The following is a 57,671-nucleotide window of genomic DNA, read 5'->3' as shown; positions in this document are numbered from 1 at the left end:
TAATGACAAGGAAGACAAAGCACCTGTGGGGACTGAGAATTTAATAAAAGAGGCAAGTGCGGCGCAACTACCTATAAAAATCAAAGACGCTAGGGTTGAGGACAATGCGACTGCTGATCATCTTGAAATTACTCTGACCAACTCCGGAAATACAACTTTAAATAACTTTGACATCTATTATACGATTACGGATAAGGTTGACAAAACACAAGAATCCTATTATCAGACCATGAATGGTTTATCTTTGAATGCTGGAGAAACGAAGACGATTCATTTCGATAATCAGGTTAAAGAAGCCGGACACTATAATGGAAACATGAATGGGTTGTATGGAACTTCCGTTAACGGGCTGACATTTGATATACAACTCCATGCAAAAGGTTATCAGCCACTGAATTTTCAGGTTGAGAAAGCAAAGGGCACTGCCGAAGTAGCGGATTAAAAGTATAAAATAGGCGTAAAAAAGAGTATAATATATGATATTAGTGCCTAACATGAATAGATGAACTAAAAAAGGGATTGGGACATTATATGCCCTAATCCCTTTGCAAATGGGGTGATAAATTTGAAAAGCAAGGATATTCTTATTGTTGAGGACGATAAAGGGATTACGAGAGTACTGGAACTGGAATTTAAGCATGAAGGATATACCTATGATATAGCTTATGACGGAAAAGAAGGACTCGAAAAATTTCAAAATGGTCAATATGGCCTAATTTTACTGGACTTAATGTTACCCGAAGTCAGCGGCATGGAGGTTTGCAGAAAAGTACGCAAAATGTCCAGCATCCCAATTATTATGCTGACAGCAAGAAGGGATATTACAGATAAGGTTATTGGTCTGGATCTTGGTGCAGATGATTATGTGACCAAACCGTTTGAAATGGAAGAATTATTGGCAAGAATCCGGGCCGGTCTTAGACGAGGGAAAGCTGAGACCGGGGAACTTAAATTGTTGGGGCTTGCAGATCTCAGCATTAACGTTTTAACGAGAGAGGTCATAAAGCAAGGGAATCATATTGATCTAACCAAAACAGAGTATGACTTGCTGGAATATCTTCTGCAAAACAAAGGGCTTGTATTGACCAGAGACCAGATTATCGAACATGTTTGGGGTTATGATTTTGTCGGGGATAGCAACATCCTTGACGTTTATGTCCGCTATCTGAGGAATAAGATTGATTACCCTTATAAAACCAAACTGATTCTTACTGTTCGGGGTGTAGGTTATACACTTAAGGAGTAGCGATAGATATGAGTAAATTTAAATCATCTAAAATATCGCATAGATTAACGATTACTTATGCAATGCTTTTTTTTGCAGCCCTCGCATTGGTTAACTTTGCGACGCTCTTCAGCACTAATTATTATATCAATCAAACCGCAGCACAACAGCTTCAAGCGGTTGACCGGGTAATCATGAAGGAAATCAAATCTTTGAACGATATTCCCAAAATGGATCTAAAAGAATTTTCTCAAATTGCCAACAATGTAGATGTAAGCATCTTTTATAATAACAGGATGATATTTAACACAGGGGAGCAATACAATTTGCAGGAGGTAGGGGACAATGCCTTTGGTAAGGTATTTACTGCCGTATCTGGAGAAGATAAGATTATCTTTTTAAATGATAAGTTAACTTTAAATGATGGAGCGAGAATAACCATTCAAGTCGTAAAGGACATGGATAGTGAAGAGAATTTTATTCATGCACTTGCCGGGATCATGCTTTTTATTGATGGGTTTGTTTTCTTACTGGCAATAATTGTTGGTTATCTTATCAGCAGGAAAGCATTAAGTCCTATTGATAAGATTACAGATCAGGCGAAGCAAATCAGTGCGAGCGACCTTTCTGCCAGAATTCAAATAGATGGTCCGGATGATGAATTAAAAAGACTTTCAGATACCTTCAATGATCTGATTGCCAGAATCCAGTGTTCGTATGAAAAACAAAACCGTTTCACGCTGGACGCATCTCATGAGTTAGCTACGCCGCTGGCGGTGATCAAGGGCTATATTGATGTTCTCGACCGTTGGGGTAAGAATGACAGGGAAGTATTAAATGAAAGCATATCATCAATTAAGGTTGAATTAGCAAATATGACCGGTCTGCTGGATACCTTACTTTTCCTTTCAAAAGGCGATAATGAAATTTATAAGATGGAAAAAGCTAGATTCTTGATGAATGATTTAATAAAAGAAATTGTTAAGGAGAGCAATCTCGTCGATGAGAAGCATAGTATTGTTTGCAGCACATATCCTGAATTTCAAATTGAAGGAGACAGAAGATTAATTAAACAGATGCTAAGAGCGATCGTTGATAATAGCATAAAATATTCTCCTGAAGATACAAAAATAAATATTGATTACAGCGTAAGGGAAGAAATGGCTGTTATTGAGGTCTCTGATGAAGGAATTGGCATACCGAAGGAAGACCTTAGTCACATTTTTGATCGTTTTTACAGGGTAGATAAAGCCAGATCGAGATCCATAGGCGGATCTGGTCTCGGTTTATCATTAGTAAAATGGATTGTAGATATTCACAAAGGCAGCATTGAAGCAGAGAGTGAAATTGGAAAAGGTACGAAAATGACGATTAAACTCCCACTAGATTTCTAATCATAACCTAATATTTTCTTCTCATGGCTTTTTCAGCTGATTCTCAGATTCATTTTATTGTATTCTCATCTTCCGGCTTTATTATATGAGCATAGGAGGTGAAATAACTAGCTTGATAAGATGAAAGCAGTTAAACAAATGATTTTGATAATTGATTAAGGAGATGTAAAAATGGATAAGAAAAAGATTGCGACATTGGCTTTAGTGGGCGTACTTGCGCTTGGCGGAACGGGAACCGCATTTGCAATTTCTGCAAATTCAGCATCGCAAAATAACCCAAAGGCAATGTCGGACGAACAAGCTATAGAAACTGAAACACAGGACGAGAATGTTGTGTTGCCGACCGGCGGAATTGATCAGGCTAGCGCAGAACAGAAAGCCCTGGCATCAATTCCTGGCGGTGTAGTTGTAACAAGCGAATTAGAAGAAGAAAATGGTGCGATTGTATACGGAGTTGAAATTAAAACAGGGAACGCTGTTCATGATGTAAAGGTTGATGCAATTACCGGAGCGATACTGAAATCTGACCAGGATGGGGATAATGAATCAAATGAGCAGGGCGAAGAAAATGATGAACAAGAACTGAATGCTGCAAACACTAAGACATCAATCACTGAGGAACAGGCCAAACAGGTCGCTTTAGCTTCTGTGAAAGATGGAGTATTAAAAGAACTAGAGCTTGAAGATGAAGACGGTGTAGTTGTGTATGGAGTGGAAATACAGTCCGGTTCAAACATCTATGACGTAAAAGTCGATGCAAACTCTGGATCAATCTTAAAAATGGATCAGGACAACGAAAAAGACGAGAAAGGTAATATCGAAAAGGAATCAAAGAGTGGGGATAACAATAATGTCCTCCATGAAAACGATAATGAAGATTCTGACGGATATAAAGACTAAGAACTAAACCAGCTTAAATTCAACCTTTGCGCCCCTACTCCCATACTCCCATGAAAATGGGAGTATGCCTTTTCTTGATGTTTAACACACTAAGGGGCATTGGATTTATTTTATAACGGAATTATAGGGGTGACAAATGTTAACATATTTTAATAACCTGGATCAAACAATATTGTTCTTTATTCAAACAAATTTTCATATCCCAATATTAAATAAAGTAATGATTTTATCTACTGTAGCCGGAAACATGGGTTTCATCTGGATTTTGAGCTCTCTTTTGCTTTTGATTAATAAAAAAACGCGATATATTGGCATGGTAACCCTGGGGGCATTAATTTTAAGTACTATAATGGGTGAAGGAATCTTAAAACATATTATTCAAAGGCCTAGGCCGTATGTTGATTTTCCCTCGATCCATTTATTGGCAGGAAAATCTACGACATATTCCTTCCCATCAGGTCATACCACTACATCATTTGCTGCGGCATATGTTTTAACCAAATACTTAAAGAAATTCTCACTGATCATTTGGATTGTTGCAATAACAATAGCATTTTCGAGAGTATATTTATTCATGCATTATCCAAGTGATATAGTTGCAGGAATAGTTTTAGGCTTAATATGCGGTAAAGTCATATTGTATGTGTATGAGCATAAAATCAAGAATAAACTTATGATGTAAAATATGTAAAGCGGCCTTTTTTTGAACCCTTAACACTGCAATAACGTACTATACAGCTAGAACTTTAAGGCTTATAATATATTTATGTATAATTTTTGATAATGCAACTAATTGATTATTGATTATGGAGACAGGGTCTGACAGGGATGCAGGTATTTATGTAGGGGGGATGGCTTATGAGATCACGAGACATAAAAGAGTATGGTCTAAATATTGGATACAGTAAAGTTGGAATAACTTCTGCCGACAGTTTCACGGATTATGTGGCTGAAGTCCTTTCGCGAGGTGATAAATATGATTTTTTCGACTTCACATCAACAAATCCGCTTCAAGGAGCGATACCAAAAAACATTATGCCGGAAGCAAAATCTGTTATTGTCTTAATATATGATTATTTTCAGAATGATTTTCCAGAAGAACTTAAAAAAATGATCGGGAAAATCTATCTGGCCAGATGTTATAATCCTCTCCCCGGGATGCTGGCTCATTCAAGACTGGAATTGATGAAAGACTATTTATCTGCCAATGGCTGCAAGGTAAACTCATCCATTGGCATTCCGGCAAGATGGGCTGCCGCCCAAGCAGGCGTTACAACATTTGGTAGAAACAACTTTGCTTATGCAGGTGATACCGGCTCTTATATTGTTATCAGCACCATTGTTGTAGATATGGAATTTGATTATGACAAACCTACCATGGAAAGTAAATGCCCTCCCAATTGTAGTGCGTGCATAAATGCATGTCCAACAAAGGCAATCTATGAACCATTTAAACTAAATCCTAAAAGATGTATTTCATTTAACAACTGGATTACCCAGGATGGGAGAGGTTCAATTTCTTCATTCATTCCTTATGAATTAAGAGAAGCCATAGGCGGGAAGATCCATGGATGTGATATATGCCAGGATGTTTGTCTCCTCAACCAGAAAAAATTGAAGGCCCCAAAGGCAGTCGACAGATATATAGAACAAATTGCGGAGGATATTGCGCTGCCAGCGATCCTTAACATGACAGATGATTTTTTTATGAACAGAATCAAGCCAATTATGTATAACTATATTAAAGACAAACGATATTTTATGAGAAACGCTGCCCTTGCCATGGGCAACTCAAAAAATGAGGATTATGTCAAAGATTTAGAAATTGCAATAACAAATCCTGATGAGATGGTTCGGGAGTATGTTGTTTGGGCATTAGGAAAAATAGGCGGCCAATATGCAGAAAGAGTGCTGAAAAGCAGCTTGGCAAATGAATCGTCTGATAATGTTAAGCAAGCCATTAACCAGGCATTAGCTCAAGGCTAAAGCAGCTGTCATTTGAATATATATCAAAATAAAATTAAGGAGATTTTTTAGATGGAATTTGCTAACAAGATCGTAGTTATAATCGGAGATGACCTTTTGGTATGGCAAAAGCTAAATGTTACAGCATTTTTGTTAAGCGGAATTGGCGGGACTCACAATATTACCGGAGAACCGTATGTTGATGGTGATGGGGTAGCTTTCCTGCCCATGTCACAACAACCTATTATGATATATTCCGCAAGCAGCCAGGAGTTGAAAGAGGTGCTGAATAAGGCTCTTACCAAAGAGGTTAAGATGACTATCTATACTGAAGAACTTTTCAAGACCTACAATGATGTTGACAATCGTGCAAAAATTGCAGAGTATAAAACTGATGACCTGAACCTGGTGGGTATTGGCATGATTGGCAAGAAGAATCATGTTGATAAGCTGACAAAAGGACTTAAATTGCATGAGTAGATCGGCATTTTGACAGCGGTTCAAAGGGCTGATTGAAATTTCTATAAAATCCAGGAAACCGTACTTAATTATACTACTGCAAGCAACCGAATAAGGAAATCTGGCACAATGAATCGGGCGTATTTTCAAACGAAGATACGCCTGATTTGTGTCATTTTCGAACTCTGTTTATGTTGACAGGCGGAAATGCTGATGCTATATTTTTGCTATAACATCGAGCGTTTACTTGGCGTAGAAAACGGCAGCCTTTCTTCGCAGGTGATGCGGATATTCGGCGAGAAAGTGGCAGTTTGTGAATCAGTCCGGCAAATGGACGCGGAGGCTGAGCAGCGTGATGTCCGCACATTAGAACAGGGAGGAATGGGATGTATTACAGAATAATAAGAAATGACATCGGCAAGAACAAACTTATTACTGCCACGATCGTCGCGTTTGTGGCAGCAGCAGCTATGCTGATCTCGCTGGCGGCAATCCTGATCATAAACCTCGGTGGTGCGATCGACACCCTCATGGAGCAGGCGAAAACGCCTCACTTTCTTCAGATGCACACCGGTACGTTAGACGCGGACGCCTTGGACGCTTTTGCAAAAGAGCAGGCGGATGTGGACGAATATCAAATAATGGAGTTTCTCAATATCGACGGAGCGCAGATTGAAGTTTCCGGAAACACCCTTGCCTCAAGCGTACAGGACAACGGTTTTTCCGTCCAAAGTCCATTGTTCGATTATCTGCTGGATCTAAACGGGAATATCATACGTCCTGCGGACGGAGAGGTATATCTGCCCCTTATATATTGGAAGGACGGTTTCGCTGAAATCGGAGACATCCTCAGCGTGCATGGTCATCCCCTCACTGTGGCAGGTTTTTTGCGGGACTCTCAGATGAACGCATCCCTGTCGTCCTCTAAACGTTTCTTGGTCAGCGAAAGTGATTTTGATGTCCTGCGGCAGCAGGGCAGTATTGAGTACCTGATTGAGTTTCGGCTGCATGATATGGGAAGGTTGGGTGAATTTGAGAATGCTTATCTGTCAGCCGGTCTGCCTGCTAACGGCCCCCGCGTGACCTATCCGCTGTTCAGAATGATTAATGCGCTTTCGGACGGGATGATGATCGGCGTGATTCTTCTGGTAAGCCTGCTGGCGGTTGCAATTGCTTTTTTATGCATCCGTTTTACGCTGCTTACGAAAATCGAGGAAGATTACCGGGAAATTGGTGTGATGAAGGCTATCGGGCTTCGCGTGTCCGACATCAAGGGGCTATACCTGGCAAAGTACGCGGCGATAGCGGCAGTCGGCTGCCTGTTGGGACTCGGCCTGTCATTTGTGTTCCAGGGTGCGCTTTTGGAGAACATCCGCCTGTATATGGGGGAAAGCGGAAATGATGGCCTTTCACTGGTGCTTGGTTTTGCCGGATCGCTGGCAGTTTTCCTCGCAATCGTCTCCTATGTCAGTGTGGTATTGAGGCGCTTTCGGAAGATATCCGCCGCATCCGCGCTGCGGTTTGGCGCTTCCCAGGAGAACATGTCCGGGGTAAAACGACTGACCCTAAGCGGGCGTACATTCCCGCCGACCAATGTTTTTCTCGGTGTTAAAGATGTGTTGTCCAGAAAAAAGCTGTATGTCACCATGCTTGTGGTGCTGGTGCTGGCTGCTTTCATCTTGATTGTTCCGCAGAATCTTTATAACACCATATCAACGGCCGGCTTTGCCCGTTATATGGGCATCGGCCAGTCCGACATGCGTATCGACATCCAACAGACCATTGATATTTCCGACAAAGCGGCTCAAATCGCCCAGGTAATGGAACAGGATGATGACATAGATCAATTTGTCGTTCTTACCACCAAAGCTTTCACGGTGCGGGAGGAGGATGGCACCGAAGTCCGTTTAAATGTGGAGTTGGGCGACCACACCGTTTTCCCTATTGAGTATGTTAATGGTACGGTGCCGATTCTTGAAGATGAGATTGCTCTTTCCTCCATCAATGGGGATGAGCTGAATAAAACAGTGGGCGACACCATTTCTATTGTGACTTCGCTGGGAATGAAACAACTGACCGTAACCGGTATATATTCCGATGTAACCAACGGAGGCAAGACGGCGAAGGCTGCTTTTTCAGATGACGGTGCGGATATAATGTGGTGCGTAATCAGCGCGAGTTTTTTCGATCAGTCCCAGATTGAAGATAAGGTTGACGGGTATGCGCGGCGCTTTGAGTTTGCCAAGGTCTCCGATATCGCGGAATATATGGAGCAGACCTTCGGAGGCAGCATCCAGGCCATTGGCAAAGCATCTCAAGTGGCGGCTGCGGTCGCTCTCGTCATTACAGTTTTGGTGGTTTTACTGTTCATGAAGATGCTGCTGGCGAAAGATCATTACGCCATCGCTGTAATGAAAGCGCTTGGCTTTACAGAAAAGGATATCCGGACGCAATATCTGACTCGCTCCTTGTTTGTGCTCGTCTTTGCCGTAGCTTTGGGAGTGTTGCTGGCGAATACCTTGGGCGGGCTTTTGGCGGGGCTGGTAATCTCCTCATTGGGGGTTGCTTCCTTCCGGTTTGCCATAAATCCCATTGTGTCTTATTTACTGTGTCCCTTGGCACTGATCGCCGCGACCCTTGCTGCGACTCTGATTGGAACCGCCCGGACGGGAGAAATTAAAATAATGGAAAGCATAAAGGAGTAGGTCATGAAAAAAATTGTGATTGGAGAGAAGATCGTGAAATCCTTTGGGGAAGGAAAGGAAAAAACAAAGGTGCTGGATGGCGTTTCTGTTGAAATTGGTGCAGGAGAGTTCGTGGCCGTTATGGGACCATCCGGTTCGGGTAAAACAACGCTAATGTTTTGCCTGAGCGGTATGGAAACGATAAACAGCGGCAAGGTGCTGTTTGACGGTAAGGATTTAACTTCTTTCCGGGAGGACGAGCTGGCCGACCTGCGCAGGCGCAGAATGGGTTTTGTATTCCAACAGCCCACTTTGCTGAAAAACCTGAATTTGCTGGACAATATCATACTGCCCGCCCAAAAGGGCAACGAAAAGAAAGCCTCCGCGCTTACCGAAAAGGCGAAAAAGCTGATGGAAAAGATGGGCCTCAAGGGACTGGAACAACGGAATATTACCCAGGTATCCGGGGGGCAGCTGCAGCGAGCAGGCATTTGCCGCGCACTGATGTCCGACCCGGAAATTATATATGGGGATGAACCCACCGGCGCGCTCAATTCCAGAACCGCTCAGGAAATTATGAATATTCTGCGCGACATCAATAATGAGGGAACGGCGTTGCTTTTGGTTACACATGACACAAAGGTGGCGGCGCAAGCTCAGCGTGTTCTGTTTATGCGGGATGGGAATATCGTGAAGGAACAAACACTGCCAGGATTTGACAATAGCAACCTGGAATCCAGAATGAATCTTATAACGGAGGAAATACGCAAAACTGAAACTTAGTTGTAAAGGTTAAGCAACACTTAACCATTTTGAAGGGGAGACCCCTTCATAGCGTTTAAATACCTTGATAAAATGACTCTGGTCGGCAAATCCTACATTATTAGCGATTTGGGCCAGAGGCAGACCTTCCCGTAAAAATTGTTTACTGGCTTCAATCCGCACTTTATTCAGGTATTCCGAATAACTTTGTCCTGCGCTTTTTTTAAACAGATTGCTAAGGTAGCTAGGGTTTAGGGAAACAGCCTTCGCTACATCCTGCAAGGTGATATTCATATAGTTTTGGCGGATATATTCCATGGCATGGAGAATGGATTCATTATTATTTATGCTGCTTCCAATAAAAAAGGCTCTCTGAAAACGATCAGCCGTAGCATAGATGGTTTGATTCAAGTTTAAATAATCCTTTGCTTCCAGTAGTTGACGAATAGCAATATATTTTTCTCCAAAAACCAGTTCCTGATTAATATCCTTATTTTTGGCTATCTCAAGTAAGGCGAGGAAAACTTGTGCCCCCCGATGTTTGCTTTCTTCAAAAACCCTGTATTTAAAGATACTGTTTATGAAAGTGGACATGATCATTTCCAAAGCCTTTTTGTTAAGTTCAGTAATCGAATTGTTTTGTTTTGCGGAAAGAAGTTCAATTTCCTTTTGCATGACATAAGCTTCCCGTTCATACTCGGGGTAAAGTAACCGCTGAACCTCCTTGCGCAATTCCTTTATTAAAGAGCTTAGGATATAGTTTTTTTCCCGAAAACTATTCAAATTATTGGATATTATGGGGATTACTGCTCTTTGTAAGGTGTTGCTCAGTGCTTGTAAGCGCTCATCATCCACCAATGGCACACCCTGCAATAGATACTTGATATCATCGTAATGAGAAGACAACAATTCGTTTTGTTCCAAAAATCTGTTTATAACTAACTTGCCGGATGATTGGGTCAGTATTGGTCCGGAAGAGGCATAGTAAACAATTTCAGTTTCAGTAATAATCGGTACCGCAATATTTGAAAGTCCGTAAGGACAATCATAATAATGGGCCTCTCCTTTTTCCAGTGCCGGTTTGCAGCTGCCAAGATAGTCATGGGTACATACACCCTTATGGTCAAACTTTTTGATGAATTCACAAATATTATTACATTGGTAACAGCTTTTATCACCCGCACGTTTACCTGTTTGATCAAGGAGGTAACACTTTACCCCTGTTGCCAGCTCATAATCTCTAACAGCCGCTTTGATACAATTTAGGTTTTGGTAATGATCCTTAACCATAATCTTTACCTCCCATTTTACAGAAACACATATGAGTAAGCCATTTTCCTTTTCTGAATACTAATGCAAACCTAGCTTAATGGCCATATTTTCTATCCTTTAGAGATTCGATTTGGGAATTATACCTAAAATTCTATAAGAATTGCCTTTGCGACCCATGTTTGTTGGTTTTAACTTATAAATCTGGAATTTAAGTTACTGATCTGCAAAACGCGCATTTATGATATAATATTATACAATTGGAAGTTAATGTTTGTCAACTTGAGTATGCGTTGGGGGATAATAACAATTACTTATCATTAAGCTAAGTAAAATTTTAAAAAGGGGGAGTAACGCACATCAAAAAACGTGCTCTCTACTCCCCCCGGACACTTCGTATTAATAATGCTTAAAGCATTTATTTAAATTATCCCCGTTTAAAATCGGCTGCAACTTCGACCATAGCAAGAAGTTTATCCGTCGGTGTTGCCGGTGGTATCGAGCAAGACGGGGCCAGAAGATCATAACCAGCTTCAAGGGATTTTTTCGCTTCTTCTTTTACCGGTTCCGTTTCTTTACCGTAGAAAAGGGTGTTGACAGCATCAATACCACCCACAACAGTTACGGTACGGCCGCTTTTGGCAATTTTCTCCTTGATATCCTTGATATCAACTTTTGTATCCACACTGAAAGCGGAAACACCGCTGGTAATCATGTCTTCAACGAGTGGATTGATTTTGCCGCAGATATGAAGAATCGTGGGGATTCCGCCCAAACTATCCACAAGATTTTTAAGATGGGGATTAGAAATATCGTGGTAGATTTGGGGACTGATCATATCCATGGATGACATCATATCTTCGATTACGATCCCATCCGCTCCGGCGGCAATCAGCTCTTTGCCATAGATTTCCGATGCTGATTTTGCTACCTTCAGCCAGGGTTCCAGCTTCTCCGGTTCCATGACGGCAGCCATCATAATGTTCATTAGTCCCAGCAGGTTTGTGGCAACGCTGAAAGGTCCTACCACACCGCCCAGAACAGCAACTTCATCGCCTACCTTTTCCTTCAGGCTTTTTAATGCCTTGGCTACCGTTCGGATGCGTCCTTTTTCCACAAAATTATCAAGTGAAGGGGGCGTATCATTAACTTGATAGGGATGAGCGTCGATACTGGGTACCCCGGTTTTGCCGCCATCCTTCAAGGTGCAGCCCATAGCCTCTGACTCAATGGTCTGGCAAAAGGGCACACGTACGGCATCAAAATCAAGGATCTGATAAGCACCGACAGCCAAGCTAGCCATGACATCCGCATCAAAATGGGCTTCAGGCCAATAGGCACCAAGTTTCTCCATCTGCTCATAAGTAGCTGTTTGATTGGCACAAAACACAGAGGCGCGGTCTGTTTCTTTGCCCAGGAGGGCATTCATAAAGCGTTCTTTTTTATTCACTGAATCACCTACTTTGGCGGATTTTTCATTTCCCTAATTTAAGACCTAGTTTTTCCATGATAGCAGCTGCTTCGTCATAAACCTTGATATATTCATCAGAGGGGGTCAATGTGACAAGGTCATAGCAATCGTCGAATATTTTGCCTGCAGGAGCTGTCTTGTAATCTTTTTCATACATGCCGATCAACTCATCCAGGATTGGGTTAATAACATTGAGATCCACACCTGCGGAGGCACGGGCAACTTCCGCCATAAAACGTGCTTCCATTGGTGTATTGCAGTTGGTCGTTACCCCTTTAGCGGCGGCAACACCGGAGAGCAGCTCACGGCCGCTGGCCGTATCGGTGATCGCCTGGGCTGCCGTTTCCAGTAAGCACATAACAGTACAGGGACCAGCCATGGTATAGTATTGGTTAGCAAGCATCAGTTCTGTATTGGCGTTAATTGCCATGGCACAGTGGCCTGCCACTGCCAGAGCCTCTCTGGCGGTAGTAATTCCCCAGCGCACATGAACGGGACCATCCAACACATAATTAGCTTGGGCCATCACAAAAGCATTTAGCGTACTGGCTACGTCGCTAATGGTCGTCTCCTCGAGACCTCCGGCATAGCCTCCGTAGATGGGCATATGCTCACACATGATAGTTTGGTCACTCAATACATAATATGAACAGAAGGTGAGTGCACTGACATCAATCTTCAGTTCATTCAATTGAGAGACTTCATGGCTATCGGTGCGGCGCATTCCACCTTCGAAATCTGATGCAATGACACCTGCTGCGGAAAGAGATGTTTCACTCCCCTACAACCCCATGCCGCTGCGTCCGGCACGAGTTTGGGCTAAGCGCAGCATTTGAACTTCGGAGCGAACTGCTGCAATTTCCCAAGGGCTGTTGGGTACAGGGTCATGGCCGTGGATTTTCTGGAGCACACCGTTTACAATCGTATCCACGAGAGGTTCTTTGGCATAAGCTTCATGCATATTAAGAAATTGTTCTTCAGAGACAGGTGCGCCGGTGGGGCCGCCTTGAATAATGGGCGGGCGGCTGTCGGTATGTTTACGATCCTTCATCAAGACAGCATCATTGCCCTCGCCCAGGTAGAACTCTTTGGGAGCATCTTTAATGGCGGTAAGGATTTCTTCCTCGGTGTATTTGATCACGCGACCGGTATCAATACAATAGATGCCGGTTGTGGCCAGCATTTCAAAACCAGCTTTGAACAGATTATTGATCAGTTCCGGATCTGTGGGGATAATCTGCTTTTTGTCCATTTTAATATTGTATTTTTCTTTCAGGCGCGTAAGGTTCTCGGGAATAATCTTGTTATCCCACTCCGACTCACTGACCCGGGGACCTGTGATAGCACGGTGGTAAGCTTCGAATATTCCTACTCTTTGCTTATAAGTCATGGTCTCAACACCTTCCTTTTTATTTCACTAATTCTTTAGCTATTCTAACAGCATCGGCAGCATTGTCACCATAAGCATCTGCACCAATTTCTTTACACCATGCCTCTGTTACAGGGGCGCCGCCGAACATGACCTTAAACTTGTCGCGCACTCCGCGTTCAATCAGGCCATTGATTACATCACGCTGGGCAGGCATGGTTGTGGTCATAAGGGCAGAGCCTGCCACAACATCTGCGCCCCACTCAATGGCAGCGTCAATGACGGTGTCAGATCCCACATCACGGCCCAAATCTTTTACTTCAAAATTATTGGCCATCAGCATGGTCTTGACAATATTTTTGCCGATATCGTGAATATCACCGGCAACTGAAAAGAACAATACCTTGCCATTGCTCATTTTGGCAATATCTTCTTTGGAAATTCCGCTCTGTAATATTTCACAGGCATTTTGGAATGCTTGAGCAGCAATCAAGATCTGGGGCATGAACAGTTCCCCTTCATCAAAACGCTCTACAATCACACTCATACCTTCCGACAGTCCCTTATCGATCCCGTCCACCGGATTTATATTAGCTGCCATAGCTGCTTTGGCGGCAACAATAGCCGCATCCGGATTTAAATCTATTACAGCATTTTTTAAATCCTCAAATATTTTATCTGACACAATAACCCCCCCTTAATTTAAATAATGTTACACTGCAAAAAAAGGTCTTTGCCCCTCCTTTCTTTCAAAGTTAGATGTCTTGTCTTGTGATTAATAATAGCAATATTTTTGTATTGCTTTATTGTACTTTGTTTAGAACCTATGGTATTCTGTTTAGAATATTTGTTGGAATATTTAAACTATATACAATGTCTTGATTATTGGTACCATCTACCCCACCTGAAGTAAAAATAGGAACTCCCACTTATAGAAGTGGGAGTCTTGAATAAAGAATTATGGGTTTATTTACTTAATGGGGTAATGCGGCTGACAATTTTCTTAACTGTCGCATCAATTCCGGATGCATCCTTTAAATGGCTGGAAGGGATCCAAAAACTAAGGATATTATTTATATGCTTTTTCAGGTAAGAGTTAATAATTTGCGCTTCATCAAGATCCTGCTGAGTCAATCCGGAGCTGCTACTTTTAACTGACACAAGCTGATCTGTCAAAATATCTTTGAGACTCTGGATTAATTCACTTTGATCCACATGATTTGCTGATGCAGTATTTACCATTTTTCTATCAAGAAGTTTATTACCTTTAATCAGGAATATTTTATAATGCTTCTGATCAATCAAGTCAACCGCTAAGATGGTCTTGTTTTTGCTTGAGGATTGAGCTAATTGCTGTTTGGCAAATATATGCTTCAAGCCAAAGTAATAATCCCTGTAACGAGAGGCCTTTTCAAATTTCAAATCCTCTGCTGCTGTATTCAGTTTTTGCAGAAGCTCCGAGACGGCATCTTTATCATTTCCCTTTAACAGCCGGATTATTTTTTCCATGTGTATCCGGTATTCATCGGCTTCTACTTGTCCGGTACATACTCCCAAACAAGAACCCAATTGATAATAGAGACAACCATGATTTCTTTTTACTAATCCGGGGCCGGTGCATTTTCTGATCGGGTAGAATTCATTTAAGTATTGGATCGCCATATCCACCCGGTGCTGACTGGTAAAAGGCCCGAGATATACTGATCCGTCGTCGGTTTTCTGATGTACCCTCGTTACCTTGGGGAATTTTTCAGCGGGTATTTTTAGATAGATATATTTCTGTGGATTTTTCATCAATCGGTTATATCTCGGTTGCAATTCCTTGATCAGACGGCATTCATCGATTAAGGCGTCCAATTCCGTATCGGTAACCAAATAGTTAAAGGCATCAATGTGCCCGATCATCTCCGCAACTTTTGGTGCCCTGTCTTTTTGGTTGTGAAAGTATTGGGAAACCCTATGCTTTAAATTTTTTGCCTTCCCCACATAAATGATATTTCCTATTGCATCCCTCATCATATAGACACCGGGGTTTTGGGGCAGTTCCTTAGCCGTTTCAAGAAGATTCATGGGGTGCTCCTTCTCCTGTCAGATCATGTTTTGTCCGGTTTAAAAACTCGCCAATGATGGCGAGTTTGAATTTTTACTGCCCAAGGATCTCCCTCAAAACATCTATCCCGTGTATGAAACCCAGCAGTTGATCTTCTGTACTGATCAAGTCGGTTCTTTTTTTAAAGTATCTGTTAATTTTTTTAGCATATGGCATCATTTCATCATCAGTGGCGGAGAGGAAATCGGTGATGCCTTTATCATCATATACGGCGTGCAGATAGGATGATACGAGATATTTTAAATCGCTGAGAATAGAATCCTCCACCCAGTAGTCGATATGGGTGAGAGTGATCTTCTTTTCCATTAGCCTTGTGTATAATTCTAAACCATCTTCGTTAGACTCCCAGAAGTCCACATAGACATAGTCAAACCGGTTCAGGAACTCTTCATTATAGTAGTCGAAGGCATTGCCATGAATAATTTTCAGATTCTTGTTAGTCTTAAACTGGGGTCTGATATAGATTTCAAACAAATCGATGACATCCTGATTGAACTCAACGACGGTGACATCCTCCACTTCATCCTTCAACAGCCAAAGATAGGGAAGAACTCCGATGCCGAGGCCAAAAGTTAGACATTTCCCATGGCCTCTCTTGATACCCGGCTTCATGCTCTCAATTTCACTAACGGAAGGGGACATCCATACTTTATCTCCTTCCATCAAAACCGGTAAATCAATGTCGCTTTCAAAATAGCCCATGGGATGGTGGTGGAATAGGTATTTTCCCAAGGGCTGGTGGAAGTTCATGTTGATTAGGGTTCTTTTTTTGATGGTGGCTTTATCATATTTCACGGTAGGGGAACTCACCTCTTCAAGGTGGATATCTCTAAAATAAGGATTCTCGGATAGAATTTTCACATCGTATTTCAGGCCTTCGTGAGGTATCCGATATTTTTTTAGAATTTTAATTAGTTCCTTTTCCTGCCTCGGTGTAAGAATCTTCCCCGTATAATTCAGAACGGCCGATAGATAGTCACTCATATCCACCATGGAGATGAGAAGATTTTTCATGGCTAGATCCTGTTCTATATTTCTTTCAAATTTAATCATATCTAACCTCATAACTTCATAACTTCATAACCTCATAACTTCATAACTTCATAACTTCATAACTTCATAATTGGAATAATCTTATTTGATACTTAATCATAACATGACTTCGCTTTAGATGGCAAAGCATAAGATAGTTGACAATTGTCAAAAATTAAAAGTATCATATAAGATATCCTAATCGGAAAATTAAGCGGTATTTATCAGGAGGTTTCATTCATGGAAATAATCGCCCGGATTCATACAGATTTCCCCACCAAGTTCGGGATTCCCCGGCAAAGCGGTCTTGTAGATGCCCTGAAAGGGATGGTCGTGTTTGAACCGGCATATCGCAATCCTGACGCACTAAAGGGATTGGAAGGGTTCTCTCATATCTGGCTTATCTGGGCGTTTTCTGAAACGGTGCGGGACACTTGGTCGCCTACGGTGCGTCCGCCGCGACTTGGAGGCAACAAACGTACAGGCGTTTTCGCCACCCGTTCTCCGTTCCGTCCCAATCCCATCGGACTTTCCGCTGTCAAGCTTGACGGTATTGAACTTCTTCCCGACCTGGGCCCGGTTCTGCATGTTTCAGGTGCCGATTTAATGGACAACACTCCAATTTATGACATCAAACCTTATCTTCCTTATACGGATAGTCATCCGGAGGCAGTGGGGGGATTCGCTGATGAGTTGGAAGATGCTAAGTTGGAGGTGGAATTTCCTGATCAATGGCTGCATATCATTCCCGATGAACTGCGGGAAGCACTCCTGGGTGTACTAGCCCAGGATCCCAGGCCATCCTACCAGAACAATCCGGAGCGGGTGTATGGCCTTGACTTCGGGAAATTTGACATCAGGTTTACGGTACGGGAGACCCTGCTGACCGTCTGCGAGGTTGTGATCAGAGAGTTACCTTAGGCCCCTTTTTTTCTGGTAAATAAAATCGAATTAGGATATGATGAAGAAGAAATAAATCTTCTTTAAAGCGTGTGAAGGAGGAACTATAAGGATTATGATGTATCCAAATTATCGGATAGACGGAAGCACCAGGTATATCCTGTTTCAATTAGTCCAAAAATGTCTTGACCTAAATCTGGAGAATTTTAGCTTTTGTTATGACCAGGAGGGTGTTTATTTTTATTTGACGGAGCATGAAGATTATTGGCAGCTTGAGATAAAACAGCCGGATGCTGGAACCACTGATCTTTTTCAAATCCAGGATGATTCCATTTCCTATAAGGGGTCAACAAGAAAAGAGTAAATGATTTTTGAGATAACTTTATTCTAATTCTTTGGTATCTGACAAGGTCTGATTCATGCTGCCCATTTGATATCCGGTGAGATCCAGGGTCACATAAGTGAAGCCCAGGTTTTTTAATTTCTCCGCAATGTGAGCCATCCTGGTCGGCTCTAAAAGAAGAGGAACAGAGGAGGTTTCCACCTCGATCCGTGCTAAATTGCCATGATGACGCACCCGGACTTGCCCGGGGGAAAATTGGCGGATAATCTCTTCCGCCAGTTCAACCTGTTGTAGATTTTCTGCCGTGATGGGTAGTCCATAAGCTAGGCGGGAAGCCAGACAGGCCGCCGCCGGTTTATCCCAGACCGGTAATCCCCAATTTTTAGCCCCTGCCCGAATTTCCTCTTTGGAAAAGCCAATTTCCAGAAGAGGGCTTTTCACTCCCGCCACTTCCGCCAGACCTTTCATGCCGGGACGATAATCCCTTAGATCATCAGCATTACTACCTTCAATGACCCAGTTATATCCTTGTTCTTCTGCCCAGGAGCGCAGCTTAAGAAATCGATCTTTTTTACAATAATAGCAGCGATCAGGGGGACCGGCGGAAAATTTGCTATTGTTTAATTCGTCGGTTACGATAAATTGGTGCCTGATCCCGATTTGAGCGGCCATTAAGCAGGCATCTTGCTTTTCCCGTTGGGAAAAGGTGGGGGAGTCAGCTGTAACCGCAAGGGCATTTTCCCCAAGTGCCCGGTAGGCAACGGCAGCCAAAAAGGTACTGTCTACTCCACCGGAAAAAGCAACGACTACTTTACCCAATTTGTTTAAATAATCCTCTAGTTGGGCTATTTTTTCAGGATCGATTTCCATAGTATCCCGTCCTTTCTCGCAGACTAACGTGCGTTGAATAATCTTCCCGCTTTATTAAAACTCTATTTCTTCTGATTTTTCTTCAGGAGCTGATATCCTTTGGCTTGTGCTTCCAGGTAAATATCCTTTAATGGGATGCCGGTTTTCTCTGCCAGTAGACGGCAGTCCTCGTACTCGGGGCTAATATTTAAAATTCCGGCACCGGCTTTTCCTATTTTTATCCGAACAGATCCTAAACTTGTTTCTACAGTGTGTAAGGCACGATCCAGCGTATATCTTGCTACAGGATGTGTTCTGATACCAATGGTTGTAGATTCGGCAAAGAGGACATCCAAGAGGGGCTGGTGGTTGGCCAGACGGCTGGTAATGGTGACTAAGATACCCGGCCGATTTTTTTTCATTTGAATAGGGGTAAGAAAAACGTCGGCAGCTCCCGCCTGAAAGAGTTTTTCCATGAGAAAGGGATAAAATTCAGGATTCATATCATCAATGGTTGCTTCCAGAATAGCCGCCGTCTCCTGAGCCGGTGATGGGGGCTTCATTTCCCCCAGATACAGACGCAGTACATTGGGGATCGGCAGCTCCCAGGTACCGGCTCCATATCCGATGATCTCCGGTGTCAAGGGGGGTAGGGGGCCAAATTCATCGGTCAGGGTTGTAAGGATTGCAGCTCCCGTGGGGGTGACCAGTTCCCCCTTAACCTCCGTACTGTAAATGGGGATGCCTTTTAACAATTGGGCTGTGGCCGGAGCCGGCACAGGCATCATGCCATGGGCGCATTTGACCATACCATGGCCGACATGGAGAGGAGAGGCTGAGACTCTTTCAATGCCCAGGTAATGATAGCAGATAGCTGCCCCCACTATATCGATGATAGCATCCACACCGCCCACCTCATGAAAATGAACCTCATCCAGGGAACAGCGATGCACCGTTGCTTCTGCATCCCCCAAACGCTGAAAGATCTCCAGAGACAGCTTCTTTACCCTGCCGGCTAAGGAACTTTGTTCTATCAATTCACGGATATGGTGAAGATGACGAGAATGAGGTTGATGATCCTGATCATGGCAGGGTTTAACGTCAAAATAACAGGCGCCAATACCCTGTTTGGTGACGTTTTTTGTAATTAGTTGGTATTCATTGTCCAATGGCAGCTTAGCCAGTTCACATTTCAGATAATCCAATGGCATACCGGCGGATAGAAAAGCGCCAATGATCATATTGCCGCTGATGCCGGAAAAGCAATCAAAATAGGCTGTTTTCATGTTCCTTTCACCTCGGATCTTCGTTTATGATGGCAGCCAGCCTGCCTGCGCCAAAACCATTATCAATATTGACCACCCCAACACCGGCGGCACAGCTGTTTAACATGGATAAAAGGGCGGAAAGACCTTGAAAATTAGCGCCGTAACCAATACTGGTAGGTACGGCAATCACCGGGCGGGAGACGAGACCCCCTACGACGCTGGCCAAAGCCCCTTCCATCCCGGCCACGGTAATCAAGACATTGGCTTGCCGCAGCTTATCATTATGGGCCAGGAGCCGGTGAATGCCCGCCACTCCCACATCATAGAGGCATTCCACCCGATTCCCCATAACCTCTGCTGTAAGAGCCGCTTCTTCTGCCACCGGCAGATCGGCGGTTCCGGCACTCACTACTAAAATCAACCCTTTATTTTTCTTGACGGGATTGCGATTGACTACCACCATGCGGGAGAGGGGATGATATTCTGCATTGGGGCAGACTTCTTTAATCGCTCGAAAGGCTTTTTCGTCGGCTCGGGTTCCCAGGAGATTCATGTGATGCTGTGCCAGATAAGCCATAATGTCCTGAATTTGTTCCGGGGTTTTCCCCTGGCAGAAGATGGTTTCCGGATGATTTTGACGCAGCTCACGATGCTGATCGATTTTTGCAAAACCCAGATCCTTAAAAGGCAGATCTCTTAATTCTTCTAATCCTTCTTCAATACTCATTTCATTATTTTGCACAGCCTGCAGCAGCTTTTTCAATTTTTGTTCCTGATGTTCCATGGCTGAATTGTCCTCCTGATTTCATCACCGTTTCATTTATATTAGGGAATACTGGATATCCTTAATATTATAGCAAGAAATGCTTAAGTTCACTATACCCATTAATAGGGTTATTGGCAACAGATAAGGTGTAGTAATTGATTGACAATAAAAGGCTGTAAACTATGATATCCATGGTTTACAGCCCATTTATCAGGTGCATATCTTTTGTTATCAGTTATTATTGCTCATCGTAATATTGTTTACCGGGGGATCAATAAGCTTTGACCGGGGGCAATCATATCCGGGTCTTCAATGTTATTCAGATCTACAATAGCATCCACAGTGGTGCCGAAACGAAGCGCAATAGCATAGAGGGTATCTCCGGATCGCACGATATAAGTTCTAGGCGGACGAGGGGTCGGAGTAGGTGTAGGTGTTGGCGACGGAGTGGGCGTTGGTTGCGGAATCCGTAAACGTTGACCGGGAGCGATCATATCCGGGTCTTCAATGTTATTCAGGTTCACAATGGCATCTACGGTGGTGCCGAAACGGAGCGCAATGGCATAGAGGGTATCTCCGGGCTGCACAATATAAGTTCTGGGCGGACGAGGGGTCGGCGTAGGTGTAGGTGCAGGTGTGGGTGACGGAGTAGGACCCGGCGTAAAAATGAAGAGACGTAGACCAGGGGCGATCATATCCGGATTCTGGATGTTATTCATAGTTACAATAGCGTTCACTGTGGTGCCGAAGCGTTGAGCGATGGTGTAAAGAGTATCACCAGGCTGTACAACATAGGTTCGTATGGGGCTGCGGGCGTTTTCCGCATCTAATTCTTCGGAAGAACCAAATTCAGGTTGGGGCAGCGAGGGATTATCGTGGGTTCGGATGAATTCGGTAGGTGCTGTTTTACGAGCTGTAGCGTATTGGGGGACCATGATGGGCTGGTAAGTAAAAATCCGATCCAGATCCAGGTTTTTATTGATGGTTAGCAGCTCTTCTACCGTGGTATGGAAACGTTGAGCAATATTATATAGGGTATCACCGGGTTTAAAAAAATATATTTTCATGGTTTAACCTCCTTGTATTATAGGCCTAAAGCCTAAAAAGAGACAGAAAACTTGTGAAATAGCCAATCATCATCAAATAGACGCTTGGAAAAATTATTTTGCCGCTGGAGCCAGGCATCACTAAGCATAATGTCTGCAAAAATTTCTTCGGCTTGAGGAAAAGTTATTATTAGTTGAAGAAGTTTTTTAATACGCTGGGGATTAAGATGGCAGAGAGCAATGCGCAAGTAATTGTAATAAATATTTTCCATGGCAATAGCATAGGGATGTTTTTCGCGGAAGATATGCTGGATGGTAACCTCCGGAGTAACGAGAACTTGGTACCCCAAGAGCCAGTATCTTAAAGACAGCTCCACATCCTCATGTCCCCATACCCGTAAACCCTGGTCAAATCCCCCTGCTTCACGGAAAACTTTTTGCGGGATCATGGCACAGGCACCGGGAGCGATTAAAGCCGGGGCCGTCTGTATTGGAGCAGGAAGCCATTCCACGCCGAAGGAATCGGTTAAGGTAAAGCCAAAGCCTACCGCATCAGAATTATGATAGGATGAAATACCGGGAGCAACAATACCGATTCCCGGTTCATCAAAACAAACTAAAAGCTCTTCCAACCAATAAGGCTGGACAAAGATATGTGCATCACAAAAAAGTAGATATTTTCCCCGGGCATGCAGGGCACCTATGTTCCGGGCATAACAGGCACCTTTTCCGTGAGAATTGAGCAAGGTGATTTTTTGATTTGGAAAATCGGATATCAGGGTTCGACAACAGTGATCTGTGGAGCCATCATCAACAACAATGATTTCAAATGCCAAAAAGGTCTCATTGCTAATCATGGATTTAATTGTATGAGTAATGTTTTTTCCTTCGTTACGACAGGGGATGATGATGGATATTTCTGGCGGAGCCATAGTACACCTCCTTCCAATACTGATGTCCCTTTTATGATATGTAAAAAAGAATTGAATGTGAGGTGATGACTTGTACCTATTTATGGCTAATTAATATGCCGGGGAAATGAGGATAAAAGTATCATTCTTTTGGTAAACTAAACCTAATAAAATAGCGAAAAGGTGAGCAGATGAACATTTTATCAGACAAGATCCTGGCAGGTGCGCTGATTGGAATTTTTGCCAATGGGGTTAAGTTAACCTTTAACTACCTGGGCTATTTTTTGGGATGGACTGATGTGGTTTTTTGGCAGATTGTGGCTTCCCGATTTTTGGCCAAGGAAGATTTATTTACTCCCTATGCATATTTAGTTGGTGGGATAGCAGACATCGTGATGACTGCTTCCATTGGTATCATCTTTCTTTATGCCCTGGAATTTTTTGGGAAGGGGAATTTATGGTTAAGAGGCTCTGGAATGGGTCTCCTTCTTTGGGTTACATTATTTGGTACCCTGCTGGGTCAGTCTGTAGAAAATAAAATACCTCAGGAACCGTCAGGTCTTCTCGTCACGTTGGGAGCCCACTTTATTTATGGAATAGCTGTTGCTTTTTTTACGGGACTGTATTATAAAATCATGGAGAAACAAGGAGAAACAGATCAGCTTGCTCATTCCTTTGTTGCCCAGCCGGCCAGAAAGGTGCAGGTCTTTCGCATTAAAAAACCAGATCCGGAAAGCGCAGAGCAGACAAAAAAATTCATCAAACCCAGAAAGATTTAAAAGACAGACCCTTGATTGGTTTGTCTTTTTTGTTTTACATTCCTGAACTTTCAGTTTTGCTTTAAGGTGAAAATAAGGTATAATTTCAAATATAAGCATAGCAAAAGATATAAGCATACTAAAAGACGGAACGAAAGAAAGAGGAGCAGCTATGACAGTGAAAAAAAAGATTCTTATCAGTTCGGTTATTGTGATTGGAGCAGTCTTTTATCTGATCATGTCAGGTTTTAGTAATGTCAAAGTCCATGTTTCTTTGGAGGAACTGATTAAATCCAGGGAGGAATATCAGGAAACCTATGTGCAGACGGAAGGACGGGTATTGGGGGATTCTGTAGATTGGGATGCCTCCCGGGTAGAATTAACATTTGTGGTTACCGGTTTGAAGGATTCGGAACAGACGATGCCTGTGCTGTATAATAAGCCAATTCCTGATAATTTTCAAAATGCTACGGAGGTACTGGTTGGGGGTTATTATTCCGAGGATGGAGTGTTCCGTGCTGAGGAAATGGTTACCAAGTGTCCCTCAAAATATGAAGCCGAATTGGAATAAAACAGACAAACAGAAAAATATGACTGTAAAAATAGGAATCCGCGGGAGGTTTAGAATTGATTACAGCTACTTTTGGCTATGGTTTGTTAATTTTAGCACTATTAGCCGGTCTTTATACCCTGTATTTGAATCTGGCAGGCTTGAAAGAAAAACGGGAAGGGCTGCTTTCAAAAGCCCAGTTAGGGATGGCCGTTACGGGGGCTTTTGTCACCGCATCTTCACTGATTATGCTTTATGCTCTGTTGACCAATGATTTTAGTCTCAAATATGTTCACGATTATTCTTCTACCCAATTACCTTTAGCTTATAAGATTTCAGCTTTTTGGGCAGGAAATGCAGGGTCTCTCCTATTATGGGCCCAAATGTTGGTGGTTGCTGGAGTTCTGGTCACTTTTTCCCACCATCATCGGGATCAGAACTTCTTTGCTGTCGTCTCCAGTGTTATTTTGGTTAATATCATCTTTTTTCTTGTTTCCATGATTTTGTTTGCCAATCCTTTTGAGGGGCTGCCTCCCGGAGTGGAAGAGGGGCGGGGATTAAATCCCATGCTGAGAACTCCCTGGATGGTCATTCATCCGGTAGCGGTTTATCTGGGTTATGTGGGCTGGGTTGTTCCCTTTGCCTTTGCCATGGCTTCACTGGTCCATAAAAGGAAGGACCATCAATGGCTGGTTTATTCCCGTCAATGGGCTGTGCTCAGTTGGTTGTTTTTAAGCATCGGAAACCTCTTAGGTGCCCAATGGGCGTATATTGAATTAGGCTGGGGAGGATATTGGGCTTGGGATCCGGTGGAAAATGCCTCTTTTCTTCCCTGGCTGACCGGTACCGCCTTCCTCCATTCCTTGATGATACAAGAACGGAAGGGTATGTTTAAGGTCTGGAATCAGGTGCTGGTGATCATCACCTATGTCTTGACATTGTATGGGACCTTCCTGGTGCGAAGCGGGATCCTTGCTTCTGTCCATGCTTTTCCCAAGTCCAATTTGAACTACTGGTTTGGTTTTTTTATGTTTGCCATGCTCTTTTGGGCCTTATATTTATTGTTTACCAGACGAAATCTGCTGAAAGGGGAACAGGAAATTATTGCTTTCTTTTCTAAGGAGACAAGCTTTCTGTTAAACAATATTTTATTCATATGCTGTGCTGTTATTATCTTTTTCGGCACCAATTTACCGATTTTCAGCGGTATGCTCACAGGTGTGGAGAGGGCAGTAGGTCAGGAATGGTTTAACGCTTCTACCGGACCGGTGCTGTTGGCGATCATCCTTTTAATTGGTCTTTGCACCTTAATCCCATGGAAGAAAACTGAACCTCTTCAGCTTTTACGCATCTATTTTCTTCCCCTGGCAGGATCTTTAATTCTGTGCGTGATTCTTTTTCTGCAGGGTATGCACCATGCCTGGAGCCTAATCGGTTTCTCAGTGATCACCTTTGTATTAATTAACACTTTGAGGGCCATCGTTCAAGATATTGGCAACTGGAGCAAAAACAATGGAAGGGCAGGGGTGCGCCGGGGCATCGGGGGCCATCTGGCACATCTGGGGGTAACGCTTTTTGCCTTAGGGGTTATCGGGAATGCCTTTTATACTGTGGAGACCATTGAAACCGTATCCGTGGGAGAAACCTTTTCTGTGGGAAAAGTTAATGATTATGATATTACTTTTCAAGGGGTTAAAAGTCGGGAGGATGGTGCTAACGCCGTCATCTATACCGATTTATTGGTAGCACGCAATGGAAAATCTGTAGGCACCTTAACGCCGGAAAAGATTTTTTATCCCGGTTGGGAGAGTCCCCGGACGGAAATCGTGATTTTGGGAGGTCCCGTCGAAGATCTCTATATCGTATTGGCAGGATGGGGTGATCAAGGGTCGGAAGCGACCTTGGAAGTCCATGTGAATCCCTTGATGAATTGGCTGTGGATCGGTGGATATGTACTGATTTTAGGCACCCTTCTCGTGCTTTTGCCGTCAAAAAGGCTGCCGGATAAGAGGTTGATCCCATGATTCAGGGAGAAAATATATCTCTGACATTAGGGGGAAAAAGGATCTTGCAGGATGTTAATCTGACCTTGTCCCCGGGGGAATTTGCTGTTTTATTAGGCCCTAACGGAGCGGGAAAGTCAACTTTACTCAAGGTTTTATCCCGTATTCAAAAGCCCACCACAGGCAAGGTGGCAAGTAAGGGACAAATAGGATTCCTTGCCCATCGCTCCTTTCTGTACGACCGGCTTACCGCCTATGAGAATTTGAAATTCTATGGCAAGCTCTTTCAAGTGTCTGGACTGCCGGAGCGGATTGAAGCGTTGCTGGATCAGGTTGGATTATCTTATTTTTCCCACGAACCTGTTTATACCTTTTCCCGAGGCATGGTGCAGCGCTTAGCCATTGCCCGGGCTGTACTCCATGATCCGGCCCTTTTGTTTTTGGATGAACCTTTTACCGGTCTGGATCAAAAGGGGACGGTCATCCTGGATCAAGTCCTGGGAGAAATGCACCGCCGGGGGAAAACAATTTTAATGGTAACCCATAACTTTGAACAGGGCATGGAGTTGGTCAACCGGCTTTTAATTATGAAAAAGGGGCAGAAGATTTTTGATGATCCAATCATCTCACGGGGGGCAAAGGAGTTAAAAGGAATTTATCTTCAGCAGGTAGGAATGGAGTGAGGCCAATGAGAAAGGTACTGTGGATGATCTGGAAGGATTTATCTATTGAAATCCGTTCCCGGGAGGTAACAGGAGCCATGGTGCTTTTTGCCCTGATGGTCATCGTAATTTTCGCTTTTTCCTTCGTCCTTCCGGGGCAAAAAATGCCTTCGGAAATGATCCCCGGGATAATTTGGGTCACCATTATTTTTGCAGGCATGCTGGGTTTAAATCATTCCTTTTTACCGGAAAAGGAGAATGATTGTTTAATGGGCTTAATTTTGGCCCCTATCAGTAAAAGTATGATTTATTTGGGGAAGACGGCAACACATTTCCTTTTTCTCTTACTGGTGGAGTTGGTTGCCTTGCCTTTAATTGTGGTGTTTTTTAATGTGCAGATTCAGGGGCCATTTTTGAATTTGCTGCTGGTACTTTTACTGGGGACTTTAGGATTCTCCGGGGTAGGGGTTTTTTTAGGGGCTTTGGCGGCTAATACCAAAAGCAATGAGCTGCTTCTGCCCATCATACTTTTCCCGATTTTGATCCCTTTGTTTTTGGCAGGGGTCAAAGGAACGGGGATAGTTTTAGCCGGTTCCTGGGCAGATCCTGTTTGGGTGGCTGCCTACTGGTCCTGGATTCGTTTGATGCTTGTTTTTGATGTCATATTTTTCACAGTATCCCTGGTATTGATTGATTTTGTTTTGGAGGTTTAAGGATATGGCACATGTTGGGTTCAAGGAAAGGCTTTCGGCAGTTTTGGGACTGACGACCTTTATCGTCATGATGGTGGATTTATTTTTGATTTTTATCTGGGTACCGGAGGAAAAGACGTTGGGCGCGGTGCAAAAGATTTTCTATTTTCATGTGGGGACGGCCTGGGTGGCTTTCTTTGCTTTTTTCGTCGTGTTTCTGTTCAGCATTCTATATTTAAAAAGTCGTAACAGCAAATGGGATCGCATTGCGGCCGCTTCTGCAGAGATTGGCACGGTTTTTACCACCGTAGTTTTAATTACCGGTCCCATTTGGGCAAAAAGTTCCTGGAATGCCTGGTGGACCTGGGAACCAAGGCTGACCACCAGTCTGATTCTTTGGTTTATTTATGTGGCCTATATTTTGATTCGGGCCTCTTCCACTGAAGAGGAGAAAAAAGCCAGATTATCTGCTGTTTTTGGTATTATCGGCTTTATTGATGTACCCATTGTGTTTTTTTCCGTGAAATGGTGGAATGTTTCTCATCCCATGGTTTTTGATCAGGGGGGCATGAATTTGGCACCGGAAATGTTTATCACCCTTATGGTCAGTGTGGCAGCTTTTACCCTTTTCTATTTTTATTACCTGACCAAAGCAGCAGCACTTTTCCAAGCCAGGGATGATCTAAGGGAGCTAAAACGAAAAATGAGAGAAAGACTGAATTAGCTGATTTCATTGATAGGGAGGTTGCAGGATGGAATATCTGTTTTGGGCTTACGGAGCCACTTGGCTGGTGCTTTTTGCCTATACCGTCAGCCTGGGCTTGCGCCAGCGCAAAATCAATCAGGAAATTAAATGGCTGAAACAAATGATACAGGAAAAAGAGAGTTAATCATAGATGTGAGGGAATGAAATCTAATAGATTTTTAGGGGGGAATCATGATGTATTCAGTGCGGCAATATCTTTTTCCCCGGACTTTGGAGGAAGCCCATCAGCTGCTCCACAACCATCCCAGCAATACCATTATTGGAGGGAGTACCTACCTGAGGTTGGGGGGGAAAACCATTGATACGGCGGTGGATATTTCCAGGTTAGGGTTAAAGTATATCATGGAAACCGAGGATACCATTGTAATCGGTGCTGGGACAACCCTGCGGGAAGTGGAGAATAGTCCTCTCTTAAACAGGTATTTTAACGGTATTTTAAATAAATCCGTCCGTCATATCGTCGGCGTGCAGCTGAGAAATTTAGCCACCGTGGGGGCAAATGTTTTTGCCCGTTTTGGCTTTTCCGACTTGAATACAGCTTTACTCACCCTGGATGTGGATGTGGAGCTATATCAAGGGGGGCTCATGCCCTTAAGGCAATTTTTGCAAAAGGGTGTCGGAGGGCGTGATATTCTGGTGAAACTGATTATTCAGAAATCGGAGCGTCAAGCCTCCTTTCAGATGCTGCGCAATTCCCAGGGGGATTATGCCATTTTAAATGCAGCCGTATCCAGGCTGGAAAATGATTGGCGTATTGTGGTTGGCGCCCGGCCCGGGCGGTGTGAAATTGCCGGGGGCGCTTCTGCTTTCCTGGGGGAAGGTAGTTTGACACCGGAAAGGATTGACCAAGCAACTCAAATGGCAGTTGGGGAAATGACCTTCGGCAGTAATATCAGGGGCAGTAAAGAATATCGTCAGGGAATTTGCCCCGTGTTAATTAAAAGGGCAGTTCAGGAGGTTTTAGCATGGAAATAGATGTTAAAATCAACGGTAAAAATGTGCACATGGAGGTCAGCCCGGAAGAATTTTTATCTGAAGCTTTAAGACGTTATGGTTTCCTCAGCATTCGCCGGGGTTGTGATACCAGCTCTTGTGGCTTATGTACTGTTTGGGTTGAGGAGAAACCGGTACTTTCCTGCTCTGTTCCCGCCCCCCGGGTGGAGGGGAAAAATGTGACCACCATAGAAGGGTTGGAGGAGGAGGCACGGAAATTTGCTGAATTTTTAACCAAAGAAGGCGGGGAGCAATGCGGCTATTGCAGTCCGGGGTTTATTATGACGGTACTGGCCATGAAAAAAGAATTAAAGGATCCGGGAGAAGAGGAGATCAATCACTATTTAAAAGGCAATCTATGCCGCTGTAGCGGCTATCAGAGCCAATTGCGGGCAATTAAAAAATATTTGGGGGTGGATGAGCATGAAAGCGGTAAGTAATTCCATTCCTAAAATTGACGGTATGGCTATTGCCACAGGGAAACCTGTCTATACCGATGATTTAGCCATGGATCACGCCTTAATTATTAAGATTTTACGCAGCCCCCATGCCTTTGCCCGGATTAAATCCATAGATGTCCGGGAGGCTCAGCACATGGAGGGGGTTGAATGTGTTCTGACTTATCAGGATGTACCTAAGGTTCGTTTTACCACGGCAGGTCAAAGTTATCCGGAGCCTTCTCCCTGTGATCGATTGATTTTAGACGAGTATGTGCGTTTTGTGGGCGATGGGGTGGCCATCATTGCCGCCCGGGATGAAAAGACGGCTATAGCCGCTATGAAAGTTATCAAAGTGGAGTATGAGGTTTTAAACCCGGTTTTGGATTTTGAACAAGCGGTGGATCATGACTCTCTGATACATCCGGAAAAGGATCTTCATGTCAATTTTGATATTGGCTTGGATCAGGAGAAAAACATTGCGGCAACTTGCCGCATGGGTGCAGGAGATGTGGAAGAAGAATTGGCCCAGTCAGATCTTGTATTGGAAAGAACCTATTTTATTCAGGCCCAGGCTCATTGTATGATGGAAACCTACCGGGCTTTTTCCTATTTGGATCAACAGGGGCGGCTGGTGGTAGTGAGCTCTACCCAGGTACCCTTTCATGCAAAAAGAATGCTGGCGAGAGCTTTAGAACTGCCCAAAAATCGGGTAAGAGTCGTTAAACCAAGAATCGGCGGCGGCTTCGGCGGTAAACAAACATCTGTTGTTGATGTTTATCCTGCCATCGTTACCATAAAAACAGGAAAACCATGTAAAATTGTTTATGAACGTCAGGAAACTTTCAGCAGCTCCAATAGCCGTCAGGCGATGCGCATCAAGGTAAAAATCGGCGCCATGGCTTCCGGCATCATTAGGGCCATTGACTTAGAAGCACTGGCGGATACGGGAGCATACGGAGAACATGCCCCGACCGTTTTTAAACTGGTAGGATTAAAAACACTGCCTCTCTATAATCAAGCCAAAGGTGTCAGGTATCGGGGTACCGCTGTCTATACCAATAAAATGCCCGGCGGAGCCTTCCGGGGATATGGTGCACCTCAAGGAACTTTCGCGGTAGAGTCGGCTGTTAATGAATTGGCCCAAGAGCTGGGGATGGATGCCGCTTTATTGCGGGAAATGAACCTGATTCAAGAAGGAGAAACCAATCCCATTTTAGACGGTCCTGAGGAAGAAAAACCCATAACTTTAACCAGTTGTACCTTGGATCGCTGTGTGGAACAAGGGAAAAAACTCATCGGCTGGGAAGCTAAGTCGCCTTTCCGGCGCATCAATGGCCATAAAGTAAGAGGCTTAGGCATGGCGGTAACGATGCAAGGCTCAGGGATTGCCGGTGTTGATATGGCCTCGGCTTTGATCAAATTAAATGAAGATGGCTATTACACCTTGATGATCGGCTCTACCGATATGGGGACGGGATCTGATACCATTTTAGCTCAAATGGCGGCGGAGGTTTTAGAAACAACCGTTGATAAAATTGTCGTTCATGGCGTGGATACGGATATCTCCCCCTATGATCCCGGCTCTTATGCCTCCAGCACTACCTATGTCACCGGGAATGCGGTAATCAGGGCGGCTGAAAAGTTAAAAGAGCAGATCCGGAAAAAGGGAGCACATTTCCTGGATGTCTCGGCAGATCAAGTGGAGTTTGACGGGATGAAGGTTAAGACCTTGGATGATGACAAAAGCATATCTCTTGATGATCTTGTCTTGGAACTGATGAACGGCAGAGATAAGGACCAGTTGTTTGCAACAGGCTCCTTTGGCGGAAAAACAAGCCCCCCACCTTTTATCGCCGGTTTTGCGGAAGTTGAGGTAGATGTGGAAACAGGGAAGGTTGATTTGATAGAATTTGTGGCGGTGATCGATTGCGGTACAGTGATTAATCCCAATCTGGCTCGTGTCCAGGCCGAAGGAGGCCTGGTGCAAGGTATCGGACTGGCCCTTTTTGAAGATGTGAAATACAGTGAGGGAGGTAAATTACAGACGGATTCCTTTATGCAATATAAAATCCCCTGTCGTAAGGACGTAGGGAAAATCACCGTAGAATTTGCCCCCAGCTTTGAGTCTTCCGGTCCTTTTGGTGCCAAATCCATTGGAGAAGTTGTGGTCAATACAGCGGCGCCGGCCATCGCTCATGCTGTGTTTAATGCCACGGGGGTTTTTGTGCGGGATTTGCCGATCACACCTGAGAAGGTCTTCTTCGGAATGAAACAGAATTCTCTCTCGTAGGTCAGTGGCAGCGTTGACTGTGTTCTAGTATTAAAGTGCTTGCACTTTCCAGAATCATTGCAGGGCCTTTTGCCCATGTAATTAGGGTTCCTTAATTTAAGACGTTTAAAAAAATGGACTGTCTAAGTAGGATTTAGATAGCCCATTTTTATTTTAAGCATTATTAAATTGATGATATTGCTTTTTCGCATAAAAATGAAATTCGCAATTTAATAAACACGCATTTCCCCTTAATAAAGGATAGGGAAACAAGCTGTCGAAATAGTAAAATAGTAAAGTAAATGATAAATAAATCCCTGTTTTAGCAAAGAAATGGAGTAAGTGATCATGAGTCTAAGATTTATTTATGGCAGGGCGGGAAGCGGGAAGACTCGTTACTGCTTAGAAGAAATAAAAGCACGGATTGAAGAGGAGGTTTCTCATTCTATAATTCTCTTAGTGCCCGAGCAATTTTCCTTTCAGGCTGAGAAAGACTTAATTACGATGTTAGGTCGGGGGGGAGTATAGAGACCCAGGTTTTAAGCTTTCAGCGCATGGCTTTTCGTATCTTTAACCAGTTAGGGGGGATTACTTATCCCCATATTCATACGGCAGGTAAATGTATGCTTCTTTATCGCATTCTGGATAAAATGAAAGGTGAGTTTATATATTTTGCCAAATCGGCAGAGCGTCCGGGCTTTGTCAATACCTTATCCACCTTGATTAGTGAATTTAAGCGTTACCAAGTGACGCCCCGGATGCTGAAGGAATTCGGTGAGGATTTAGGAGAAGATCAACCCCTCAAAGAAAAATTGCAGGAGCTGCATGGTGTTTATGCAGCTTTTGAAGAAACTATTGCCGAAAGGTATCGGGACACGGATGATGACCTGACTATGGCCGGAGAAAAGTTGCAGGTTGCAGATCTCTACGATGGAAGTGAAATCTGGGTGGATGGCTTTACCGGTTTTACCCCTCAGGAATATTTGGTGTTGGAGAGGCTGCTGCAAAAGGCGTGCCGGGTCAATGTCAGTCTTTGTACTGATCACTTAGAGGGGGCAAAAAGACATCAGGGCAACGATGTTTTTTTCGGGGTAAAACAGGTTTATCGGAGATTAACGAACTTTGCCGATGATCAGGAGATTGTCATTGAACCATCTGTATTATTGGAGGAGCAGCCTTTGTTCCGATTTAGAAATAGTCCGGAACTGGCCCATTTAGAGAAGAACTTAAATGATTTTCCGTGCCGGACTTTTTCGGCTGAGACAGAGAATATTGCGTTATTTTCTTACGCTAATGTTTTTTCCGAGATTGAAGGAGCCGCTCAAGATATTCTTTCCTTATGCCGGGATCAGGGACTGCGCTATCGTGATATTGGTTTGGTAGTGCGCAACCTGGCCGACTATGAGCAATTGATTCAGGTGATCTTTGACGAATACGAGATCCCCTGCTTCATTGATCGTAAAATCGATATCACCAATCATCCCTTGGTGCGCTTAATCTTATCAATGCTGGACCTGTTTATTGAAAACTGGACCTATGAGGATGTATTCAGTTACCTGAAAACCGGATTGACTGATGTATCCAGAGATGACATTGATATTTTAGAAAATTATGTGCTTGCTTGCGGTATCAGGGGTCGGCGCTGGACGGATGGACAGGATTGGCAGATGAGCACTAATTTTTTGCCGGATGATAGGGAGTCCGATCAGGAAAAAGAACGATTGGAGGAAATCAACCGCATTCGCATTCAAGTGGTAACACCCCTCCTCGTTTTTCGTAAGACCACAAAGGGAAGAAGAACAGCAAGGGAAATATGCAGCGCCTTATATGATTTTCTTTGTCGGATTGGGGTGCCGGAGCGCATCGAAGCTTATATTGATCATTTTAGGGAGATAGGTGAATTAAATTTAGCCAATGAGTATGGTCAGGTGTGGAATATTGTAATGGCAGTTTTTGATCAGATGGTAGAGGCTATGGACGAGGAAACCTTTGGCCTGGAACGGTTTGCTAACATTTTGAAGATCGGACTGGAAGAATATCAGGTAGGACTGGTGCCCCCATCTTTAGATCAGGTTTTGGTGGGAAATGTCGAGCGGTCCAAAAGTCATGAGATCCAGGCCTTATTTATCCTCGGTATGAATGATGGGGTGTTTCCTGCCTCCGGAATGGAGGAGGGGATTCTTTCCGACCTGGATCGGGATGTTTTTACCCGAGCCGGAATTGAGTTAGCCGGGGATACCAGGAGGAAGGCCTTTGATGAGCAATACTTAATTTATCGCGCCCTGACGATCCCGGAGAAATTTTTGCGTTTAAGCTGGCCCATTGCTGATCAAGAGGGAAAGGCGATGCGACCCTCCATGATTATTTCCCGGCTCAGGAAGATATTTCCTCGTATTAAAGAATCCAGTTATATATCTCCGGGGGAAAATGTCCCGGCTGATGCCAGTGAGCTGATGATAGGAAGGAAAACAACCTTTCAGCATATGATCTCTGCTCTGCGTCAAAAAGCAGATGGGGGGGAGATTTCTCCGATATGGCCCCAGGTATATCGTTGGTTTGAAAGCCAAGAGGAGTGGCGGGGAAAATGCTTGTCAATGAGAGCAGCCTTTTTATATCAGAACCTGGCTCAGCCTGTAAGTAAAGTTAACATCGATGCTCTTTATGGGGATCCTGTCTATTCCAGCGTGTCCCGTCTGGAAAAATTCACAACCTGTCCCTTTGCCTATTATATGCAATATGGCCTGAAAGCTCAGGAAAGAAAGATATTTCGTTTAAGCCCGCCTGATGTGGGCACCTTTATGCATGGAGTGATTGAACGCTTTTCCAGTTTGATGGAGGAAGGGGAAATTTCCTGGCGCACCATGGATCGTCCCTGGTGCGGGGAGCAAGTTTCTTTGATTATTGATGAAATGCTGGAAGAGATGCAGGGGTCAGGGCTGGCCGGGTCTAAAAGATACACGGCCCTGGCAATCAGGATGAAAAGAGTGATGACCAGAGCGGTATGGCTCATTGCCGAGCATATTCGAAGGAGTAGCTTTGATCCCATCGGCTATGAAATGGCTTTTGGCGAAGAGGGTAATTTCCCCCCTATCACCATCCAATTGGACTCTGGGGCACAAATAAAATTAACCGGGCGCATTGACCGGGTGGATGCTTGTAAAACGGAGGAAGGCACTTATTTACGCATCGTAGATTATAAATCAGGAGCTAAGGATTTTAAACTGTCGGATCTTTATTACGGTTTGCAGATCCAACTAATCACTTATTTGGATGCTATCTGGAGCCAGGAGGGTGGCGGGGAATCGTCTCCTTTATTGCCGGGAGGGATGCTATATTTTCGGATTGATGACCCGATCATCAGGGAAAAGGGAAAAATCACCGAGGAAGAAATTGAGCAGGCCATTATGAAAAAGCTAAAAATGAGAGGACTGCTCCTGGCCGATGTAAAATTAATCAGGGCCATGGATCAAACCATGGAAGGGGATTCTCTGATCATTCCGGCCAGAATCAATAAGGATGGAACATTAGGCAGAGCTTCAGCGGCTACCCTGGATCAGTTTAAGTTGTTAAGAAAATATGTCGGTCATCTGCTCAAAGGTTTATGCCAAGAGATGATGCAGGGTAATGTTTCCATACAACCCTATAAGAAAAAAGACCATACTTCCTGTGCCTATTGCAGTTTTTCTGCCGTTTGCCAATTTGACCCGATGCGCAAGGAAAATACCTATCGGCTATTCTATGAGCACAAGGATCAAGAGGTATGGAAGATGCTAAAGGGTGGTGATGAGTAATGGCAGGGACAAAGTGGACTAATGAACAATGGGCTGCGATCACGGCCAAGGAGTGCAATCTTTTAGTGGCGGCGGCGGCAGGAGCAGGGAAAACTGCTGTCTTAGTGGAAAGAATCATTAAAAAAATTACGGATCCGGTTCATCCGGTGGATATTGACAGACTGCTGGTGGTTACCTTTACCAATGCCGCGGCGGCAGAAATGAGAGAAAGGATTGCAGGGGCTGTTGCCAAAGCACTGGAGGAAAATCCGGGATCCCGGAACATGCACCGACAACTGACATTGTTAAATAAGGCACATATTACCACCATTCATTCCTTTTGCCTGGAAGTGATGCGTAGCAATTTCCAGTATCTTGATCTTGATCCTAATTTCCGCATTGCCGATGAAACGGAAGCAACCCTGATGAAGCTGGATGTGCTGGATCACTTGTTTGAAGATCTTTATGAGGATGAAAACCTGGATCAGGACTTTTTGAATTTATTGGAATGCTATGGCGGCAATCGGGATGATCAGGCGTTGCAGGATCTGGTGCTGAATCTTTATCGCTTCATCCAAAGCAGTCCCTGGCCGGAAAAATGGCTGGCAGAAATGACAGAGGGTTTTCATATGACCGGCGCATCAGAGGACTTTGATTTTGGTGCTACATCCTGGGGCAAGATCCTCCTTGATACGGTATCTCTGGAGCTTACCGGGATGGAGGAGATGATGGCAACCGGGGTTAACATTCTTACCGGGGCAACCGGCCTGGAAAAAAACCTGGCCATTTTCCAGGAAGAGCTGTCCCAGCTGCGAGGATTACAAAAGCTTTGTTCGGGAGATTCTGAGGGGACATGGGATGCCCTTTATCGAGAAGTACAGGATCAGAAATATGCCCGATTGTCTTCAGCGGGTAAAAATGGGGATAAAGAGCTTCATGAAAGAGCCAAGACGCTTCGGGATAAAGTGAAGGAGCGCATGAAAAAAATCAGCACCGAGATCTGTACGGCGCCTTCCCAGGAAATTTATCAGGAGATCGAAGGCATTTACCCTTTGCTGAAATCCTTGACGCAACTGGTGATGGAATTTGGTACCAGATATGCCATTAAGAAAAACCGCAAAGGAGTAGTGGATTTTAACGACTTGGAGCATTTTTGTCTGGAGATTCTAACCAAGGAAGATGAAAATGGCATACCGGTGCCTTCCCTTGCGGCACATGGGTATCGGGAGCGTTTTGCCGAGATTTTGGTGGATGAATATCAGGACAGCAATTTGGTTCAGGAAGCGATTATTGGCATGATTTCCCGGGGCGATTTGGGCGAGCCCAACGTCTTTATGGTAGGAGATGTGAAACAAAGCATCTATCGCTTTCGACAGGCCAAGCCGGAGTTATTTTTGGAGAAATATCATCATTATTCTCCAAAAGAAGGCGATCCTTATCGCTGCATCCAGCTATATAAAAATTTCCGCAGTCGGTGGGAAGTGGTGCATGGAGTTAATTTTATTTTTAAGCAGATCATGTCCCAGCGGGTGGGGGAATTGGATTATACCGATGAAGAAGCTTTGAATCCGGGAGCCGTCTTTGCCCCTTGTGAGGAGGACACGGTTCTCTTGGCCGGAGGAAAAATGGAATTCCACCTGATGACCACCGAGGATGATCATGATCATAAAGAGGAGCCGGGGGATGATGAACGGGATCAGGAACGAGGTGAGGCCGAGAAGGTATCCCCGGAGGAAGAGGATGAAATACTGGATAAGATTCAGTGGGAAGCCCGTCTGGTGGCGACCCGAATTCAGGATTTGCTGCGGCCGGATGAGCAGGGACAGACCCTTGGGGTTTGGGATCAGAAAGAAAATCAATATCGGAAACCGGAATACAAGGATATGGTCATTCTTTTGCGTACGACCAAAAAATGGTCGGATGTTTTTATGGAGGAGTTGTCTAACCTTGGGATCCCGGCTTTTGCCGATACCGGAACCGGCTTTTTTAAATCACCGGAAATCCAGGTGGTTTTGTCCTATCTGCAAATTATTGACAATCCCTTACAGGATATACCTCTCCTGGGGGTGCTGCGCTCGCCTATCGTAGCCATGACCACGGATGAACTGGCGGAACTTCGTTTGTCGGATCGAAAAGGCAGCCTTTATCATGCTCTTCAGGCTTTAAGTCTCAATAACCAAGGACCGGGTGCGGCGAAAGCGACATCATTTTTGGAGCAATTAGCCAGGTTTCAGGAAGGATCACGGGTTCTTTCTACCGACCGCTTAATCTGGCAGCTTTATCAAGAGACTGGTTATTATAGCCTGGTAGGGGCGATGCCGACAGGAGAACAAAGGCAGGCCAATCTGCGCATTTTATTTGAACGAGCGCGTCAATTTGAGGCGACCAGTTATAAAGGTCTTTTTAATTTTATTAATTTTGTGGATAAATTAAAAACCAGCCAGGGTGATATGGGAGCGGCAAAAATTCTCGGGGAAAATAATAATGTGGTGCGCATTATGAGCATTCACAAGAGCAAGGGTTTGGAATTTCCCGTGGTGTTTCTCTCCGGCTGCGGCAAGCAATTCAATCTTCAGGATTTAAATGGGAAAATACTCCTCCATCAGGATCTGGGTTTTGGGCCGGAGGTGGTAGATCCGGAACTAAGGTTATCCTACCCTTCAGCTCCCAAACTGGCGATTCGGGAGAAAATAAGGAGGGAGACATTATCGGAGGAAATGCGCATCCTCTATGTGGCCATGACCAGGGCCAAAGAAAAACTGATCATCACCGGAGTAGTACCCAATCTGGAAAGAGCCTTGGCCAAGTGGGGCAGCGCCGCCCAGTCAGCAGGAGATAAGCTGCCTCCTTATGAAATGTTGAAAGGGAATCGTTACCTGGATTGGCTTGGTCCAGCAATGCTTAGGCATCCTGATGCCGGAATTTTAAGAGAGCTGGGCGGCCTGGAAGGGGAGTTAAACGGCAGCTTACTCACGGATGATTCATCGTGGCAGATCCGGGTATGGAAGAAGGGTGATCTTCTTGCCGTAAAAGAGGAGCGGGAACTGGGAGAAAACCAGTTTATCCGGTGGCTGGATGGGCTGCCTTCGCTGGAAGATAGCCCCCTGCCCCAAGAACTGGAGGATAGATTGAGCTGGGCTTACCCCTATCAACAGGTTTCCCGAATACCGGCCAAGGTAACTGTCACAGAATTGAAAAGATGGTTTCAGGTGGAGAGTACAGAAGACACCACGCCCTACCCGGAATATCCGGTGACATTGGTGCAAAAGCCCCTCTTCCTCCAGCAGAAAAAGGGTTTAAGCGGGGCGGAAAAGGGTACTATTATGCACTTTGTCATGCAGCATTTGGATTATCAACGAGAAGATATCGAGGGCCAGCTGGCGGAGATGCAGGCAAAAGACCTGCTGACCCCAGAGCAGGCAGCGAGCATTAATCCCGCCAGGATCCGTGCTTTTCTGGCATCTCCCTGGGGCCAAAGACTTCTTTTAGCAAGGGCGGTTTATCGGGAGGTACCCTTTTTTATGGAAATACCTTGTCATGAATTATATCCTAACATGGAGGAGGAAGCTTGCCGGAAGGAGAAGATTCTTTTACAAGGGGTGATCGATTGCTACTTTGAGGAGCAGGACGGCCTTGTCCTTCTGGACTATAAGACTGATTTCGTCACTGTCGGAAAGTCAGAAGGACTCCGGGAACGTTACCGTCTGCAAATTTCTTATTATACCCGTGCTCTGGAGATGCTCACCGGCAAGAAGGTAAAGGACAAGGTTATTTATCTTTTTGAGACGGGAGAAACACTGGCGTATTAAGCGTCTTAAAGGACAGGGGCAGCTTGATTTCGATCATGGTGCCTTGATCCAAGACGCTTGCTACAGTAACGCTGCCATGATGGAGATCAATCAGATGCTTGGCAATAGCCAGACCCAGCCCAGTCCCGCCGCCCTGGCGAGATTTTTCTCCTTTATAGAATCGATCCCAAATATGGGGAAGCTGTTCCGGCGCAATGCCCGGACCTTGGTCGTGGATGTTAATGGTGAGGGTCTGATCCTGCAGATCCTTAGTTTCGACAGAGACTAAAGTATGGGGAGGAGAATATTTGATAGCATTATCCAGAAAGATGACCAGCATTTGGCGCAAGCGGTCATAATCTCCCGGAATCGTGGGTAAATTTTTTTCCCCATCATAGCGCATTTGAATCTCCTTTTTATCGGCCAAGGTTTGGAGACTTTTCAGCACATCAGAAAGCAGGGTGGGCAGATGAATTTCTTCTATATTCATGGTAATCTTACCCGATTGGAGGCGGGACAGATCCAAAAGATCTCCTACCAAGCGTTCTAAGCCACGGGTTTCGGCAAGCATTCTTGAAAGATAGCGCTTCTTTTCCTGATCTTCAATTATGGTACCGTCTACCAATGCTTCCAGGGAACCTCGGATGACGGTAAGGGGTGTGCGAAATTCATGGGAGACATTGGCGACAAAATCACGGCGCAATTGTTCGAGACGCTCACTTTCGCTGACATCTTGCACCAGTGCCACACAACCTGTCACCATTCCGAGATTGTTGCTGATGGGGGAAAGGATAAATTTAAGTTTTTTCCCCTTCCAATCCTTCATAATGATGGAGGATTTTTTTTGCTCCATAATTTCTTTTAAATCAGCCTCCAGGCTCAGTTCCCGAAAATGATTGGCCAGGATTTCATCCGGGTAGGGCAAGCCATTATACATAATCTGAGACAAGGCAAAGTTCATGCTCTGGGGTTTTAACTCGCGATCAAAGGCGACCAGACCTTCCGCCATACTGGCAATAATATCATTTAACTTGCTCTTCTCTTGAAAAAGCAGATCGATGGTATTACCTAAGCGGTGTGCCAGAAGATCCAGGGATTGCCCCAATTGACCAATTTCGTCCTCCCGTTCAATCCCTGTCTGCACAGCATAATTTCCCCCGGCCATAGCCAGTGCGGTGCGGTTCATGGTCTTTAAGGGACGGGCAAAATAGCGGGAAAAGGCCAGACCCAAAGCGATGGCTAATAGCAGAGCGCCCAGCAAACTAAGGACCAAAATACGGTTGGCTTGATTTAATAATGGAGTCACCCCCGCCACCGGGGCGTGGAGGAGTACGGCCCCGGTAATCTGACCTGACGAATCTTGTACAGGCACTCCGACAGTGAGGGTAGCTTCCTGATAAACGCTGCTGAAACTTTCACTCACCGATTCCCCGCCGGACAGCACATCCACAATGACCTTTTCCGCCTCTTGGGGCAGCGGTTCGGAATTGTTCATGTTATTCAAATTATTCATGTGCCCGCGCCCCTTGCCCATTCCTTGACCCATCCCCGACATGGCAGCAGGATTGCCGGTCTGATCGATAATCCATATCTTGGCTTCCGCCAGGATATCCAGATTATGCATCATTCCACCCATACCCTGCATATGGCCGCCGGTTGCATTGATATTAACCAATTCTGCAATGCTTCGGCCCCGGGTCAGCATAGTTTCCTCACGGCTTTCGAAGGTATATTGCTTAAACATTTGGATAAAGATGAGGCCAATGGCCAGCATGGAAACCAGGACAATAATGACCACGCCGCCGGTTAATTGGAGGGTAATACTTCTTTTAAACATCCTGTACCTCAAATTTATAACCTACACCCCAAATGGTTTTAATCTCCCAAACCAGGGCTTCGGAGGTGCTGATTTTTGAGCGCAGTCTCTTAATATGAGTATCCACGGTGCGGGCATCTCCATAATAATCGTAGCCCCACACCTGATTTAACAAATTGTCCCGGGAAAAAACCTTGCCCGGATGAGAAGCCATGAGCCAAAGGATTTCTATTTCCTTTTTTGTCAGGCTTACCGGTTGACCGGAGATTTTCACCGCGTAGTCGGAGAGATTGATTTCCAGTCCGGGGAAGGTGAGAAGTTCTTTTTCCTGATCATCGGACAGATCCATACGTCTTAAAATCGCTCGGATGCGCGCCATCACTTCCTCAGGACTGAAGGGCTTGACAATATAGTCGTCAGCCCCAATGTCCAAACCCATGATGCGATCCCCGTCTTCGCCTTTAGCTGTGACCATAATGATCGGCACATTAGAAATTTTTCGGATCTCCCGGCAGACTTCAAAACCATCCTTTTTGGGCATCATCACATCCAGCAGGATTAAAATCGGATGATACTGGGCAAATAAAGCCAACGCCTCTTCCCCGTCACGAGCCAGAATGGGTGTAAATCCTTCTTTCTGTACATAGGTTTTTAATATATCCAGAATACCTTCATGATCATCAGCAATTAAGATGTATTTACTCAGGGGAATCCTCTCCTTTCCGATGATCTTATTATACCATTAAAGGCTAAAATATTTGTGTCAAAGATATGGCATGCTTTTTTATCAAATTTTTTTCAAAGTTTTGTCAAACTTTTGTCACAAGTATAGGGCATAATAGGATTAAAGAAAGTCGGTCAGCTTAAAGATCAAATAAAAATATAAGGAGTGGTAATTGTATGAAAAATTTAAAAAAATTGGTGGCCACGGTTGCGATAGTGGGCGTTTTAGCTACAGCAGGTGTAGCTCTTGCTGCTGAATTGCGCTCACCGGCGGAGATCGCATCAGATGTTACGGGCATGACCCTTGCCCAGGTAAACGAGGAGAGAGCGGCCGGTAAGACCTATGGTCAGATTGCCCAGGATGCCGGTCAATTGGATCAATTTAAAGCCGATATGCTGGAGCAAAAAAAGGCCCTTCTTGATCAAAGAGTGGCAGAAGGCAGACTGACCCAGGAACAAGCAGATGAAATCTATCAAAACATGGAGGAACGTCAAGCTCTTTGCGATGGTACCGGAATTGGCAGAAAAGACGGTGCATGCGGAGCTGGAATCGGTAATTGTAATGGTAAAGGAAATGGCATGGGTCAAGGGATGATGAGACAAGGAATGGGCAGAGGCATGGGTCAAGGTATGGGAGCAGGCTGGGGCAATGGTGCCTCTAATGGAAAGTAAAATAATTAAAGAGAATTAATTGTTTAATGAAGAGAAAAGCTAATGCCGGGCAGACAGCAGATGAAGCTGTCTGCCTTTGCTGTTGTCAGTTGGAGCAAAAATTCCATTTGGTGCCAAGAACTCTGTTTATCCTGTAAAACGTATACATATTTTGATATAATAAGTTGAAAATAAAGCATGGGTAAAGCTTCTGATTGACAGAAAAGAAAAAGAAGAAGAGAAAGAAATTTTGGAAAATAGATAAAAAGAAAGAGAGATTGATGCCATGCATCCAATTAAGAAAACAATCTTAAAAGCTCTTTCCTATCCTTATCTTAATTTAAAGAAATATTATAAAATATATCGTAAGTTACTCAATGCGATAAATCCATCTTTTAAACCATTATACAATTTGATGGATCATAAGGTTATGGTAGGCGACCGGGAAATACAGGTGAGATTATTTCAACCTAAAAAGCAAAAATCTAATAATGTGTTGATTTTTTTTCATGGCGGCGGATGGGTAACAGGCAACATCGACTCCTATACCAACGTATGTTCAAATATGGCCAACCAAACCGGACACAAGGTTATTTCTGTGAATTATCGATTGGCTCCGGAGCACCCCTTTCCAGCCGGTGTAGAGGATTGCTATCACGTTACAAGGGATATCTTTCTCAACCTGGATATACTAAAGTGTAAACAAACTGACATCACCTTGATCGGTGACAGTGCAGGAGGGAATCTGGCGGCGGCGGTATCCTTGATGGCACGAGATCGGGGAGAATTTTTGCCAACGAAGCAGATATTACTCTATCCGTCAACTTATTATGATCATAGCGATACTTCTCCCTTTAACTCCATCAGGGATAATGGCACCGATTATCTGCTTACGTCAAAACGCATTCAAGACTACTGGGATTTGTATATTTCCAATGATGAGGACAGATTCAGTCCCTATGCCGCTCCGTTACTTGCCGAGAACCTATTTAATCAACCAAAAACACTTATTATTACAGCAGAGTATGACCCGCTTAGAGATGAAGGGGAGGCGTATGGGATGCGGTTAAGGGAATATCATAATGAGGTTAAAATATATCGTATGGAAGATGCCCTTCATGGTTTTATATCCTTGCCCTGGGACTCAGAGCATGTCATTAAATGCTATAATATCATCAATCAATTCTTAAACGAAGAGATCATTGAATCAGGGTGTCGAGATGAAATCTAGAAAAGTAGAATGGACAAGGCTGGATAATGCTTCCAAGATTTTTCCGGCAACCTATGATGATAAAGATCCAAAAGTTTTCCGGGTTACCTGTGAGCTCACAGAAGATGTGCATCCGAAAGTTCTGCAGCGGGCACTGGATATTACGATGGAGAGCTTCACCTTATATAAAGCAGTCTTAAGGCGGGGAGTATTCTGGTACTATCTTGAATCCAGTGATATTCGCCCGATTGTTGAAATGGAATCAAAGCCTGTTTGCGCACCAATTTATTTTAAGGATAGAAAGGATCTATTATTTCGGGTATTTTACTATCATAACAGGATAAACATGGAGATATTTCATGCCCTTTCTGACGGAACCGGCGCACTTTGGTTTATGCAGAACATGGTACATCATTATCTGATGATGAAACATAAGAAAGCTTTTGCCTGCAAAATACCGGAATTGCAAAATAATGTCTCATTAAGCGAAAAAATGAACGATAGTTTTAAAAGACATTTTACAGGAGATCATGTTTTTCAAGATAATCTGAAAAACATTAAAAAAATAAAAAGCATCAAGGCCTATCAAATTCGCGGCACCAGATTAGAAGAAAACAGGACCCTATTAATAGAAGGCAGTATGTCTGTCAAGGCTGTTTTAGAAGAAGCTCATAAATACAAATCTACCCTGACCATCTTCATAGCATCAGTATTCATATATGCTATCTATAAAGGTATGACGGCACGGGGTAAAAAATATCCTGTTACATTAACAGTTCCTGTCAATTTGCGTCAATTTTTTGAGTCTGAGACGGCCAGAAATTTCTTCACCACAATAAATGTAGGCAGCATCTTTACAAAGGAGAATGTTGAAATCGAAGAAATTATCGCCGCTGTAAAAGAAGGCTTTAAAGAGGGCATGAAAAAAGAGCAATTGGCTAAGCAGTTAAATCAATATATTGCCCTGGAAAAGAACCTGGTGGCAAAAGTAATCCCCTTACCCTTAAAGGATTATGCCCTGCGCATTGCTGATAAGGTAATTGATAGGGAAATAACCGGTGCCATTTCAAATATCGGCAGAATAACGATGCCATTGGAATTTGATCATTATATCAAGCAGTTTAGCTTTTGTACCAGCGCCAGGAGGCCTCAGATTACCATGTGCTCCTATGGAGACAGGCTCGTAATAAGTTTTACCTCACCGTTTAAGGAAACAGAGATCCAAAAGACTTTTTTTCAATTCCTTTCCAAAAGGGGAATTGAAGTTGAAATTTCTTCTAATGTTTAACAATCATGGGGGGAACTATGCAATATTGCAATCACTGTCAGGTTAAAATTCGTGGAAACAAGGAAAGATGTCCTTTATGTAAGAATATGCTATCTGCGGATAACAGCAATGGAATGCGGATATATCCTCAAATACCATTAGGATACGATCGTCACCTTGTGATGCGTATGTTAGTTTTTATGAGTATTGTGGCATTAGTGGTAAGTTTTACTGTTTACATGTTGGTTCCTGCTGATATAAATTTGCCAATTTTTACGTTTTTGGGTCTCTTGAGCATGTGGCTTAGCATTATATTGGTTTTAAGGAAAAGAAATAATATCACAAAAATATTATGTGGCTGGTAACCCTTGTTTCTATTCTTTCTGTTTTATGGGATTGGAGGATCGGCTGGAAAGGCTGGTCTTTAGATTATGTGATTCCTGCTGTTTGTGTCGCTGCTATCTTTACCCTGTATGTGACAGCTAAGGTAATGAAGCTCAGTGCCAGGGATTATATTGTTTATTTTCTATTAGGTGGTTTATTTGGCATTGTGCCGCTTCTGTTTATTCTTTTTGGCTGGTTAAATGTGTTATACCCATCCATTATAAGTGTAGCCGCAAATATTATATTTTTATCAGCCATCATTATCTTTCAAGGTGAAAATATAAAATCGGAACTTAGCAAAAGAATGCATCTTTAAATCAATGCGGGGACATTTCCCTGATTTTTTAGCCATCATCGCAGGTAAAACTAATTAATTTAGGTGAATTATAGGGGAAGGGTGATGAAAGGATGGATATCATCAGTAGAATTGCAGAGCAAAAGATTCTTGAAGCGATCGAACGGGGAGAATTGAAGAATTTAGCGTATGCGGGGAAGCCTGTAGAAATTGAAAACCTGTCCAATATACCTGAAGAATTAAGAATGGGTTATAAAATTTTAAAAAATGCTCATTTCTTACCTGAAGAATTGGAATTAAAGAAAGAGATCCTCTCTCTGCAGGATTTAATAGACTGCTGCCATTCTCCCGAAGAAAGGAAGCATTTAAAAAATAAATTAAGTGAGAAAGCCATCCGGTTTAACATCTTGATGGAGAAGCGGCGCCGTTCCCGTCCGGCTTTAAGTACCTACCGTAAGAAAATATACCAAAAATTCGGATGGTAAAAGGATATTTCTAATCCCTAAATAGTCTGCTCTGCAGCATGTTAGGGATTTTTTATGTATCAAAGTATTTTACCTTGTTGATTGATAATGGTATGATAGTAAAAGAATCATGAGGAAGATAATAAAAGGAATACTATGATAAAAAGACTAATACTAGGTAGGAATGGGCATGGAATACATTAGTGGCGTAGTGGAAAGGATTACATTTCAAAATGAAGAAAACGGTTTTTCCGTGATCAAAATTAAGGCGAAGGGTTTTACCGACTTAATTACTGTTGTGGGCAGTCTGGCTGCCGTGAATGTGGGCGCCATTATCCGCCTAAAGGGTGATTGGAAGATGGATAGTAAATACGGGAGACAGTTTGCTGTTCAGGATTACCGGGAAACCATGCCGGCCACGGTGGCAGGGATTGAAAAATATCTAGGCAGCGGTTTGATTAAAGGGATCGGGCCGGTGTATGCGAAAAAGATCGTCCGTCACTTTAAAGAGGATACCTTGCGGGTTCTGGAAGAGGAGCAGGATGCTCTTACTCAGGTGGAAGGGATCGGAGAAAAACGCCTGGTAATGATTAAAAAGGCCTGGCAGGAGCAGAAAGAAATCAAAAATGTCATGATTTTTTTACAGAGTAATGGAGTGTCCACGGCCTATGCGGTAAAAATATTCAAAACCTATGGCAACGAAAGCGTCGAAATCGTAAAAGAAAATCCTTACCGCCTGGCGGATGATATCTGGGGGATTGGATTTAAAACGGCAGATAAAATTGCCCGGCAAATGGGCTTTGATAAAAATTCCTTCCCCCGCTGCCGCTCCGGTCTGGTCTATGTACTGAACCAATTGTCCAACGAAGGCCATTGCTTTGCCTTTCGGGAACAATTATTACTTGAGGCGGAAAAAATCCTGGAAGTTGATCAATCCCTGCTTAATGATACCCTGGATCGAATTATTAAGGATCAGACGGTGATTTTAGATGGGGAGGATGCCATTTTTTTGCCCCCTTTTTATCATAGTGAGTTGGGAGCGGCAAAACGAATTCGTGAGATTACTGCCCAGCCCAGCCCATTCCAGGCCAATGATGCGGAGAAAATTATCGTTGATATTCAGGATCAGCAAAAGATCACTTATGATCAGGTACAAAAAAATGCGATTCAAACAGCCGCCACCTCCAAATTTATGGTTTTAACGGGAGGCCCCGGCACAGGAAAAACCACGACCACCTTGGGGATGATTCAGATTTTTCAACAATTGGGAGCACAGGTGCTCCTGGCGGCTCCCACTGGCAGAGCTGCCAAAAGAATGGCGGAAGCAACGGGCATGGAGGCTAAAACCATTCACCGCTTGTTGGAATATAAACCTCCCGAGGGGTACAAAAGAAACCGGGACAATCCTTTAGCCTGTGACGTGTTGATCATTGACGAGACCTCCATGGTGGATATTATTCTGATGTATAACCTGCTGCGAGGGGTAGCTGATGAGACGGTGGTAATTCTGGTGGGAGATGTGGATCAATTACCCTCGGTAGGGGCGGGCAATGTATTAAAGGATATTATTGATTCCGGCATGGTGGATGTGATTAAACTCACGAAAATTTTTCGCCAGGCTCAGGGGAGTGCCATCATCACCAATGCTCATAAAATCAATCAAGGAAAGTTCCCTGAATTAAAAGGGGGTAAGGATAGCGACTTTTTCTTTATTGACGAGGAGGAGCCGACACAAGTAGTTCAAGTGATTCAGGATTTATGTGTGAAGAGGCTTCCCAAATATTATAGGGTGGATCCTTTGCAGGATATCCAGGTACTCTGTCCCATGCACCGGGGGGAGACGGGAGCGGCAAACCTGAATATGGTTTTACAGGAAGCCCTGAACCCTTCAGGAATTTCTTTGAAATATGGAGCCTACGTTTATCGTCTGGGGGACAAGGTGATGCAGATCAAAAACAATTATGATAAAAACGTTTTCAATGGAGACATTGGCAGTATCACCCAATTGGATCCGGAAGAACGTACTTTAATCCTAAATTTTGATGGCAATGATGTTCCTTATGAGGCTACGGAGCTGGATGAAGTGGTTTTGGCTTATGCCACCTCTATTCACAAAAGTCAGGGCAGTGAGTATAAAATTGTGGTCGCCCCTTTTACGACTCAGCATTATATGATGCTGCAAAGGAACCTGCTTTATACCTGCGTTACCCGGGCAAAAAAGGTATTTGTCCTGGTGGGAAGCAAAAAAGCCGTGGCTATGGCAGTGAAAAACAATAGGACGACCAAAAGGAATACCATGCTGGCCCAACGATTAAACCCAGAGGTAAGCTGGGAGGGTGAGATAGGGTGAGATAGGGTGAGAGAAGGTGAGAAAGGGTGAGAGGGATCATGGATGAAAAAGTATTAAAACCCATTACCGAGGTTTCTTATTTAACGGCAGCCAATGTAGGGCGTTATCGAGGGATTTTGCGCTATTTTTATACCCAATATGAACGGCTGCATCACTATCTCTTCCCCGAAGAGGTTTTATCCTATCTTCGGCAAAGCATGTTTTTTCAGGATTATACGGAAGAACAGCTGCAGCAGGATTTGAACCAGCTGGTGGAGTGGAAAAATCTGATTCCCCGGCAGGATACGACCCGGGTTACCTCTGTGGAGGAATTTAAAAAGAAAAAGTTTCGCTATCAATGTACGCCTTATACGGTGGAAATAGAACGTATGGTTCAGGGATTGGAGGAAATGGGGGATTCCTTTGGCGGTTCCCTGGAAAGAACTTTATTTGACCGGCTCTTAAATTCACTGATAAAGCTGCTGGCATACCGGTCAGACTCTTCCCATCAGCACCGTAAAATCTATGGGGTAGAGGACATGTCTGATGAAGAGCTTTATGCCCTCTGGCAGGAATTGTATGATAATTTTCGCAAGTTAACAGAAGGAGCCACAGATTATTTGGCTCATTTACAAAGCGAAAAAGTAGAAGAAATGATGATGACCGAAGCTTTTTTATCCTACAAGGATGCTGTTACCGATTATCTGCGTAATTTTATGACCGCTTTACAGCATACCTCTTTTCGTATCGAAAACCTGCTGGCAGATGCTCCGGATCAGCTCATCCAATTGATTACAACTCGTTTGGCTGATTATGAACTAAAAATCCCGCGCTTGGATGAACGTCCCCCAAAAGAGAGTTTAATTGAAAGATTTTTCGGTCAGTGGCAGGATCTGACCACCTGGTTTTTAGGTGATGAGAGTGGGGAGAGTGATCTGATCTATCTCCAAAACGTGACTAATGAAACGATACGCCGCATCACCCGTTTTGCGCAACGCATCGGTGAACGGCATCATATTTTAAAAAGCCGGCGTCAGGATTATCTTTTTCTGGCTGATTGGTTTGCCCGTTGTGACACTTTGGAAGAGGCTCATGAAATTTCAGCTTCTGTTTTCGGTGTTTTTCATACCCGGCACTTATTTTCCGGCGGGAAGGCCACAGAAGATATTTATGCCGAGATCTGGGATGAAGAACCCACGGAAGTGACGATCAAGCCACGGGTGCGAAGGTACCGAGAAAAAACAAAACCGGGTGCTATCAAAAGCCTGCAGCAGGAAAAACAGCAAACCCTGACCGCATATTTAAAAGAGCGGGAAGCAGAACAAAAGCTGGTGGCAGAAATCGTGCAGCAAAATCAAATTGTGCTGGCTGATTTGCCCCTGGTCGATCCTTATATTCGTAAAACGCTCCTGCGCTGGATCGGAAAATCCATGACCCATCAGGAGCGCATGGCAAAAACAGAGACAGGGCGCAAGTTTCGTCTGATCACAGTTGATGATCAGGAAATTACCCTGCGGGCAGAGGACGGCAATCTGGTGATGCCAAACTTTGTGATTCAATTTTTAGAATAGGTGATGAAATGGATTCGGGGACAAAAAAATATTATTTTGATGAGATCGCCGCAGAAGCGGCAGCAGATCTTTTAGAACAATTTTGGGTGTTGCGGGAAAAAGAACCGGAAAAATATCAGATGATCAGGGAACGGGAGCAGGTGCTCCGCACCTATTTTTTAGACAAGCTGGGCTTTCGTCTTATTGTGCATCGTTCCTTTGCCAAGCTGGAAAAAATCCCTGTTAAAGCGGAGGCTTGGATGGGTATCCAGGATTTTATCCATCCCCGGGACTATGGGATCTTTTGTTGCCTGTTAGCCTTTTTGGAGGGCAAAAGTGTGGATGAACAATTTTTGCTGTCTCATCTTTGTGAGGACTTGTTAAGCCTTTATCCCGGAGAGGATGGACTGGATTGGACCCATTATGAGCATCGAAAATCCCTGGTGCGCGTGCTGCAAACAGCCGTAGATATCGGAATTCTCAAGGTGGTCGATGGAGATATCGCTGATTTTGGCTATCGGGAAGAATCGGAGGTCCTTTATGAGGTTCCTTTGGCAGCCCGCTATTTCATGCGTTCTTACCCCAAGGATTTATTTCAGTTCAGGACCAAAGAAGAAATTTTAGCAGCAGAATGGCAGGGGGAAGAGGAAGATGTAGGGATCAATCGACGCCATCGGGTTTATCGCATCTTGTTTCTTTCCCCGGTGATGTATAGTAAAAGCTCTGATGATCCGGATTTTCTCTACCTGCGTAATTACCGTAACCGAATTCGGGAAGATATTGAAAGCCATAGTGGGTTTCAATTTGAATTATATAAAAATGCCGCACTCCTGTCCTTGCCGGAACGTAGGGCTCGTTTTACTCTTTTTCCGGATAATAAGGCGATCTCCGACATTGCCCTGCAATTTGCTCAAATTGTCCGGGAGCAGCAGCAGACAATGGAGCTTCCCCGGCAGACAGACGGTTCACTTCAGGTGACACAGGTTGATTTTACCAAATGGGTGCAAATCTGTCAGGAACGCTTTGGTGCTGGGTGGAGCAAACAATATCGGGAAGGAGACATCCCCCAGATAGCCCGTGATTTATTAGCTCATTTAATTGATTGGCAGATGGCATCAAGAGCAGGGGATACGGGAACAATCATACTTTTCCCATTATTGGTGCGTACTGTGGGCAAATATCCGGCAGATTTTGCCGCCGACGGGGAGTAGAGAGGATGAGGTCGTCATGACAAAAAATAAATGGCAGCTGCATCGGGCCGGATTATTAAATTTCTGGTATTACGATGAAGAAGAATTTGATTTAACAGATGGGAAATTGCTTTTACGGGGTGGCAACGGTTCCGGGAAATCGGTAACCATGCAAAGCTTCATTCCGGTTTTGCTGGATGGACGAAAGAGTCCGGACCGTTTGGATCCTTTCGGTTCCAGAGCACGCAAAATGGAAGACTATCTGTTGGGTGAAAAAGAAATTGTCGATCGTGATGAGCGCACCGGCTATCTTTATTTGGAATATAAGCGCCGGGATACAGATCAGTATCTAACCACCGGTATAGGTTTACGGGCGAAAAGGCAGAGCAATTTGGACTTTTGGGGATTCGTCATCCTGGATAATCGTCGCATCGGGCGGGATTATTTTCTCTATAATACGGAATACAATGTGGAAACAGGACAACAGGAAAAAATACCTTTAAGCAGAATCCAATTGGAAAACGCCTTGCAAGAGGGGGGCAAGGTGGTGCGCAGCCAAAAAGAGTATATGGAGCTGGTGAATAAGCATATCTTTGGCTTTGAGTCACTGGAGGCATATGAAGAACTGATTAAATTATTAATCCAGCTGAGAAGCCCTAAATTATCCAAGGACTTTAAGCCTACGGTGATTTACGAGATCTTAAATGAATCCCTGCCTGGCCTGTCGGACGAGGAATTACGCCCTTTATCGGATACCATTGAGAGCATGGATCAAACCAAGCAACAATTAGATTTACTTTTACGGGATCAGCAATCATTGAAAAGACTTTGTCAGCAATATGATCGCTATAATCAATTTGTCCTGGCCGAAAAGGCGGAGGGGTTACTTGCGGCTCATAAAGAACAAGAAGAATTGGTGCGCCAGGGAAAAGAGCTGGAACAGAAGTTGCAAGGGCATCAAGATAATCTGATCACCTTGGCAGCACAGATGAAGCAGCTGGAGGAAGAACAAATTGTCAAAAAGGAAGAAGAGAAGAGCTTAAGGGAGCATAGCGTTTTTAAAGCAGAAGAAGAGCGGCAGCGGATCCTGGGGCATATTAAGGATACGGAGGAAACAAAAAATAAGAAGCGGGGGATCTTGGATACCAAGCAGAGCAAGGAACGGGAGCTGGATGGAAAATTACGGGTTGAGGGAGACAAAGTGGCTCAATATGAAGCAGAGATCCAGGATCTTGCTGACTTGCTGGATGATGCGGGAGGGGAAAGTTATTTTCCCGGTCATGAAATCGCCATTGGTGAGTTCCGGCGAAAATTCGGAGAGGATTTTTCCTTCTATCTATGGAAGGAAGAAGTCAATGAATATCAGAAAAAGATTGAGCAAATCCTAATAAATTTTCAAGAAGAGATAAACACCAAGGAAAAATATCAGGAGGGTGATCATGAGTTAGGTGAAGCCCGGAAGCAATTGGACCAAACTCGTTTTGAGGTCAAAAAATGGGCTCAGCTTTTTGAAGAGGAAAAGGATCGGCTGCTTAATCTTTTTCATCAATGGTTAAAGGAAAACCAGGAATTAAGGCTTTCCCAGGAAGAAATCCAACTGATATCTCAACGCATCATGCAAATTTATCAGCAATATCGCTTTGAAGAAGTCCTGGTACCTTTGCGCCAGGCCCAGGTACGCTATCAGAATCAGTTAAATTATCAGATCATGGGTCAAAAATCCCTAATTAAAGATAAGGACGAGGCAATTCTTCATAAACAAGAGGAAGTGGAAGCGTGGAAAAAGATCAAAGAGCCGGAGCCCCCTCGTCATTCTGATACGGATAAGGAACGCCGGGCTTTGAAAGAAAATGGGATTCCCTTTGTACCCTTTTTTAGTTCCGTAGAATTCCAGGATCATATTGCACCGGAGCATCGGGAACGCATTGAGGCGGCCATCACCCAAATGGGTCTTTTGGATGCCTTGGTGGTTTCGGGAAAACAAGCTCATCTGACCGGACAATTCGATCGGGTAATTCAACCCCAACCCCATCTTTTTGCCCATACTCTGGCTGACTTTCTCTACCCTACTCCGGTTGAAGGGAGCGGGGTTGCTGCCTCAGACATTGATCAAGTGCTGCGCAGTGTTTTGATTGATGACCAAGGGGACAAGAGCACGATGCTCCGGGAAGACGGCACCTATCGTATTGATCTGCTCAAGGGTCATGCGCCAAAAACAGAGGGATCCATCTATATTGGCCGAGAAGCACGACGCAGTTACCGGGCCAGAGTAATGGAGCAATTGGCTCAGGAATTGGCCGACTTAATTAAAGAGAAGGAAAACCTGGAGCAGGAAAAAGAGGTCTTGACGGCACGGTTGAAAAAGCTTCAGGAGGAATATGAAGGGTTTCCCCAAGATCATGATACCGGGGAATCATTTCGCGTCCTGGAGGGGCTGCAGGAAAAAGAAAAGATTCATAGTCATGAAGTGGATGTGAAAAATGAAAAAGTACGCCGGCTGCTGGAAAATTTACAAAATATTCGTCAGCGACTGCGTAGTTTGACGGAGGAGCTATCGGTTCCTCCCCGGCAGGAAGATTATGAGCTGGTTCTTCAAAGGATCAAGTCCTATGGACATGATCTCCAGCAACTAGAGCTGACCCATAAGGATTTTATTAATGGAGAGAAGGTTTTGCAGCAATTGCAATCAACCTTGGAAGAAACACGGGCAGATGTGGATGAGCTAAAAGGGGAAATCAATGTTCTGAAGAGTGAGCTTGATATGGATGCCTTACGCTTGCAGCAGGTAGAAGATCGCTTGCGGGAAATGGGGGCTGAAGAAATTCAAGCGCGTATCGCCCATCTGGTAGAGCGTCTGGAATTGATTCCTAAGGAATTGCGGACCCTGGAAAAAAATATGAGTACGATGGAAAATCAAATTGACAATCGAATTAAAGAGCTGGAGGAACTGGGTAAGAGGCTGAAGCTCAGTGAGCAATTTCATGCTTTATGGCAAGAAATTTTATGGGAAGAGCTGCAACTTAGTCTGGTACCCAAGGTTGTCCCGGAAGAAACTTTGCAGGCAGAGCAATTATTGAAATGGGGCAAAGATATCTTACAGGAATATGGCTTTCTTCTTAAGGAAAATACTGATCGGGATAAGATCACCCAAAGATTAAATCAAACCTTCTATCAGGAACAAGGCGTTTTGATGGAATATCGCTTGACCCAAGAGTCTGTCTTGGAAAAGGATACTCTTCCCCTTGGAGCAGATGATCCTCTGATGTATTTTAGGAGGGAGGAGCTCAAACAGAAATCACGCCGGGTACAGCTGTTAATGGAATACCAGGGCAAACGGGTCAGCCCCTATTACGTTTTTGAGCAGATGAATAAGGATATTGAACTGCAACAAATGCTGCTCAATGAAAAAGATCGGGAGTTGTATGAAGAAATTATTATGAACAGTGTGGGGCGGATTATCCGGGGCAAAATTAATCGTGCCGAACGCTGGGTGAAAAAAATATCCGAACTGATGGAAGAGCGAGATACCTCTAGCGGGCTTACTTTTTCTTTGCGCTGGAAACCCAGAACTGCTGAACATGAAGCGGAAATGGATACCAAAGACTTGGTAAATTTACTGCGCCTTGATTCCCGTCTGCTCAAAGAAGCGGATCTGGAACGGGTAACCCAGCATTTTCGTGCCAAGGTGGATCAGGCCAAAGAGGTATTGGAGGATAAAGGATATGGGGAGACCTTTCATCAAGTAATCAAGGAAATGCTGGATTATCGGCAATGGTTTTCTTTTACCCTTTACTACCAAAGGGCAGGGGAGCAAAAAAAGGAGTTAACCAACAATGTTTTCTACCAGTTTAGTGGAGGGGAAAAAGCCATGGCCATGTATATTCCCTTATTCTCCGCGGCCTATTCCCGCTATCTGGAAGCTCGGGAAGACGCCCCTTTTATTATCTCTTTAGATGAGGCTTTTGCCGGTGTGGACGAAAACAATATTCGGGATATGTTTGATTTGGTAGAGAAACTGGGCTTTAATTTTATTATGAATTCTCAAAATCTGTGGGGTGACTACGATACCGTATCCTCTTTATCAATATGTGAACTGGTGCGCCCCAAAAACGCCCCTTATGTGACGGTGGTGCGCTACCGCTGGGATGGGCAGAAACGTTATCTTTTAAGCCAAGGGGACTTTAGTCAGGTGGACGATAATGAGGAGAGAGAGGCGATTATTGGTGCCTGAAATTCCATCCAAAACTTGCCAGGCGGCAGCTTTTTTTAAAGGTGAAAAAGGATTCCGCCGTCTTTTTCCATTGTTTGCCGAAAAGTATCGGGGTTTGGGCAGGATTGGCGGCAGTGTACGCCTCACCAACCTGACCAAGGAAGAAAAGGAAGCTCTGTCCATGCTCTTATCCAAGGATTATAAGCATCAGGTTTCGGCTGAGATTTCCCTGGAGACCTTTGAACAGTCCTTGAATAAAACCAGATACGCCGGTATTAAGCTGAAAGATTTATTAGATGCTTATTTTGAAGAGGATATTTTGACCAAGGCAGAGGCTTATCAGCAGTATCAGGAGCAAAAAGAAGATTTTTTTAAGGACCTGGAGCAAAAATATGATCATCAGAATTGCCGGGGGTGGTTGGCTCATATTCAAGAAAAAGGTGCCGGCACACGAGGAATACACCAAGCCTATGATAAAAGTCCGTCAACCCTGAAAAACCAATTGAAAAATATCTTGAGTGCTTTGTCCCGGCTGCCTCAAGATGGTTTCTTGCGCCTTCCCATCTTTGCCAATAGCATCTGCCAGGATCCTCATGGGTTTGATTTGGGAACAGAGCAGGGACGTTTCTTTATCTCCGCTCTGCAATTTTTAAGAAATCAAGCAGATGATACTTATCCGATAAATTCTTCCCCATCAACGGAAGAAAAGAACGAAGTTATGGAGTATTTTGGATTGCTCAGGGATGATATCCTGAACTTTGTTACCTCTACGGGGATCGTGGCTTTTGATGAACAGGATGAAATAATGCCCATATGGCAATGGGCTGCTCGGCAAGGGATCGTACTGAATGTGCCTATTCGGGAAATTGTAAAGGTCAATAGATTTGTCCCCATGTCATTTGATCAAGGCCAGGAGTGTCCCCATCGAGTATTTGTGCTGGAAAATTCAGGTGTATTTTCAGCTGTGTTAGATCATTTTAGCGCCGGGAGCCGGCCGGCGATGATTTGTACCCACGGCCAGTTTAAGCTGGCCGCCCTGTTAATGATGGATCGCCTTGCAGCAAGTGACATTCTTATTTATTACTCGGGAGATTTTGATCCGGAAGGTTTGCAAATGGCTCAACAACTCCTGCGGCGTTATCCCGGGAAGGTAAGGCTTTGGCATTTTGGCGCGGAGGATTATGCAGCATCCTTGTCTGCCGTTTCGATCTCTGAAACCCGGTTAAAGAAATTAAACAGTGTCATGACAGAGGAATTGCAATCAGTAAAGGAGAAGATGTTATGGGCAGGAAAAGCCGGGTATCAGGAAGAGTTGATCCCGATATTGGTTGAGGACATGAAGGAGTATATAAAAAACTGCCCGTCCTTTTCAAAGTGAGGCAGTAACAAAGGTAATTGATAAATTTATCAAATAAATTACTGCCCAAAATACCGTCCTTTATATGTCCTTACCTGCGCTCTCGCAGGTGGGTATCCTGAGTCTGTTTTTGTCATCCGTTCGAGGACGGTTCGACAGCTGCATGACATTAGATTCCCAATTCATCAATGTAGGTAGGACATAATAAAGTAAACGCGTATTTCAGGCAAGTTTTAATCCCCGGTTTGAAAATTATAATAACATTTTTAAAGTTGGATTGCAACTATCCGGCTTTGCTTCATGGAATAAAAGGATGTGGTAATTATTCTCAATGAGCGAAAGAAAAGAAACATTATCATTGCTTTAATGGTGGCCATGTTTCTTGGTGCAGTGGAGGGTACTGTGGTGACCACGGCAATGCCTACCATCGTACGGGAGCTTCAAGGTTTTCGGATTATGAGCTGGGTTTTTTCTATTTATCTTTTAACCTCTGCCGTAACGACGCCCATTTATGGGAAATTTGCTGATATGTATGGCCGTAGGAAAACTTTATCCATCGGTATTATTATTTTTATCATCGGGAGCTGTCTTTGCGGGATTTCCCAAAATATGATCCAATTAATTATTTTCCGTGGCATTCAAGGATTAGGAGCCGGAGGAATTTTTACCGTAACTTATACTATTGTGGGAGATATTTTTACCCTTTCGGAACGAGCACGGGTTCAAGGCCTGTTAAGTTCGGTATGGGGCATAGCCAGTATCGCCGGACCGCTGGTGGGGGGCTTTTTCATTGACTACACTTCCTGGCACT

The 57,671-nt window shown here is 44.1% G+C and carries 45 protein-coding genes, 1 other RNA gene and 3 pseudogenes (2 of these 49 cut by a window edge); 35 read left to right on the top strand and 14 right to left on the bottom strand.

The features are described 5' to 3' along the window. The 10 genes from CEQ75_RS01720 to CEQ75_RS01675 all read left to right on the top strand — a co-directional run. On the top strand, positions 1-442 hold the 3' portion of the coding sequence (locus CEQ75_RS01720; protein ID WP_089608809.1) for a thrombospondin type 3 repeat-containing protein. It extends 263 nt beyond the left edge of the window; only the last 442 of its 705 coding nucleotides appear in the window; its start codon lies beyond the left edge, outside the window; the stop codon is at positions 440-442. Positions 443-565: 123 nt separating this feature from the next. Then, positions 566-1,246 carry a response regulator transcription factor gene (locus CEQ75_RS01715; protein WP_089608808.1) on the top strand — a complete coding sequence of 227 codons (681 nt, stop codon included), beginning with the start codon at positions 566-568 and terminating at the stop codon, positions 1,244-1,246. 8 nt (positions 1,247-1,254) lie between these two features. Then, positions 1,255-2,619, top strand: a complete 1,365-nt coding sequence (locus tag CEQ75_RS01710) for a sensor histidine kinase (protein ID WP_089608807.1) — start codon at positions 1,255-1,257, stop codon at positions 2,617-2,619. A 171-nt stretch (positions 2,620-2,790) separates the two neighbouring features. After that, positions 2,791-3,519: a PepSY domain-containing protein gene (locus CEQ75_RS01705; protein ID WP_089608806.1), complete on the top strand. Its 729-nt coding sequence runs from the start codon at positions 2,791-2,793 to the stop codon at positions 3,517-3,519. A 136-nt stretch (positions 3,520-3,655) separates the two neighbouring features. Beyond that, complete coding sequence (locus CEQ75_RS01700; RefSeq protein ID WP_089608805.1) at positions 3,656-4,201, top strand: phosphatase PAP2 family protein; 546 nt, start codon at positions 3,656-3,658, stop codon at positions 4,199-4,201. Between the two features lie 176 nt (positions 4,202-4,377). Next, the gene (locus tag CEQ75_RS01695) at positions 4,378-5,505 is read left to right on the top strand and encodes an epoxyqueuosine reductase (protein WP_089608804.1); all 1,128 of its coding nucleotides are present in this window, start codon (positions 4,378-4,380) and stop codon (positions 5,503-5,505) included. Positions 5,506-5,556: 51 nt separating this feature from the next. Then, positions 5,557-5,964, top strand: a complete 408-nt coding sequence (locus tag CEQ75_RS01690; protein WP_089608803.1) for a DUF2000 domain-containing protein — start codon at positions 5,557-5,559, stop codon at positions 5,962-5,964. A gap of 186 nt (positions 5,965-6,150) precedes the next feature. After that, positions 6,151-6,345, top strand: a complete 195-nt coding sequence (locus tag CEQ75_RS01685; protein ID WP_198306605.1) for a hypothetical protein — start codon at positions 6,151-6,153, stop codon at positions 6,343-6,345. Continuing rightward, on the top strand, positions 6,330-8,648 hold the full coding sequence (locus CEQ75_RS01680) for an ABC transporter permease (RefSeq protein WP_089608801.1): 2,319 nt from the start codon (positions 6,330-6,332) through the stop codon (positions 8,646-8,648). The genes CEQ75_RS01685 and CEQ75_RS01680 overlap by 16 nt, the downstream gene beginning before the upstream one ends. A 3-nt stretch (positions 8,649-8,651) precedes the next feature. Further along, the gene (locus CEQ75_RS01675; protein ID WP_089608800.1) at positions 8,652-9,410 is read left to right on the top strand and encodes an ABC transporter ATP-binding protein; all 759 of its coding nucleotides are present in this window, start codon (positions 8,652-8,654) and stop codon (positions 9,408-9,410) included. 9 nt (positions 9,411-9,419) lie between these two features. Here CEQ75_RS01675 and CEQ75_RS01670 read toward each other — a convergent pair whose 3' ends face one another. From CEQ75_RS01670 to CEQ75_RS01645, 6 genes and pseudogenes are all read right to left on the bottom strand, one after another. Beyond that, a complete protein-coding gene (locus CEQ75_RS01670) occupies positions 9,420-10,679 on the bottom strand; it encodes a helix-turn-helix domain-containing protein (RefSeq protein WP_089608799.1) in 1,260 nt (419 codons plus the stop codon). 406 nt (positions 10,680-11,085) lie between these two features. Further along, positions 11,086-12,108, bottom strand: a complete 1,023-nt coding sequence (locus CEQ75_RS01665; RefSeq protein WP_089608798.1) for an MtaA/CmuA family methyltransferase — start codon at positions 12,106-12,108, stop codon at positions 11,086-11,088. Positions 12,109-12,133: 25 nt separating this feature from the next. After that, positions 12,134-13,519 (bottom strand): annotated as a pseudogene (locus CEQ75_RS18795) (monomethylamine:corrinoid methyltransferase). Positions 13,520-13,538: 19 nt separating this feature from the next. Further along, complete coding sequence (locus CEQ75_RS01655; protein WP_089608797.1) at positions 13,539-14,183, bottom strand: cobalamin B12-binding domain-containing protein; 645 nt, start codon at positions 14,181-14,183, stop codon at positions 13,539-13,541. A gap of 281 nt (positions 14,184-14,464) precedes the next feature. Further along, positions 14,465-15,568, bottom strand: a complete 1,104-nt coding sequence (locus CEQ75_RS01650) for a GIY-YIG nuclease family protein (protein ID WP_089608796.1) — start codon at positions 15,566-15,568, stop codon at positions 14,465-14,467. Between the two features lie 73 nt (positions 15,569-15,641). Further along, positions 15,642-16,661, bottom strand: a complete 1,020-nt coding sequence (locus CEQ75_RS01645; protein WP_089608795.1) for a polyamine aminopropyltransferase — start codon at positions 16,659-16,661, stop codon at positions 15,642-15,644. Between the two features lie 219 nt (positions 16,662-16,880). Between CEQ75_RS01645 and tsaA the strand changes: the two genes are divergently transcribed. Both tsaA and CEQ75_RS01635 read left to right on the top strand, forming a co-directional pair. After that, positions 16,881-17,561 (top strand): tRNA (N6-threonylcarbamoyladenosine(37)-N6)-methyltransferase TrmO, encoded by a 681-nt coding sequence (tsaA, locus tag CEQ75_RS01640; protein ID WP_089608794.1) that lies wholly within the window; start codon positions 16,881-16,883, stop codon positions 17,559-17,561. 94 nt (positions 17,562-17,655) lie between these two features. Further along, positions 17,656-17,904, top strand: a complete 249-nt coding sequence (locus tag CEQ75_RS01635; RefSeq protein WP_089608793.1) for a hypothetical protein — start codon at positions 17,656-17,658, stop codon at positions 17,902-17,904. A gap of 18 nt (positions 17,905-17,922) precedes the next feature. Here the strand turns inward: CEQ75_RS01635 and larE are convergent, their stop codons facing one another. The 5 genes from larE to CEQ75_RS01610 all read right to left on the bottom strand — a co-directional run bounded on the left by larE (position 17,923) and on the right by CEQ75_RS01610 (position 22,744). Continuing rightward, positions 17,923-18,753, bottom strand: coding sequence for an ATP-dependent sacrificial sulfur transferase LarE (larE, locus tag CEQ75_RS01630; RefSeq protein ID WP_089608792.1), 831 nt, complete (start codon positions 18,751-18,753; stop codon positions 17,923-17,925). A gap of 62 nt (positions 18,754-18,815) precedes the next feature. Then, positions 18,816-20,018, bottom strand: coding sequence for a nickel pincer cofactor biosynthesis protein LarC (larC, locus tag CEQ75_RS01625; RefSeq protein WP_089608791.1), 1,203 nt, complete (start codon positions 20,016-20,018; stop codon positions 18,816-18,818). A 7-nt stretch (positions 20,019-20,025) separates the two neighbouring features. Then, entirely contained in the window at positions 20,026-20,784 is a 759-nt protein-coding gene (gene larB, locus CEQ75_RS01620) for a nickel pincer cofactor biosynthesis protein LarB (protein ID WP_089608790.1), read from the bottom strand. A 242-nt stretch (positions 20,785-21,026) separates the two neighbouring features. Further along, a complete protein-coding gene (locus tag CEQ75_RS01615) occupies positions 21,027-21,833 on the bottom strand; it encodes a LysM peptidoglycan-binding domain-containing protein (RefSeq protein ID WP_089608789.1) in 807 nt (268 codons plus the stop codon). A 32-nt stretch (positions 21,834-21,865) separates the two neighbouring features. Further along, entirely contained in the window at positions 21,866-22,744 is an 879-nt protein-coding gene (locus tag CEQ75_RS01610) for a glycosyltransferase family 2 protein (RefSeq protein WP_089608788.1), read from the bottom strand. Positions 22,745-22,914: 170 nt separating this feature from the next. On the opposite strand from CEQ75_RS01610, the gene CEQ75_RS01605 reads away from it, so the two are divergent. The 12 genes and pseudogenes from CEQ75_RS01605 to addA all read left to right on the top strand — a co-directional run bounded on the left by CEQ75_RS01605 (position 22,915) and on the right by addA (position 39,435). Then, the gene (locus CEQ75_RS01605; protein ID WP_089608787.1) at positions 22,915-23,502 is read left to right on the top strand and encodes a hypothetical protein; all 588 of its coding nucleotides are present in this window, start codon (positions 22,915-22,917) and stop codon (positions 23,500-23,502) included. Between the two features lie 151 nt (positions 23,503-23,653). Beyond that, complete coding sequence (locus CEQ75_RS01600) at positions 23,654-24,052, top strand: cytochrome c maturation protein CcmE (protein WP_089608786.1); 399 nt, start codon at positions 23,654-23,656, stop codon at positions 24,050-24,052. 56 nt (positions 24,053-24,108) lie between these two features. Further along, on the top strand, positions 24,109-26,055 hold the full coding sequence (locus tag CEQ75_RS01595) for a heme lyase CcmF/NrfE family subunit (protein ID WP_089608785.1): 1,947 nt from the start codon (positions 24,109-24,111) through the stop codon (positions 26,053-26,055). Continuing rightward, positions 26,052-26,717: an ABC transporter ATP-binding protein gene (locus tag CEQ75_RS01590; protein ID WP_089608784.1), complete on the top strand. Its 666-nt coding sequence runs from the start codon at positions 26,052-26,054 to the stop codon at positions 26,715-26,717. Before CEQ75_RS01595 ends, CEQ75_RS01590 begins: the two co-directional genes overlap by 4 nt. 5 nt (positions 26,718-26,722) lie before the next feature. After that, a complete protein-coding gene (locus CEQ75_RS01585) occupies positions 26,723-27,409 on the top strand; it encodes a heme exporter protein CcmB (protein ID WP_089608783.1) in 687 nt (228 codons plus the stop codon). Between the two features lie 4 nt (positions 27,410-27,413). Beyond that, the gene (locus CEQ75_RS01580) at positions 27,414-28,112 is read left to right on the top strand and encodes a cytochrome c biogenesis protein (protein ID WP_089608782.1); all 699 of its coding nucleotides are present in this window, start codon (positions 27,414-27,416) and stop codon (positions 28,110-28,112) included. A gap of 28 nt (positions 28,113-28,140) precedes the next feature. Next, the gene (locus CEQ75_RS01575; protein ID WP_089608781.1) at positions 28,141-28,278 is read left to right on the top strand and encodes a CcmD family protein; all 138 of its coding nucleotides are present in this window, start codon (positions 28,141-28,143) and stop codon (positions 28,276-28,278) included. A 47-nt stretch (positions 28,279-28,325) separates the two neighbouring features. Further along, entirely contained in the window at positions 28,326-29,129 is an 804-nt protein-coding gene (locus tag CEQ75_RS01570; protein ID WP_338031989.1) for an FAD binding domain-containing protein, read from the top strand. Continuing rightward, positions 29,120-29,587, top strand: coding sequence for a (2Fe-2S)-binding protein (locus CEQ75_RS01565; RefSeq protein WP_089608779.1), 468 nt, complete (start codon positions 29,120-29,122; stop codon positions 29,585-29,587). Before CEQ75_RS01570 ends, CEQ75_RS01565 begins: the two co-directional genes overlap by 10 nt. Next, positions 29,571-31,877, top strand: a complete 2,307-nt coding sequence (locus tag CEQ75_RS01560) for a xanthine dehydrogenase family protein molybdopterin-binding subunit (protein ID WP_089608778.1) — start codon at positions 29,571-29,573, stop codon at positions 31,875-31,877. Before CEQ75_RS01565 ends, CEQ75_RS01560 begins: the two co-directional genes overlap by 17 nt. Positions 31,878-32,204: 327 nt before the next feature. Then, positions 32,205-35,647, top strand: a pseudogene (gene addB / locus CEQ75_RS01555) (helicase-exonuclease AddAB subunit AddB). Then, positions 35,647-39,435, top strand: a complete 3,789-nt coding sequence (gene addA, locus CEQ75_RS01550; protein WP_089608777.1) for a helicase-exonuclease AddAB subunit AddA — start codon at positions 35,647-35,649, stop codon at positions 39,433-39,435. The pseudogene addB and the gene addA overlap by 1 nt, the downstream one beginning before the upstream one ends. On the opposite strand, the gene CEQ75_RS01545 is transcribed toward addA, so the two are convergent. Both CEQ75_RS01545 and CEQ75_RS01540 read right to left on the bottom strand, forming a co-directional pair. Beyond that, the gene (locus CEQ75_RS01545; RefSeq protein WP_089608776.1) at positions 39,395-41,251 is read right to left on the bottom strand and encodes a sensor histidine kinase; all 1,857 of its coding nucleotides are present in this window, start codon (positions 41,249-41,251) and stop codon (positions 39,395-39,397) included. The genes addA and CEQ75_RS01545 overlap by 41 nt on opposite strands. After that, complete coding sequence (locus CEQ75_RS01540) at positions 41,244-41,936, bottom strand: response regulator transcription factor (RefSeq protein WP_089608775.1); 693 nt, start codon at positions 41,934-41,936, stop codon at positions 41,244-41,246. Before CEQ75_RS01540 ends, CEQ75_RS01545 begins: the two co-directional genes overlap by 8 nt. A gap of 194 nt (positions 41,937-42,130) precedes the next feature. On the opposite strand from CEQ75_RS01540, the gene CEQ75_RS01535 reads away from it, so the two are divergent. From CEQ75_RS01535 to CEQ75_RS01490, 10 genes and pseudogenes are all read left to right on the top strand, one after another. Continuing rightward, positions 42,131-42,625 (top strand): DUF2680 domain-containing protein, encoded by a 495-nt coding sequence (locus CEQ75_RS01535; protein ID WP_089608774.1) that lies wholly within the window; start codon positions 42,131-42,133, stop codon positions 42,623-42,625. Between the two features lie 265 nt (positions 42,626-42,890). After that, positions 42,891-43,835, top strand: a complete 945-nt coding sequence (locus CEQ75_RS01530; protein ID WP_089608773.1) for an alpha/beta hydrolase — start codon at positions 42,891-42,893, stop codon at positions 43,833-43,835. Continuing rightward, a complete protein-coding gene (locus CEQ75_RS01525; protein ID WP_089608772.1) occupies positions 43,825-45,102 on the top strand; it encodes a hypothetical protein in 1,278 nt (425 codons plus the stop codon). Before CEQ75_RS01530 ends, CEQ75_RS01525 begins: the two co-directional genes overlap by 11 nt. Before the next feature lie 5 nt (positions 45,103-45,107). Beyond that, positions 45,108-45,781, top strand: a pseudogene (locus tag CEQ75_RS19425) (DUF6320 domain-containing protein). A gap of 92 nt (positions 45,782-45,873) precedes the next feature. Continuing rightward, positions 45,874-46,245, top strand: coding sequence for a DnaJ family domain-containing protein (locus tag CEQ75_RS01515; protein ID WP_089608771.1), 372 nt, complete (start codon positions 45,874-45,876; stop codon positions 46,243-46,245). Between the two features lie 169 nt (positions 46,246-46,414). After that, a complete protein-coding gene (gene recD2, locus CEQ75_RS01510) occupies positions 46,415-48,574 on the top strand; it encodes an SF1B family DNA helicase RecD2 (RefSeq protein ID WP_089608770.1) in 2,160 nt (719 codons plus the stop codon). Positions 48,575-48,612: 38 nt separating this feature from the next. After that, a complete protein-coding gene (locus CEQ75_RS01505) occupies positions 48,613-50,124 on the top strand; it encodes a TIGR02677 family protein (protein ID WP_089612465.1) in 1,512 nt (503 codons plus the stop codon). Between the two features lie 8 nt (positions 50,125-50,132). After that, positions 50,133-51,314 carry a TIGR02678 family protein gene (locus CEQ75_RS01500; RefSeq protein WP_089608769.1) on the top strand — a complete coding sequence of 394 codons (1,182 nt, stop codon included), beginning with the start codon at positions 50,133-50,135 and terminating at the stop codon, positions 51,312-51,314. Positions 51,315-51,330: 16 nt separating this feature from the next. Beyond that, positions 51,331-55,524 (top strand): TIGR02680 family protein, encoded by a 4,194-nt coding sequence (locus tag CEQ75_RS01495; RefSeq protein ID WP_089608768.1) that lies wholly within the window; start codon positions 51,331-51,333, stop codon positions 55,522-55,524. Then, on the top strand, positions 55,493-56,881 hold the full coding sequence (locus CEQ75_RS01490) for a TIGR02679 family protein (RefSeq protein WP_089608767.1): 1,389 nt from the start codon (positions 55,493-55,495) through the stop codon (positions 56,879-56,881). Before CEQ75_RS01495 ends, CEQ75_RS01490 begins: the two co-directional genes overlap by 32 nt. Before the next feature lie 38 nt (positions 56,882-56,919). Here the strand turns inward: CEQ75_RS01490 and ssrS are convergent. Next, positions 56,920-57,092, bottom strand: a non-coding RNA gene (gene ssrS, locus CEQ75_RS01485) — 6S RNA. A gap of 134 nt (positions 57,093-57,226) precedes the next feature. Between ssrS and CEQ75_RS01480 the strand changes: the two genes are divergently transcribed. Then, on the top strand, positions 57,227-57,671 hold the 5' end (the start) of the coding sequence (locus CEQ75_RS01480) for an MDR family MFS transporter (protein ID WP_089612464.1). Its footprint extends 896 nt past the window's final position; the window shows 445 of its 1,341 coding nt (coding positions 1-445); the start codon lies at positions 57,227-57,229; its stop codon lies off the right edge, out of view.

Source organism: Dehalobacterium formicoaceticum (assembly GCF_002224645.1).
In the GTDB taxonomy this organism is placed as follows: Bacteria; Bacillota; Dehalobacteriia; order Dehalobacteriales; family Dehalobacteriaceae; genus Dehalobacterium; species Dehalobacterium formicoaceticum.
Note: the sequence above shows the minus strand (reverse complement) of the source record. Positions and strands in the feature narration are given on the sequence as shown.

Coding starts and splice junctions, on each gene's coding strand:
- CEQ75_RS01695 (WP_089608804.1), top strand. CDS start 4,378: ATGAGATCACGAGACATAAAAGAGTATGGTCTAAATATTGGATACAGT.
- CEQ75_RS01570 (WP_338031989.1), top strand. CDS start 28,326: ATGATGTATTCAGTGCGGCAATATCTTTTTCCCCGGACTTTGGAGGAA.
- CEQ75_RS01565 (WP_089608779.1), top strand. CDS start 29,120: ATGGAAATAGATGTTAAAATCAACGGTAAAAATGTGCACATGGAGGTC.
- CEQ75_RS01560 (WP_089608778.1), top strand. CDS start 29,571: ATGAAAGCGGTAAGTAATTCCATTCCTAAAATTGACGGTATGGCTATT.
- CEQ75_RS01575 (WP_089608781.1), top strand. CDS start 28,141: ATGGAATATCTGTTTTGGGCTTACGGAGCCACTTGGCTGGTGCTTTTT.
- CEQ75_RS01490 (WP_089608767.1), top strand. CDS start 55,493: ATGAGGAGAGAGAGGCGATTATTGGTGCCTGAAATTCCATCCAAAACT.
- CEQ75_RS01525 (WP_089608772.1), top strand. CDS start 43,825: ATGAAATCTAGAAAAGTAGAATGGACAAGGCTGGATAATGCTTCCAAG.
- CEQ75_RS01545 (WP_089608776.1), bottom strand. CDS start 41,251: ATGTTTAAAAGAAGTATTACCCTCCAATTAACCGGCGGCGTGGTCATT.
- CEQ75_RS01530 (WP_089608773.1), top strand. CDS start 42,891: ATGCATCCAATTAAGAAAACAATCTTAAAAGCTCTTTCCTATCCTTAT.
- CEQ75_RS01670 (WP_089608799.1), bottom strand. CDS start 10,679: ATGGTTAAGGATCATTACCAAAACCTAAATTGTATCAAAGCGGCTGTT.
- CEQ75_RS01635 (WP_089608793.1), top strand. CDS start 17,656: ATGATGTATCCAAATTATCGGATAGACGGAAGCACCAGGTATATCCTG.
- CEQ75_RS01685 (WP_198306605.1), top strand. CDS start 6,151: ATGCTGATGCTATATTTTTGCTATAACATCGAGCGTTTACTTGGCGTA.
- recD2 (WP_089608770.1), top strand. CDS start 46,415: ATGGAATACATTAGTGGCGTAGTGGAAAGGATTACATTTCAAAATGAA.
- CEQ75_RS01580 (WP_089608782.1), top strand. CDS start 27,414: ATGGCACATGTTGGGTTCAAGGAAAGGCTTTCGGCAGTTTTGGGACTG.
- CEQ75_RS01515 (WP_089608771.1), top strand. CDS start 45,874: ATGGATATCATCAGTAGAATTGCAGAGCAAAAGATTCTTGAAGCGATC.
- CEQ75_RS01680 (WP_089608801.1), top strand. CDS start 6,330: ATGTATTACAGAATAATAAGAAATGACATCGGCAAGAACAAACTTATT.
- tsaA (WP_089608794.1), top strand. CDS start 16,881: ATGGAAATAATCGCCCGGATTCATACAGATTTCCCCACCAAGTTCGGG.
- larE (WP_089608792.1), bottom strand. CDS start 18,753: ATGGAAATCGATCCTGAAAAAATAGCCCAACTAGAGGATTATTTAAAC.
- CEQ75_RS01710 (WP_089608807.1), top strand. CDS start 1,255: ATGAGTAAATTTAAATCATCTAAAATATCGCATAGATTAACGATTACT.
- CEQ75_RS01615 (WP_089608789.1), bottom strand. CDS start 21,833: ATGAAAATATATTTTTTTAAACCCGGTGATACCCTATATAATATTGCT.
- CEQ75_RS01705 (WP_089608806.1), top strand. CDS start 2,791: ATGGATAAGAAAAAGATTGCGACATTGGCTTTAGTGGGCGTACTTGCG.
- CEQ75_RS01600 (WP_089608786.1), top strand. CDS start 23,654: ATGACAGTGAAAAAAAAGATTCTTATCAGTTCGGTTATTGTGATTGGA.
- CEQ75_RS01495 (WP_089608768.1), top strand. CDS start 51,331: ATGACAAAAAATAAATGGCAGCTGCATCGGGCCGGATTATTAAATTTC.
- larC (WP_089608791.1), bottom strand. CDS start 20,018: ATGAAAACAGCCTATTTTGATTGCTTTTCCGGCATCAGCGGCAATATG.
- CEQ75_RS01690 (WP_089608803.1), top strand. CDS start 5,557: ATGGAATTTGCTAACAAGATCGTAGTTATAATCGGAGATGACCTTTTG.
- CEQ75_RS01645 (WP_089608795.1), bottom strand. CDS start 16,661: ATGATTAAATTTGAAAGAAATATAGAACAGGATCTAGCCATGAAAAAT.
- CEQ75_RS01590 (WP_089608784.1), top strand. CDS start 26,052: ATGATTCAGGGAGAAAATATATCTCTGACATTAGGGGGAAAAAGGATC.
- CEQ75_RS01610 (WP_089608788.1), bottom strand. CDS start 22,744: ATGGCTCCGCCAGAAATATCCATCATCATCCCCTGTCGTAACGAAGGA.
- larB (WP_089608790.1), bottom strand. CDS start 20,784: ATGGAACATCAGGAACAAAAATTGAAAAAGCTGCTGCAGGCTGTGCAA.
- CEQ75_RS01500 (WP_089608769.1), top strand. CDS start 50,133: ATGGATTCGGGGACAAAAAAATATTATTTTGATGAGATCGCCGCAGAA.
- CEQ75_RS01605 (WP_089608787.1), top strand. CDS start 22,915: ATGAACATTTTATCAGACAAGATCCTGGCAGGTGCGCTGATTGGAATT.
- CEQ75_RS01535 (WP_089608774.1), top strand. CDS start 42,131: ATGAAAAATTTAAAAAAATTGGTGGCCACGGTTGCGATAGTGGGCGTT.
- CEQ75_RS01675 (WP_089608800.1), top strand. CDS start 8,652: ATGAAAAAAATTGTGATTGGAGAGAAGATCGTGAAATCCTTTGGGGAA.
- CEQ75_RS01585 (WP_089608783.1), top strand. CDS start 26,723: ATGAGAAAGGTACTGTGGATGATCTGGAAGGATTTATCTATTGAAATC.
- CEQ75_RS01505 (WP_089612465.1), top strand. CDS start 48,613: ATGGATGAAAAAGTATTAAAACCCATTACCGAGGTTTCTTATTTAACG.
- addA (WP_089608777.1), top strand. CDS start 35,647: ATGGCAGGGACAAAGTGGACTAATGAACAATGGGCTGCGATCACGGCC.
- CEQ75_RS01700 (WP_089608805.1), top strand. CDS start 3,656: ATGTTAACATATTTTAATAACCTGGATCAAACAATATTGTTCTTTATT.
- CEQ75_RS01650 (WP_089608796.1), bottom strand. CDS start 15,568: ATGAATCTTCTTGAAACGGCTAAGGAACTGCCCCAAAACCCCGGTGTC.